42 protein-coding genes and 2 tRNA genes (1 of these 44 cut by a window edge) are annotated in these 57,671 nt (G+C 66.8%); 19 read left to right on the forward strand and 25 right to left on the reverse strand.

Annotation, left to right across the window (positions count from 1 at the left end):
• Positions 1-14: 14 nt before the first annotated feature.
• Positions 15-1,259, forward strand: a complete 1,245-nt coding sequence (locus FM105_RS01895; protein ID WP_256970150.1) for an MFS transporter — start codon at positions 15-17, stop codon at positions 1,257-1,259.
• Positions 1,260-1,315: 56 nt separating this feature from the next.
• Here the strand turns inward: FM105_RS01895 and FM105_RS01900 are convergent, their stop codons facing one another.
• The 5 genes from FM105_RS01900 to FM105_RS01920 form a co-directional block, all read right to left on the reverse strand.
• On the reverse strand, positions 1,316-2,290 hold the full coding sequence (locus FM105_RS01900) for an ornithine cyclodeaminase family protein (protein WP_087003825.1): 975 nt from the start codon (positions 2,288-2,290) through the stop codon (positions 1,316-1,318).
• An 82-nt stretch (positions 2,291-2,372) separates the two neighbouring features.
• Positions 2,373-3,833 carry an MDR family MFS transporter gene (locus FM105_RS01905; RefSeq protein ID WP_087004292.1) on the reverse strand — a complete coding sequence of 487 codons (1,461 nt, stop codon included), beginning with the start codon at positions 3,831-3,833 and terminating at the stop codon, positions 2,373-2,375.
• Positions 3,834-4,186: 353 nt separating this feature from the next.
• Positions 4,187-5,737 (reverse strand): AMP-binding protein, encoded by a 1,551-nt coding sequence (locus FM105_RS01910; protein ID WP_087003828.1) that lies wholly within the window; start codon positions 5,735-5,737, stop codon positions 4,187-4,189.
• 239 nt (positions 5,738-5,976) lie between these two features.
• The gene (locus FM105_RS01915) at positions 5,977-6,861 is read right to left on the reverse strand and encodes a hypothetical protein (RefSeq protein WP_143275785.1); all 885 of its coding nucleotides are present in this window, start codon (positions 6,859-6,861) and stop codon (positions 5,977-5,979) included.
• Positions 6,862-6,985: 124 nt separating this feature from the next.
• Positions 6,986-9,541 (reverse strand): HNH endonuclease signature motif containing protein, encoded by a 2,556-nt coding sequence (locus tag FM105_RS01920; RefSeq protein WP_143275786.1) that lies wholly within the window; start codon positions 9,539-9,541, stop codon positions 6,986-6,988.
• 242 nt (positions 9,542-9,783) lie between these two features.
• Between FM105_RS01920 and FM105_RS14620 the strand changes: the two genes are divergently transcribed.
• The 3 genes from FM105_RS14620 to FM105_RS01930 all read left to right on the forward strand — a co-directional run bounded on the left by FM105_RS14620 (position 9,784) and on the right by FM105_RS01930 (position 11,754).
• On the forward strand, positions 9,784-9,957 hold the full coding sequence (locus tag FM105_RS14620; RefSeq protein ID WP_179207015.1) for a multicopper oxidase domain-containing protein: 174 nt from the start codon (positions 9,784-9,786) through the stop codon (positions 9,955-9,957).
• 122 nt (positions 9,958-10,079) lie between these two features.
• Positions 10,080-11,414 (forward strand): ammonium transporter, encoded by a 1,335-nt coding sequence (locus FM105_RS01925; protein ID WP_087003837.1) that lies wholly within the window; start codon positions 10,080-10,082, stop codon positions 11,412-11,414.
• A gap of 1 nt (position 11,415) precedes the next feature.
• Entirely contained in the window at positions 11,416-11,754 is a 339-nt protein-coding gene (locus FM105_RS01930) for a P-II family nitrogen regulator (protein ID WP_087003840.1), read from the forward strand.
• A gap of 11 nt (positions 11,755-11,765) precedes the next feature.
• Here the strand turns inward: FM105_RS01930 and FM105_RS01935 are convergent, their stop codons facing one another.
• On the reverse strand, positions 11,766-12,434 hold the full coding sequence (locus FM105_RS01935) for a helix-turn-helix domain-containing protein (protein ID WP_256970151.1): 669 nt from the start codon (positions 12,432-12,434) through the stop codon (positions 11,766-11,768).
• A gap of 280 nt (positions 12,435-12,714) precedes the next feature.
• Here FM105_RS01935 and gdhA point away from each other — a divergent pair, with 280 nt between their 5' ends.
• Together gdhA and panB are read left to right on the forward strand one after the other, a co-directional pair.
• Entirely contained in the window at positions 12,715-14,055 is a 1,341-nt protein-coding gene (gene gdhA / locus FM105_RS01940) for an NADP-specific glutamate dehydrogenase (RefSeq protein WP_087003843.1), read from the forward strand.
• Between the two features lie 183 nt (positions 14,056-14,238).
• Positions 14,239-15,087: a 3-methyl-2-oxobutanoate hydroxymethyltransferase gene (gene panB, locus FM105_RS01945; RefSeq protein ID WP_179207016.1), complete on the forward strand. Its 849-nt coding sequence runs from the start codon at positions 14,239-14,241 to the stop codon at positions 15,085-15,087.
• 199 nt (positions 15,088-15,286) lie between these two features.
• Here panB and FM105_RS01950 read toward each other — a convergent pair.
• The 12 genes from FM105_RS01950 to dnaA form a co-directional block, all read right to left on the reverse strand.
• Positions 15,287-15,359, reverse strand: a tRNA-Ala gene (locus tag FM105_RS01950).
• Positions 15,360-15,518: 159 nt separating this feature from the next.
• A tRNA-Ile gene (locus tag FM105_RS01955) sits at positions 15,519-15,592 on the reverse strand.
• A 107-nt stretch (positions 15,593-15,699) separates the two neighbouring features.
• Positions 15,700-16,557 carry a DUF3566 domain-containing protein gene (locus tag FM105_RS14845; protein ID WP_256970152.1) on the reverse strand — a complete coding sequence of 286 codons (858 nt, stop codon included), beginning with the start codon at positions 16,555-16,557 and terminating at the stop codon, positions 15,700-15,702.
• Positions 16,554-19,196, reverse strand: coding sequence for a DNA gyrase subunit A (gyrA, locus tag FM105_RS01965; RefSeq protein WP_087003849.1), 2,643 nt, complete (start codon positions 19,194-19,196; stop codon positions 16,554-16,556). The genes FM105_RS14845 and gyrA overlap by 4 nt, the downstream gene beginning before the upstream one ends.
• An 80-nt stretch (positions 19,197-19,276) precedes the next feature.
• Positions 19,277-21,292, reverse strand: coding sequence for a DNA topoisomerase (ATP-hydrolyzing) subunit B (gene gyrB / locus FM105_RS01970; RefSeq protein WP_087003852.1), 2,016 nt, complete (start codon positions 21,290-21,292; stop codon positions 19,277-19,279).
• A 285-nt stretch (positions 21,293-21,577) separates the two neighbouring features.
• The gene (locus FM105_RS01975) at positions 21,578-22,717 is read right to left on the reverse strand and encodes a cystathionine gamma-synthase (RefSeq protein ID WP_087004301.1); all 1,140 of its coding nucleotides are present in this window, start codon (positions 22,715-22,717) and stop codon (positions 21,578-21,580) included.
• 41 nt (positions 22,718-22,758) lie between these two features.
• Positions 22,759-23,781, reverse strand: coding sequence for a pyridoxal-phosphate dependent enzyme (locus FM105_RS01980; protein ID WP_087003855.1), 1,023 nt, complete (start codon positions 23,779-23,781; stop codon positions 22,759-22,761).
• Positions 23,782-23,831: 50 nt separating this feature from the next.
• Entirely contained in the window at positions 23,832-24,554 is a 723-nt protein-coding gene (locus FM105_RS01985; RefSeq protein ID WP_087003857.1) for a M50 family metallopeptidase, read from the reverse strand.
• Positions 24,555-24,600: 46 nt separating this feature from the next.
• On the reverse strand, positions 24,601-25,284 hold the full coding sequence (locus tag FM105_RS01990) for a DUF721 domain-containing protein (protein WP_256970153.1): 684 nt from the start codon (positions 25,282-25,284) through the stop codon (positions 24,601-24,603).
• Positions 25,281-26,426 (reverse strand): DNA replication/repair protein RecF, encoded by a 1,146-nt coding sequence (recF, locus tag FM105_RS01995; protein WP_087003862.1) that lies wholly within the window; start codon positions 26,424-26,426, stop codon positions 25,281-25,283. Before recF ends, FM105_RS01990 begins: the two co-directional genes overlap by 4 nt.
• Positions 26,427-26,453: 27 nt before the next feature.
• On the reverse strand, positions 26,454-27,596 hold the full coding sequence (dnaN, locus tag FM105_RS02000; RefSeq protein WP_256970154.1) for a DNA polymerase III subunit beta: 1,143 nt from the start codon (positions 27,594-27,596) through the stop codon (positions 26,454-26,456).
• A 661-nt stretch (positions 27,597-28,257) separates the two neighbouring features.
• Entirely contained in the window at positions 28,258-29,910 is a 1,653-nt protein-coding gene (gene dnaA / locus FM105_RS02005; RefSeq protein WP_256970155.1) for a chromosomal replication initiator protein DnaA, read from the reverse strand.
• 600 nt (positions 29,911-30,510) lie between these two features.
• Between dnaA and rpmH the strand changes: the two genes are divergently transcribed.
• The 8 genes from rpmH (at position 30,511) to FM105_RS02045 (ending at position 36,659) form a co-directional block, all read left to right on the forward strand.
• Positions 30,511-30,648 carry a 50S ribosomal protein L34 gene (rpmH, locus tag FM105_RS02010; RefSeq protein ID WP_087003868.1) on the forward strand — a complete coding sequence of 46 codons (138 nt, stop codon included), beginning with the start codon at positions 30,511-30,513 and terminating at the stop codon, positions 30,646-30,648.
• A 27-nt stretch (positions 30,649-30,675) separates the two neighbouring features.
• On the forward strand, positions 30,676-31,113 hold the full coding sequence (gene rnpA, locus FM105_RS02015) for a ribonuclease P protein component (protein WP_087003871.1): 438 nt from the start codon (positions 30,676-30,678) through the stop codon (positions 31,111-31,113).
• Positions 31,100-31,474 carry a membrane protein insertion efficiency factor YidD gene (yidD, locus tag FM105_RS02020; RefSeq protein WP_087003874.1) on the forward strand — a complete coding sequence of 125 codons (375 nt, stop codon included), beginning with the start codon at positions 31,100-31,102 and terminating at the stop codon, positions 31,472-31,474. The genes rnpA and yidD overlap by 14 nt, the downstream gene beginning before the upstream one ends.
• Positions 31,475-31,529: 55 nt before the next feature.
• Positions 31,530-32,504, forward strand: coding sequence for a membrane protein insertase YidC (gene yidC, locus FM105_RS02025; RefSeq protein ID WP_087003877.1), 975 nt, complete (start codon positions 31,530-31,532; stop codon positions 32,502-32,504).
• A gap of 56 nt (positions 32,505-32,560) precedes the next feature.
• Positions 32,561-33,277, forward strand: a complete 717-nt coding sequence (locus tag FM105_RS02030; RefSeq protein ID WP_087003880.1) for a Jag family protein — start codon at positions 32,561-32,563, stop codon at positions 33,275-33,277.
• A 10-nt stretch (positions 33,278-33,287) separates the two neighbouring features.
• The gene (gene rsmG / locus FM105_RS02035) at positions 33,288-33,932 is read left to right on the forward strand and encodes a 16S rRNA (guanine(527)-N(7))-methyltransferase RsmG (protein WP_179207017.1); all 645 of its coding nucleotides are present in this window, start codon (positions 33,288-33,290) and stop codon (positions 33,930-33,932) included.
• A 251-nt stretch (positions 33,933-34,183) separates the two neighbouring features.
• Positions 34,184-35,080 carry a ParA family protein gene (locus tag FM105_RS02040; protein ID WP_087003886.1) on the forward strand — a complete coding sequence of 299 codons (897 nt, stop codon included), beginning with the start codon at positions 34,184-34,186 and terminating at the stop codon, positions 35,078-35,080.
• The gene (locus tag FM105_RS02045) at positions 35,073-36,659 is read left to right on the forward strand and encodes a ParB/RepB/Spo0J family partition protein (RefSeq protein WP_087003888.1); all 1,587 of its coding nucleotides are present in this window, start codon (positions 35,073-35,075) and stop codon (positions 36,657-36,659) included. The genes FM105_RS02040 and FM105_RS02045 overlap by 8 nt, the downstream gene beginning before the upstream one ends.
• A gap of 2,087 nt (positions 36,660-38,746) precedes the next feature.
• On the opposite strand, the gene FM105_RS02050 is transcribed toward FM105_RS02045, so the two are convergent.
• From FM105_RS02050 to FM105_RS02080, 7 genes are all read right to left on the reverse strand, one after another.
• A complete protein-coding gene (locus FM105_RS02050; RefSeq protein ID WP_087003891.1) occupies positions 38,747-39,904 on the reverse strand; it encodes an N-acetylmuramoyl-L-alanine amidase in 1,158 nt (385 codons plus the stop codon).
• Between the two features lie 147 nt (positions 39,905-40,051).
• Complete coding sequence (gene trxA / locus FM105_RS02055; protein WP_087003894.1) at positions 40,052-40,372, reverse strand: thioredoxin; 321 nt, start codon at positions 40,370-40,372, stop codon at positions 40,052-40,054.
• An 81-nt stretch (positions 40,373-40,453) separates the two neighbouring features.
• Positions 40,454-41,443, reverse strand: a complete 990-nt coding sequence (gene trxB / locus FM105_RS02060) for a thioredoxin-disulfide reductase (RefSeq protein WP_087003897.1) — start codon at positions 41,441-41,443, stop codon at positions 40,454-40,456.
• 99 nt (positions 41,444-41,542) lie between these two features.
• Positions 41,543-44,386 (reverse strand): hypothetical protein, encoded by a 2,844-nt coding sequence (locus tag FM105_RS14625; RefSeq protein WP_087003900.1) that lies wholly within the window; start codon positions 44,384-44,386, stop codon positions 41,543-41,545.
• A 142-nt stretch (positions 44,387-44,528) separates the two neighbouring features.
• Complete coding sequence (murJ, locus tag FM105_RS02070; RefSeq protein ID WP_087003903.1) at positions 44,529-46,181, reverse strand: murein biosynthesis integral membrane protein MurJ; 1,653 nt, start codon at positions 46,179-46,181, stop codon at positions 44,529-44,531.
• Positions 46,182-46,247: 66 nt separating this feature from the next.
• Positions 46,248-48,938, reverse strand: coding sequence for a DUF6049 family protein (locus FM105_RS02075; protein ID WP_087003905.1), 2,691 nt, complete (start codon positions 48,936-48,938; stop codon positions 46,248-46,250).
• An 8-nt stretch (positions 48,939-48,946) separates the two neighbouring features.
• On the reverse strand, positions 48,947-49,447 hold the full coding sequence (locus FM105_RS02080; RefSeq protein ID WP_087003908.1) for an NUDIX hydrolase: 501 nt from the start codon (positions 49,445-49,447) through the stop codon (positions 48,947-48,949).
• A 182-nt stretch (positions 49,448-49,629) separates the two neighbouring features.
• Here FM105_RS02080 and FM105_RS02085 point away from each other — a divergent pair, with 182 nt between their 5' ends.
• The 5 genes from FM105_RS02085 to FM105_RS02105 all read left to right on the forward strand — a co-directional run.
• Positions 49,630-50,343: a HEAT repeat domain-containing protein gene (locus FM105_RS02085; protein WP_087003912.1), complete on the forward strand. Its 714-nt coding sequence runs from the start codon at positions 49,630-49,632 to the stop codon at positions 50,341-50,343.
• Between the two features lie 155 nt (positions 50,344-50,498).
• Positions 50,499-51,605: a MerR family transcriptional regulator gene (locus tag FM105_RS02090; RefSeq protein WP_087003915.1), complete on the forward strand. Its 1,107-nt coding sequence runs from the start codon at positions 50,499-50,501 to the stop codon at positions 51,603-51,605.
• Positions 51,606-51,667: 62 nt separating this feature from the next.
• Entirely contained in the window at positions 51,668-53,131 is a 1,464-nt protein-coding gene (locus tag FM105_RS02095; protein ID WP_256970156.1) for a CCA tRNA nucleotidyltransferase, read from the forward strand.
• 123 nt (positions 53,132-53,254) lie between these two features.
• Entirely contained in the window at positions 53,255-55,129 is a 1,875-nt protein-coding gene (locus tag FM105_RS02100) for an AMP-binding protein (protein WP_087003919.1), read from the forward strand.
• A gap of 203 nt (positions 55,130-55,332) precedes the next feature.
• On the forward strand, positions 55,333-57,671 hold the 5' portion of the coding sequence (locus FM105_RS02105; RefSeq protein ID WP_087003922.1) for a transglycosylase domain-containing protein. It continues 73 nt past the right edge of the window; the window shows 2,339 of its 2,412 coding nt (coding positions 1-2,339); it begins with the start codon at positions 55,333-55,335; its stop codon lies beyond the right edge, outside the window.

The raw sequence follows: 57,671 nt of genomic DNA on the forward strand, positions 1-57,671 counted from the left end.
CAAGGACGACGACGGTGACGTCACAGAAGCTCACACTGGCCAAGCTCTTCACGGCCCAGCTCTTCTCCGGCGCGGGGATCGCGTCCGGCTACGCCGTCGGCGGTCTGCTCGCAGAGCAGATCACGGGCAGGACCGCGATGGCGGGCTTCGCCCAGATGAGTGTGATCCTGGGGGCCGGCCTGGTCGCCTATCCGCTGTCCACGCTGGCGTCGCGGTTCGGCAGGCGCACTGCGCTGACCCTCGGGTTCGGAATCGGGACCCTGGGCGCCGCCATCGTCCTCACCGGCGTCGCCGTGGGCTTCCTGCCCCTGTTCATGGTCGGCATGATGCTGTGCGGCTCCTCGACCGCCGCGGGCCTCCAGGCGCGCTACGCCGCATCCGACACCGCGAATCCCGCCAAGCCGGGACAGGCGATGTCGATCGTCATCTGGGCGACGACCGTCGGGTCCGTGCTGGGCCCCAACTTCACGGAGCCGGGATCACGACTGGGCGAGCTGCTCGGCATGAATCCGCTGGCGGGGCCCTACCTCATCTCGATGGGCTGCTTCCTCCTCGCGGCGACCGCGGCCTTCACCCTCACCCCCGAGCGCCGCGTCGTCAGCAGTCCCACGGACCAGCAGGAGACGACGGTGCGCACAGCACCCCAGGACCGGCCCTCCTTCGGCGAGGCGCTCCGGTACCTCCTCCGCCAGCCGGTCGCCCTCTACGCCGTCATCACCGTGATCTCGGGGCAGATGATCATGACCAACGTGATGGTCATGACCCCGGTGCACATGGACCACCAGCACTTCGACCTCACGGCAGTGGGGATCGTGGTGAGCATCCACATCATGGGCATGTACGTCTTCTCCCCGATCTTCGGCTGGATGGCGGACCGATGGGGGCCCGGCAGCGTCATCACCTCCGGCGCGGTCGTCTACGCCGTGACCATCGCGCTGGGGATCTACGACTCGCTGCTGCCCTCGTCGGACTTCGTCATCCTCAACATCGCGCTGTTCCTGCTGGGGGTCGGCTGGTCGATGTTCCTCATCGGCGGATCGTCGCTGCTCGTGAAGTCGGTGAACGATCGCATGCGGGTGCCGCTGCAGGGGATGTCCGACTCCGCGATGAATCTGGGCGGCGCGCTCATGGCGGCATTCGCGGGCACGGCGCTGCAGTTGGGCGGATTCTTCCTGATCAATGCGCTCGCCGGAATCGTGCTGCTCGTGAACATCGTCTTCGCCGTGCTGGCCCGCAGACGGTCGCACGCCGCCTCTTAGGCAGTGGCACTTACTCAATGGCACCCGCGGTGGTACCGGAATGTCAGGGGGATCGCCTACTCTTGCGTCTCACCCGCGCGCCTCAGGATCGCCTCGGCGAATGCCAGGTCCTGCAGCGCGAAGCCCGAGCTGTCGAACACCGTGACCTGGTCAGCGTCCACCCGGCCCGGGGCCGCTCCCGTCAGGACGGATCCCAGCGCGGTGACCGGGACCTCGGGCGCGGCATGCGAGAACTCACCGATCGACCGGGACTGGTCCGGCAGGTCGCAGAAGAGGCTGCCCCGCTCATAGAGCGCGGCCCCCAGCTCCTGCTTGCCGGAGCCGTCCGCGCCCATCGCGGAGATGTGGGTTCCCGGGCGCACCCAGCCGGCGTCGATGACCGGAGACTTCGCATTCGTCGCGGTGACGACGACGTCGGCCCGTCGGACGCCGTCCTCGATCGAGGTCGCCTCGACCGTCACACCGCCCGGTACCCCTGCACTGCTCGGGCCCGCCGCCGAGGCCCCCAAGACCTCGCGCAGCCGGTCCGCCCGCTCTTCGGCGGCCTCGGGACGGCGGCCTGCGACGAGCACGCGCTCGAAGTCGCGCACGCGGAACGCCGCGCGCGCCTCGTAGAGCGCCTGGTGGCCCGTGCCCACCACGGTGAGCACGCGGGAATCCTCCCGGGCCAGGGTCTGCACCGCGAGTGCGTCCGCCGCGGCGGTGCGGAAGCCGTTGCCGGCTGCGGCCTCGACGACGGCGCGGATGCGTCCGGTCTCCGGATGCAGGAGGATCACGGACGATCCATGGTTCGACAGTCCGTGGGCGTCGTTGCCGGGCCAGTAGCTGCCGATCTTGATGACGGCGGCAGTGCCGCTCGCCCCGGACTTCACGGTGAAGCGGTGGCCGCGCTCCGTCACGGGGGCCACGACGACGGGGTAGACGGTGGAGTCCCCCACGGAGGCGAGGAAGGCCTCGCGCGCCGATTCCAGCGCGAGAGCCTCATCGACCAGCTCCCGCGACACCGCCTCGTCCACCACTCGGATCGTCATCCCGGCCTCCTCATCACCACACGAAGACTGCTTCCGCTGTGGTTCTCACCCTAGGTGGTGCGGGTGAAGGTGCGGGTGCGGGTCAGTCTGCGACCACCTCGGCCGCCTCCTGGTCCTCGGGCTTCTGGATGAAGAAGGCCAGGACCACCGGGACGATCGCGATGCACGCCGCGATGAGGAAGGCGGCGCGGGCACCCGGTGCTGCGGCCTCGGCAGCGGACTCGCCAGCAGCCTCGCCCGCATGCAGTGCGGCGGAGTAGACCGCCACGAGGAGCGCGGTCCCCGCCGCTCCGCCGACCTGCTGGAGGGTGTTGAGCACTGCGGAGCCGTGCGAGTAGAGGTGCCGCTGGAGCGATCCCAGCGACGCGGAGAACAGCGGGGTGAACGACGCGGCGAGGCCCAGCGACATGACCGTCTGGACGACGACCAGCGTCCATGTGGGCGTCGCAGTGCCGACCGTCGAGTACACGAACATCGCCGCAGCGATCATGAAGGTGCCCGGGACGAGCAGCACGCGGGGTCCGCGCGCATCGTAGATCCGGCCCATGACGGGACCCAGCAGACCCATGAGGAGCGAGCCCGGCAGCAGCACCATGCCCGACTGCGCGGCGGTGAGACCGGCGACCGTCTGGAGGAACAGGGGCAGCAGGGAGAACGTGCCGAACATCGACAGGGCGACGATCGCCATGATGATGACCGACAGGACGTAGTTGCGCGAGCGGAAGACCCGCAGGTCCAGCAGGGCCCGCTCCTGCTTCTGCAGCGACAGCTGCCGCCACACGAAGACGGCGAGGAACACGAGTCCGCCGCCGATCGCGCCCCAGCCGATGAGGAGGACGGTCGAACCGGCACCACCGGTATTCGCCCCGCCGAACTGGCTGAGGCCGTACACGATGCCGCCGAACGCCAGGGCGGACAGCAGGATGGACACGACATCGATCGGCGCATCGGTCGACTCGCCCAGGTTCGTCATCCACTTCGCACCGAGGCCCAGGGCGATGAGCGCGATCGGCAGGACGATTCCGAACAGCCAGCGCCACCCGAGGCTGTCGAGGACGAGGCCGGACATCGTCGGTCCGATCGCGGGGGCGAGCGACATGACGAGGCCCACGCGGCCCATCATGCGTCCGCGCGAGTGCGCGGGCACGACGTTCATCATGGTCGTCATGAGCAGCGGCAGCATGATGCCGGTGCCGGCGGCCTGCACGATGCGACCCACCAGCAGCGGGATGAACCCGGAGGCGACGAGGCAGAGAGCCGTGCCCACGGAGAAGGTGATCATCGCCGCCAGGAACACCTGGCGGGTCGTGAATCGCTGGAGCACGAATCCGGTCGTCGGGATGACAACCGCCATCGTGAGCATGAAGGCGCTCGTGAACCACTGTCCCTGCTCCGGCGGGATGCCCAGCGAGATGTTGAGCTCCGGGATGGCGATGGCCATCGTCGTCTCGTTGAGGATCGCCACGAACGCGGCTGCGAGCAGGAGCCAGATGACCCGCATACCCGCAGGATCGATGTCATCGTTGCGCGACACTGCGCGCATGCTTCCGGTATCGGTGGTCACGGCTGTGCTCCGAGTCTGTGAGAGGTGTATCCGCACACGCGTGGCAGGACCGCCACGGGTGCATTCGATGATGATCAGTCGTCATCGGCGGAGTCGGCACGTGCTGCTTCCAGCCGTCGCTCCGGCGCAGATGAGGAGATGATCCTAGCACCGCGCGACTCCCACCGATAGACGTCTGGCAGTGACCCACACCTCGCTCACGGGGTCCGGTCTCCTCTGTGGACTCGACGGATCCTGTGGACTCGACGGATCCTGTGGGCTCGGCGGATCCTGTGGGCTCGGCGGGTCCCGTGGGTTCGACAGCTCCAGCAGACTCAGCAGCCCGTGTGGGATCAGCCTTCGCGCAGGAGGTAGCGCTGCACCTTGCCGCTGGGCGTCTTGGGCAGCGACTCGACGAAGTGCACGGTGCGGGGGTAGGCGTGCTTCGAGTACTGCTCGCGGACGTAGGTCTGCATCTCCGCGCGCAGGTCATCCGTCTCGGACACTCCGTCGGCCAGGACGACGAAGGCCTCGACGACCTCGCCGCGGATGCCTTCAGGATCGGGGCGGCCCACGACCGCGACGTCGACGACGGCCGGATGGGTGATGAGGACGCTCTCGACGTCGAAGGGGCCGATCCGGTAGCCGGCGGCGAGGATCACGTCGTCATCACGGGCGGTGAAGTAGTAGAAGCCGTCGCCGTCGACCTTCCCGGTGTCCGCCGTGAGGTACCAGCGGCCATCGTCGGTGAACCGCTCCGCGGTCTTCTCCGGGGAGTCCTGGTAGCCCGTGAACCAGAGGAGCGGGCTGTTCTCCACGTCGATCGCGATCTGCCCGTCGACGATGCCGGCGGAGTAGCCGGGCATCGGCTGACCCATCGAGCCGGTGCGCACCGGCTGTGCGATCTCCGGGTGCCAGTTGTTGTTGATGACCATGCCGAGTTCGGTCTGCCCGTACTGGTCGCGCACCTCGGTGCCCAGTGCCTCCTGCGCCCACGAGACGACGTCGGGGGTGAGCGGCTCGCCCGCCGATGATGCCCGGCGCAGGTCGATGCCCGTGACGAGGTCCGACTTCGACAGTGTGCGGTAGACGGTGGGAGCACTGGCGAAGTTCGTCACGCCGAACTCCTTGAGCACTGCGACTGTCGACTCCACGGAGAAGCCGGCCATGAGCTGCAGGCTGCGCCGTCCGGCGACCATGGGGCCGAGGATGCCGTAGTAGAGGCCGTAGGCCCACCCCGGATCGGCGGCGTTCCAGAAGACGTCGTCTTCGGTCACGTCGAGCGAGTAGTGGACGTAGCAGTGGAAAGCGGCGAGCGCGCGGGCCGGCACGGGCACACCCTTGGGTTTGCCGGTCGTCCCGCTCGTGAAGAGCTGGAGCATGGTTCCCCGCCCTCCGACGGCGACGTTCTCCGCCAGCGGGGCAGCGGCATCGATCCGTGCGTCCAGGTCATCACCGACCTCGAGCACCTCGATGCCCGCGATCGGATCGAGCTTGAAGCGCTGCGACGGCTCTGTCATGACGAGCGTGGCGGCGGATCCTTCGACGCGCATCTCGATCGCACCGGTCGCGAAGGCCGTGAAGAGGGGGACTTGGACGGCGCCCAGCCGCCAGATGGCCAGCAGCGTCTCGACGAGTTCGCGCCTCTTGCTCATGAGGACGGGCACCCGATCGCCCTCCCGCACTCCGTGGTCGGCGAGCACCGTCGCGAGCCTGCGCGAACGCTCGGCGAGCTGGCCGTACGTGACGTCCTCGGAGCCGAGGTCCTCGTCGATGTACGTGAACGCGACGGCTGTCGGGTCATGCCGATCGCAGACGAGGTCTGCGACGTCCGCGTCCGGAGTGTCGTAGGTGGCCAGCCATTCGGCCACGTTCTGTTCGACAGAGGGGTTCTGCGTGCTCATCCTGCTCCTTCGCGATCCGAGAGCCCGGGCGTGCCCCTGCTCTCGATCACAGTCTGGTGCATCGCGTCGGACTGCGCACTCGCGGGGTGGTGCAGAGGCGCGTCCGGCCAGCCTTCTGGCTCCGAACCATTCCGCGGCCCCGCAGGGATTCTGCGAGACCGCGGAGTATCAGGTCGTTCGGAGCGTCACGCCACAACGAATCGTTCGAGGCGTCACGTCACGTCAGGTCGTTCGCACCGTCACTTCGTGCTGATGAAGACGTCGTCGGCGATCATGCCCGGTGCCACGCGCAGCAGTCCCTCGTCGTCTGCCGGGACCTCGAACACGACGTTCCCGGTACCGGAAGCACCCGTGTACATCTCACCGATCTCGTTGAGCGTCGGCTCCGGAGCAATGGCCATCGTGTCGTAGCTTTCGACGACGTTGCCGGAATCGGTGAGGTATGAGATGTCGAGGAGGAAGGGATCGCTGGATCCTTCACCGATGTACGTGACGTCGACCTCGGCGACCACGTACTTGCTGCCCTCGGCTGCCGGTTCGTTGAAGTCATACCCGGCGAGGACTTCCTCGTCGGCCTCAGCGTTGAAGTCCACGACGGTGATCTCCCACTCGTCACCGGTGACCGTCGACCCCAGGGCGGAGGGGTTCTCCCGTGAACCAGCCTCGCTCGTGGCGGCGTCCGCGCCACCGGACGACTCGGAGCCCTCGTCGTCGACGGTGGAAGCCCCGGCACCTCCATCGACCTCGTCGGTCACTGCAGCGTCATTCTCCACCACTGACGAATCGGAGCCGCCGAAGGATTCGTCGACGGCACCCACGATGACGAAGAAGAAGACGAGGACGCCGACGATGGTGCCGACGACGGAGACGATGAGCGCCGTGATGGCCGACCACTTCGCCTTCCGCGGGAGGAACAGCCCCACGAGGCTGAGGATGAACGCTATGGGGAGCATTATCCAGCCGATGATGAGGGCACCGGGGATACACGCGAAGACGAAGCCGATCACTCCGACGATCAGAGCGATGACACCGATGACATTGGTCTGCTTCTTGGGCGGCTGCGACTGCGGATACTGGGAGTGAGGCGGCGGGGTGTGTGGGTGCGGAGCATACTGTGTCGTCATGCTCATGATCTTCCCATGAAGTCATTCAACATTTAACCAACAAGTGTCGTTTTCGAAGGAGTGCCGTCAAGATCACAAGTGCGGGTCGAGGCAGGGATCGGAAGTCGGAGCACTGGCGATGACCTCAGAACGGTGGAGGATCGTCCTCGAATCCCTCTGCGGGTCGCGGTTCCGGAAGCTGTTCCGGTCGGGGCTTCGGGCTTCGGATCAGTTCGGATGCCACGTGGCCCCACTGGATGTGGACCCTCCGCTGAGCCAACCCATCGTGGACCAGCGTCGCCAACTGCTCGTCGATGCAGGACCGGTGACGCTTTTCGTGCCGGCCCCGCCGATTCCATTGCGGTCCATCGGTTGCTGCGGCTGCCTGGGATGCTTGGGTTCCACCCGACGAATCGCTGCCACCCACGGGCGCGGTTCTGAAGAATACGGGGGTGTGGAGACTGCCGACCATGCCGTCGCCCAGGTCGAAGTGCTCGATCCGCATCGGGATGACCGTCTTGTATCGAACGAGCGGCGTCTCCGGGAACCTCACTCGCCTCTTCGCTTCGACCAGCTTCTGTTCAGCCACCGAGAGATTCAGAGCCGCGAACTTCTCGTCCCTGATCAGGTCCCGTTCTCTGAGGCAGGTCGCGTTCTCACGTGCGCGTACGCGTTCCTCTCGTTCATGGAGATCGCTGCGTGTCTGCTTCACCCACTGGCGCATGCGCCGCTGCTCCTGGAGGAACGGGTCCCGTACCCTCCTCATCGCGGCCTGCAGTTCTTCGCGCTCACGCTCCTCCTCCAGGAATTCCCTGCCCGCCCGCTCGAACACCGCAGATGCGGCCCGACGGTTCGTGACGGGGTCGACGACGATCCGTTCATCGATCGCGGCCCGTGCCGCACGCCGCACGTCGGTGTCGGCAGGCGAACAGGCGGCGGTGAGAACCCCTCCGTCATCGACCCCTGGCGCGATCGTGGTCGCCGTCGTGCCCAACGGAAGTACCCATTCGACGCGGTCATAGCCGGTGCGCCTCATCCGGATGCGGCCTTCGGTCTTCGCCTGATGATGCGAAGCACACAGCGGGTGCAGATTCGCCGGCTCTGTCCGTTCACCGCGTTCGGGATGGTCGTGGTCGAACGGGATCCCGTGGTCGATCTCGCATTCGCGTGCTGGTCTGCTGCATCCCGGAAGGGTGCACGTCTGCCATGCGCTCAGCACTGACAACCGAGTCGCTCTGTCGGGTTCATACCGGTGGGCGACATCATCGAGCACCTGCCCCGTGGCGGGGTCGGTGAGCATCCGGTACCAGAACTTCGAGGCGCCTGCGATGCTGCGGGCCATGTCCGCCGGCAGCGGATGGCCCTCGACCGTGCCGGGCCGGTCGTCCAGCCCGAGCAGCGTGGTCATGGGCACTGTCACCACGACCGCCGCCTGCTTCCGAAGGATCGTCGCGTCATCAGGGCACACGACATCCACACGGAGGCGCTCGGAGGAGTCGCCATCGGCGATCCTGGATTCCAGTGTGGTCTGCGTATGCGGCTGTGCTCCGATGAGGAGGTCGAACATCAACTGCCGGAGCGTCCGCTCATCCGCCACCCTCAGCTCGCCCAGATCCGGCAGATCACCCGTGCCCGCCTGTGCGGTGGTGTCAGTGCGCGTGACGTTCATGCTCTTCAACTGGTTCTTCATGATCGCGCTGGCAGTGGCCTTCGTCTTCGCATGACGCGCCTCGATGACGGCGGCGGGCCCCTGCATGCAGTGCACCGCGAGACCGTCCGGCAGATGCTCGACCCACACATCACGAGCAGACCGCGCCCGTGCCGCCAGCACGGGCTCCGTATCGAACTGTGCGAGGAACGACACCGCGTGGCGCAGGAACTGGCCGAGCGAGTACCGCGGGTCCAGACCGGCCAGAAACACATCGAGGTTCTGCAGGTGCGGCAGCGGCAGATGCTTGAGTCTGCGCGTGAGAGCATCGAAACGGTTGTACCGAACACGACCGCTCAGCATGGACCGCAGCAGCAACGGCATCCCGACATACGCGGTCAGAGCCTGACCCAGTCGCCTGCGAGAATCACCCGTCCGTGCACTGAGCCGTACATTCAGCACAGCTTCATGCTCGCGTTCGAGGAGGTGCTCCGCACGCGGGAGGAACCTCTCCTGACCCTCGAGGTTCGGCAGGCCGGCCGCGGCGGTGAACGCATTCGGGACGTTCCGCGCACTCGCCGCGGCACCCGACGCCACCACGCGAGCACCCGACGCGGCACCGGACGCCAATCCGCCCGCACCGGGCGCCGCCCCGCACGTATCCGACTCGATCCCCGGCTGAGCATCGGACGATTTCTGGTGCGTCTGCTGAGGCACCGAATCGTCCCCGTCATCGGCGAAGAGTTCTGCAAGGCGATCCGCGGAGCGCCGAAGCGTCACAGCCAGCGAGACCCCGATCGTGGCGAGCTGGACGAGTTCATAGGCGCGGAGACGATCGACGAGACCCGCATGTGCTGACAGTTCATCCGCGGCCTGTTCACGAATGCGCCCATCTTCAACCGTCGCCGGCACGGAATCAGGGACGGGTACGGCGCCGCTTTCGGCTCCGACGTCGGGACTGCTGTCGGCGTTGCGGTCGGTGCAGTGGTCGATGCCGCTTTCGACGCCGCTGAAACGTACGTCGTTCAGCAGTTCCCCGACGTCAACGAGCACAGGATGTCCATGTGTGACCGCAGCATGCACATCCGCCATCGAACGGACGCCGACTGCGACATGCCGATCCGCGCTCGAAAGACGGCCGTCCGGTTGCTCCTGCGCTGCGGACATCGCTCCCCTCCCGACAATCCCGAACGTGTTCGTTCGACTAGTTCTATTATGCACTCGAACGGCGCGGTGCACAAGGGGTTTACAAGAAGAGCACGATATACAGCCGGCAGCGATCAGAGACCCCGATCATGCGCACCGCCCCCCGCTGGACCTCGGATGTGCTCCCCCACAACTTCCACGTCCACGACGTGCAGTTCCAGGTCCTCGACGTCGACGGGCAGGGATCCGAACGCACGCATCGCACTGCCGGACGACGGCGCACACGCATCACTGAGGACAGCGCGGCTTCTTCTGCTGGGTAACCACACGACGACACTGTGAGTGCCATCGAGCATCTATCAGTTGCCACAAGCGTAAACCATCAGTTACTGTCTGCTCATGCCGGTAGACGACTGGCGCACACAGATGAGTGAAGGAGAGGGTGATGGACGCTGCAGATATCTCGTCCGGCGACACCGCGTGGGTGCTCACGAGCGCTGCGCTGGTGCTGCTGATGACGCTGGGGCTGTCGTTCTTCTACGGCGGCATGGTGCGCGCCAAGAGCGTGCTCAATATGGTGATGATGTCGATCGTCTCGATGGGGATCGTGGGCGTCGTCTGGGTGCTGTTCGGCTTCTCGATGGTCTTCGGCGATTCCATAGGCGGGTTCGTGGGGAACCCGTTCGACTTCGCGGGCCTCACGTCACTCCTGGGTGAGGATGCGGTCGTGGGGACAGTGCCGGCCTTGGTCTTCGTCGGGTTCCAGGCGGCGTTCGCGATCATCGCGGTCGCGCTGGTGAGCGGTGCGGTCGCCGACCGCATGCGGTTCTCCGCCTGGGTGGTGTTCGCCGCGGTCTGGGCCGTGCTCGTCTACTTCCCGGCAGCCCACTGGGTGTTCGCAGTCGACGGCCTCGTGTCCGAGTCCGGCGGTTTCGTCGCCAATGACTTCGGAGCGATCGACTTCGCGGGCGGAACCGCGATCCATATCAACGCCGGCGCGGCAGCGCTCGTACTGGCTGTCATCCTGGGACCTCGGATCGGGCTGCAACGCTCGCCCATGCGCCCGCACAGCCTGCCGTTCGTCATGTTGGGCGCCGGCCTCCTGTGGTTCGGCTGGTTCGGCTTCAACGCCGGATCCGCCCTGGCCGCAGACCACGTCGCGGCGCACGCCTGGGTCACCACGCTCGCGGCGCCGGCCGCAGGCATGCTCGCCTGGCTCGTCGTCGAACGCATCCGCGACGGCCGCCCCACGTCACTGGGCGCGGCCTCGGGCATCGTGGCCGGCCTGGTGGGCATCACGCCCGCCGCCGCTGCGGTCAGCCCGGTGGGTGCACTGGCGATCGGCGCCGCATCCGGTGTCGGATCCGCTCTGGCGATCGGCCTCAAGAAGAAGCTGGGCTATGACGACTCGCTCGACGTCGTGAGCGTCCACCTGGTCGCAGGACTCATCGGCACCCTGTCGATCGGATTCCTGGCCGATCCGGCGACCCCGGCCGAAGCCGCCGGCCTGCTGTACGGCGGAGGCTTCGAACTGCTGGGCGTCGAGGCGCTGAGCTCCGTGGTCGTGCTCTGCTACAGCCTCATCATGACCACCCTCATCGCGCTGGTCCTGCGCCGTCTCATGGGCGGGCTGCGGGTCAGCGCTCGTGAGGAGTCCTTCGGCATCGACGTGGCCGCCCACGCGGAGTCCGGCTACGACTACTCGCAGACACCGCTCACAGCACCGGGCATTACGCGCAGCGTCGTCATTCCGGCACCGGTGCAGCAGGAGGTGAACTGACGTGAGGCTCATCACCGCCATCCTGCAGCCGACTGCACTGGACAGCGTCCAGATCGCGCTCGCGCAGCACGGTATCAACGGTATGACCGTCAGCGACTGCTCCGGCTGCGGCCGGCAGAGCGGGCACCGCGAGGTCTACCGCGGGGCCGAGGTGACGATCGACTTCATCGGCAAGGTCCGCCTCGAGATCCTCGTCGCCGACGTCGATGCCGGCCCCGTCATCGACGTGATCGCGCAGACCGCGCGCACCGGTGAGGTGGGCGACGGCAAGATCTGGTCGACAGCCGTCGACGAGGTCGTCCGCATCCGCACCGGCGACCGCGGGGACGAAGCCCTGTGATCCGCTCCGACTCAGGAGGCGCCGTGTGGATCCGCCGGCTGGTCCTCGGACACGTTCACCGACAGGAAGCGCACGGGTGCGTTGATGATGCGGGCCGGGCCGTGAATGCCCTCCGCGTCGAAGAGGATGCCATCGCCCACCTCCATTCGGAACGTCGTCTCCTGATGTCGGTAGTCCATCGAGCCCTCGACGACGTACACGAACTCCGACCCCATGTGCTGGAAGAGGGGGAAGGGCTGACTGTCCTCCGTCAGGGTGACGAGCAGCGATTCGAAGAGTCCGTGATGTCGGATCACCTGCCCCAGCAGTTGGTACCGGTGTCCCAGGTTGCTGGCGCGCCGCACGGTCTCCGGAGCCTCGCCGGCCTTGGAGAACACGACCTGCGTCTCGTAGTCGGCCGCACGGAAGAGGCTGGTGACCGGGATGCCCAGCGCCTTCGCCAGGGCGTCCACGGTCGCCAGGCTGGCGGACGTCTGCGCGTTCTCGATCTTCGACAGCATCTGCCGGCTGACGCCCACACGGGCGGCCAGCTCCGAAAGAGTGAAGCCGCGTGCATGGCGCATCTGCCGCGTGGTCTCCGCGATCGACTGCTCAAGAGACTTGGGCGGCGGAGACATCGGCCGTCCGCCTTCGACCTGGGGGCTCAGCTCGTGCCCGGGCGGTTCGTTGTTCGTTGCCACAGATCCACACCTTCGATTGTCGGCAGCCCCACGGGCTGTCTCTGCCACAGCAATTCCCCCGCGTCCCGAGAGATCCGCGTCCCTCCTCGGAGCGGACCACAGGAACGCCTCACGATGCGCGTGTGCACCGATTGTAGTGCGCTCCACCAGCGGTGACGGCCCGCCGTTCCCACGATTGCACGGAGCCTGCGCACGTGCGTTCTACCAAATTGTCTACTGCTAGTAGCGTTGTGTACTTTATAGTGGACAGCGCGACCACACCACCGGAAGGACTCCACTCATGGAAGCTAACCTCCAGTCCACCTACGACACCGTGCTGCAGCGCAACCAGGGCGAGCCCGAGTTCCACCAGGCCGTCAAGGAGGTCTTCGAATCCCTCGAGACCCTGCGCGACCGCCATCCCGAGTACGAGTCGCACGGCATCCTCATGCGCCTCTGCGAGCCGGAGCGACAGCTGATCTTCCGCGTGCCATGGGTCGACGACGAGGGTGTGGTCCGGATCAACCGCGGGTTCCGCGTCGAGTACAACTCCGCCCTGGGGCCCTACAAGGGCGGCCTTCGCTTCCACCCGTCGGTCAACCTGGGCATCGTGAAATTCCTGGGCTTCGAGCAGATCTTCAAGAACTCCCTCACCGGACTGCCGATCGGCGGCGGCAAGGGTGGTTCGGACTTCGATCCGCACGGCCGCTCCGACGGCGAGATCATGCGCTTCTGCCAGTCGTTCATGACGGAGCTGCACCGGCATATCGGCGAGTACACCGATGTCCCCGCGGGTGACATCGGCGTCGGAGCCCGCGAGATCGGCTACCTGTTCGGCCAGTACAAGCGCCTCACGAACCGTTACGAGGCCGGCGTCCTCACCGGCAAGGGCCTGGACTGGGGAGGTTCCCTGGTCCGCACGGAAGCCACCGGCTACGGTGCGGCGATCTTCGCGGCCGAGATGCTCAGGGCGCGCGAGGCTTCTTTCGAGGGCCGCCGCGTGGGCGTGTCCGGCTCCGGCAACGTCGCGATCTACGCGATCGAGAAGGTGCAGCAGCTGGGCGGCATCCCGATCACGGCCTCGGACTCCGGCGGCTACATCGTCGATGAGAGGGGGATCGACCTGGACCTGCTGCGGCAGATCAAGGAGGTGGAGCGCGGTCGCATCCACGAATACGCGGTGCGCCGCGGCACCGGCGTCCACTATGTGGAGGGTGGCAGCGTCTGGGACGTCCCCATGGACATCGCACTGCCCAGCGCCACACAGAACGAGCTCGATGGGAAGGACGCCCGCACCCTTGCCTCGAACGGTCTCAAGGTCGTGGCCGAGGGCGCGAACATGCCGTGCACTCCGGAGGCCGTCGAGGTCTTCCGCGAGGCGAGTGTGGGGTTCGGCCCCGGAAAGGCGGCCAATGCCGGCGGCGTCGCGACGAGCGCCCTGGAGATGCAGCAGAACGCCAGCCGCGACACGTGGACCTTCGAATACACGGAGGCCCGTCTCACGGAGATCATGCGGAACATCCACACGACCTGCCTCGAGACGGCGGAGGACGTGGGGCGTCCCGGCGACTACGTGGTGGGCGCGAACGTCGCGGGCTTCCGCAAGGTCGCGAACGCGATGATCGCTCTGGGCGTCGTCTGACCGGCGTCGTCTGACCGGCAGCCGTCGTCATGCCCGCACTCCCGGGCATGACGACGGCTGGTTGACCCATCACTGAGGACCTGTCCTCAGTGATGGGTCCGGAGGATGAGACACATCACGCCTGGCACGCCGACTTTCCTACGCTGAGTGAGGACACCAGTGGAGGCGACCAGGAGGACCACGATGACGGAGCAGACGGCACCCCACGGATCAGGCGGAGCATCGACTCCCGCGAAACGGGCACGTGTGCGGATTCCGCACCTGCAGGCGATGAAGGATCGTGGCGAGACGTGGTCGATGCTCACGAGCTACGACATGTACACCGCACAGATCTTCGACGAGGCCGGGATCCCGGTGCTTCTGGTGGGCGACTCAGCGTCGAACAACGTCTACGGGTACGAGTCGTCACTACCGGTGACGGTCGACGAGCTCCTCCCCCTGGTGCGTGCGGTGAGTCGGTCCGTATCCCGCGCGCTGGTGCTGGCGGACCTGCCGTTCGGGTCGTATCAGGAGTCACCCGAGCAGGCCTTCCGCACAGCGGCTCGCTTCATGAAGGAGGCGGGCGCCCACGCGGTGAAGCTGGAGGGCGGGCTGGAGATGGTTCCGCAGGTGGAGAAGCTCACTCGGAACGGCATCCCCGTCATGGCGCACATCGGGTTCACCCCGCAGTCGGAGCACCAGTTGGGCGGCTATCGGGTGCAGGGCCGCGATGACGCTGCGGACACCCTTCTCGAGGAGGCGAAGGCGCTCGACGCCGCAGGGGCGTTCGGGATGGTGCTGGAGATGGTGCCGGCCGCTGCCGCACGCCGCATCACGGAGGCGGTCTCCGTCCCCACGGTGGGGATCGGCGCGGGGACGGACTGCGACGCTCAGGTCCTCGTGTGGCAGGACATGATGGGGCTGCGCACCGAGAGGATGCCGCGGTTCGTCAAGCAGTACGCGGACCTCGCAACGGTGATGACCGATGCCGCCCACGCGTTCGCGACGGATGTCGCACAGGGGACGTTCCCCGCGGAGGAGCACTCGTTCTGATCAACAGCTCCACGTGGTGCTGGAACGCTGCACCGATCGTCGCCCCCGCAGCGGAGAACGCAGCGGAGATCCATGACCAGATCATGCTCGATGGCACGTCCACCACAGACAGACCCCACGGACAGTAAAAGGCCCCGGCCGGTTTCCCGGGCCGAGGCCTCTCATCTACAACGAGCCACTGTCTCACTAGTTTCTCGAGTGGAGGTAAGGGGACTCGAACCCCTAACCCTCTGCTTGCAAAGCAGATGCGCTACCAATTGCGCCATACCCCCGTGCTGCATCACATCTTACACCTGGTCGGTGTACTGCGCCCACTGCTCCTGCCTGCCGCGGTTGCGGCTGCGGAGGACTCCCAGAGTCCCCGCTGCAAGAGCTGCGGATCCCAGAAGAGCGAACCATTTCTTCACGGCACTCTCCTCCAGATCGATGCGTGGGCCTAAGAGGACTTGAACCTCTGACCTCTTCGTTATCAGCGAAGCGCTCTAACCGCCTGAGCTATAGGCCCGTAGGTTCTTGCGAACCGAGAAGCAACTATACCGACCTCACCCCGCAGAACAAAATCGGCCGGAGCGCGCCTTCCGACGCATGCTCCGGCCGATCTGCGAGACAGGCTCAGTCGTCCGTGAGGGTGAGGTGGAAACCGCCCACGATCGACGCTCCGATGTTGTAGAGGAACGCGAACAGCGTCGACAGCGCCGTCATGAGCACGATGTTGACGAGGGCCAGGACGAACGCCGTCGCCATGACCCGTCCCAGGCTCACGAGCGCCAGCAACTGGTCCGCACTCTCTGCTCCGGCGATCTCCGACAGCGTCGATTCGATGTTGCCCATGACGCCGGTCGCCTGCAGCACGAGCCACAGCACCAGCGTGGCCACCAGCATCGCGATCGCGATCGCCAGCGACAGGAGGAACGCCATCTTCATGACCGACCACGGATCGATGCTCGCGATCGTCAGACGGACCGTGCGGGGTCCCTTCTTGGACTTCCCGCTCATCTTGACGCCGCCGGACGTGGCCTTCACCCCACCGGTGCCGGAAGGGCCGGAGCCCACCGGACCAGAACCGCCCGGACCAGAGCCCACCGGACCGGAGCCCGAGGAACGTCCCATCCCCACGATCGGGCTCGTCCCTGCCGCAGCGCCCGACCCTGCACCAGCACCCGACCCAGCCGCAGCGCTGTGATCCGGGCTCGAGACCGCCGGCTGCGCCCGGGTCTCCGAACCGCCCGCGGAGAGCCGCGTCCCCGAGGACGCAGAGCTCACACGCGTCGGGGCTCCGCTGCTGGCCTGAGCAGACGCCGCCGTACCGGCACCACCGGTCGGCCCACTGCCCGATCCTGCACCGTTTCCTGGGGAGTCTGCAGGTGCTGCGGACGCGTCGGCTGCGCCGCCGCTGGCGGTCAGACGCGTCTTGCCCTTGCCGCTGGAGGTACGGAGGATCTTCCCCGGCTTCTGCTCGTTGTCACTCACTGCTGCTCTTCACCTTCGATGTCGGCGTCCGGCTCCGGGGGAGTCGGGTCGGAAAGGTCCGCCTCGACGGCTTCGGCTTCCGCGTCGGAGAGAGGGGCCTCTTCGGCCTCTGCCTCCACCGCTTCCTCCGGGCCGCGGGTGACCGCGATGATGCGATCCTTCTTGCCGGGCTTCGCGAAGACGACGCCCATGGTGTTCCGACCCTTGGCCGGGACTTCGTCGATGTTCGACCGGACCACCTTACCGCGCTCCATGACGACCAGGACCTCTTCGCCCTCGGACACGATGAGGCCGCCCACGAGGTCACCGCGCTGGTCGGTGATCTTCGCGACCTTGATGCCCATGCCGCCGCGGCCCTGGAGTCGGTACTCCTCGACCGGTGTCCGCTTCGCGAAGCCGGCCTCGGTCACGACGAACACGAACGTGCCCGGGGTGACCGTGTCCATGGTGAGGAGCTCATCGTCCTCGCGGAAGCGCATGCCGGTGACGCCCGAGGTCGCACGGCCGGTCGCACGGATCGTGTCGTCTCCCGCGGAGAACCGGATCGACATGCCCTTGCGGGACACCAGGAGGAGGTGGTCCTCTCCGTCGACCAGACGTGCGGAGACCAGTTCGTCCGGATTCCCGTCCGCCATCTCCCGCAGATTGACCGCGATGACGCCGCCGGTGCGGTTCGAGTCGTACTCCGCCAGTCGCGTCTTCTTCACAAGTCCGGACTTCGTCGCGAGTGCCAGGAACTGCGCCTCGTCGTAGTCCTTGATCGAGAGGACCTGGGCGATCGTCTCGCCGGGCTGCAGCGCCAGCAGATTCGCCACGTGCTGGCCCTTCGCATCGCGTGAGCCCTCCGGCAGCTCATAGCCCTTGGCGCGGTAGACGCGGCCCGTGTTCGTGAAGAACAGGAGCCAGTTGTGCGTCGATGTGACGAAGAACTGGTCCACCACGTCGTCCACCCGGAGCTTGGCGCCGGCGATGCCCTTGCCGCCGCGATGCTGTGCACGGTAGAGCGCGGACTGCGTGCGCTTGACGTATCCGCCGCGGGTGATCGTGACGACGACCTCCTCCTCGGGGATGAGGTCCTCCATGCTCACGTCGCCGTCGAAGCCCGCCATGATGCGGGTGCGACGGTCGTCACCGTACTTGTCGACGATCTCCGCGAGCTCCTCGGAGACGATCGAGCGCTGGCGCTCCGGCCGATCGAGGATGTCCTTGAAGTCCTTGATCTGCTCCTCGATCTTCTGCGCCTCCTCCTCGATGCGAAGACGCTCGAGCGCGGCGAGACGACGCAGCTGCAGGTCGAGGATCGCATTCGCCTGGATCTCATCGACGTCCAGCAGCTCCATGAGGCCGGTGCGGGCATCATCGGAGTTCGGCGAGTTCCTGATGAGAGCGATCACGGCGTCCAGCGCGTTGAGCGCCTTGAGGTAGCCGCGCAGGATGTGCGCACGCTCCTCGGCCTTCCGCAGCCGGTAGCGCGTACGGCGGACGATGACGTCGATCTGGTGCTTGACCCACAGCCGCAGGAACGCGTCGATCGACAGGGTGCGCGGCACGTTGTCGACGAGCGCGAGCATGTTCGCGGAGAAGTTGTCCTGCAGCTGCGTGTGCTTGTAGAGGTTGTTCAGCACGACCTTCGCCACGGCATCCCGCTTGAGGACGATGACGAGCCGCTGTCCGGTGCGGCCGGACGACTCATCGCGCATGTCCGCGATGCCCGCGACCTTGCCGTCCCGCACGTAGGAGGCGATCTTCGTCGCGAGCGTGTCCGGGTTGACCATGTAGGGCAGCTCGGTCACGACGAGGCACGTGCGCCCCTGGATCTCCTCGACCTCGACGACCGCACGCTGCGTGATCGATCCGCGCCCGGTCCGGTAGGCGTCCTCGATGCCCCGGCGGCCCAGGATCGTCGCACCGGACGGGAAGTCCGGTCCCTTGATGATCCCCAGCATCGCCTCGAGGGCTTCTTCGTTCGACGCCTCCGGGTGCGCGAGCAGCCACTGCGCACCCTCCGCCACCTCGCGGAGGTTGTGCGGCGGGATGTTCGTCGCCATGCCCACCGCGATGCCGGACGAACCGTTCACCAGGAGGTTCGGGAACCGGGACGGCATGTACTGCGGCTCCTGGTTGCGGCCGTCGTAGTTGTCCTGGAAGTCGACGGTCTCCTCTTCGATGTCCCGGACGATCTCCATCGCGAGCGGAGCCATCTTGCACTCCGTGTACCGGGGTGCGGCCGCGCCGTCGTCACCGGGCGATCCGAAGTTCCCCTGTCCGGCCACCAGCGGATAGCGCATGACCCAGTTCTGCACCAGGCGCACCATCGCGTCATAGATCGCGGTGTCACCGTGCGGGTGATAGTGGCCCATGACGTCGCCCACCACGCGGGCGCACTTCGAGAAGTTGCGGTCCGGTCGGTACCCGCCGTCGTACATCGCATAGAGGATCCTGCGGTGCACCGGCTTGAGCCCGTCACGGACGTCCGGCAGCGCACGGCCCACGATGACGCTCATCGCGTAGTCGAGGTAGGAGCGCTGCATCTCCATGTTGAGGTCGACCTTGTCGACCCGGTCGGTCATCGTCAGACCGTCGGCGTCCGGAGTCTCCGCCGGATCCTGCTCAGGGGTGGGATTCTGCTCGTCTGCCACAGGGGCTCATCTCTCTTCTGTCACGTGCTGGGTAGGAGGCCGCTCCCGAGGTCCCGGCCGGGGCCTCGGGAGAGGTCGCCTCAGATGTCGAGGAAGCGGACGTCCTTCGCGTTCTCCTGGATGAACCGGCGTCGGGAGTCGACGTCGTCGCCCATGAGGACGGTGAAGATCTCGTCCGCCTGTGCGGCGTCGTCGAGGCTCACCTGCTTCAGCAGGCGATGATCGGGGTTCATCGTCGTCTCCCACAGCTCCTGGTAGTTCATCTCGCCCAGACCCTTGTAGCGCTGGATCGCCAGCTCCTTCGGCAGGCGCTTCCCCGCCGCACGGCCGGCTGTGAGCAGGCCGTCCCGCTCGCGGTCCGTATAGGCGTACTCATGGGAGGCGTTCGACCACTTCAGTCGGTAGAGGGGTGGGGTCGCGAGGTAGACGAACCCGCCCTCCACCAGCGGCTTCATGTAGCGGAAGATGAACGTGAGCAGCAGCGTCGTGATGTGCTGGCCGTCGACGTCTGCATCCGCCATGAGGACGATCTTGTGATAGCGGAGCTTCTCGATCTCGAAGTCTTCGCCGATGCCCGTGCCGAACGCCGTGATCATCGCCTGGATCTCCGCGTTGCCCAGGGCGCGGTCCAGACGAGCCTTCTCCACATTCAGGATCTTCCCGCGCAGCGGCAGGATCGCCTGCGTGTGCGGGTTGCGGCCCTGTGTGGCGGAGCCGCCGGCGGAGTCGCCCTCGACGATGAAGACCTCGGAGATCGAGGGGTCCTTCGACTGGCAGTCCTTGAGTTTGCCCGGCATCCCGCCGGCCTCCAGCAGGCCCTTGCGCCGTGTCGCCTCGCGCGCCTTCCGGGCGGCCAGTCGAGCCTGCGCGGCCTGCGACGCCTTCCGCACGACCTCCTTGGCCTGCACCGGGTTCGACTCCATCCAGTGGCCGAACTCGTCGCGGACCACGCGCTGGACGAAGGTCTTCGCCTCGGAGTTGCCGAGCTTCGTCTTCGTCTGGCCCTCGAACTGCGGCTCGCCCAGCTTGATCGAGACGACCGCGGTGAGGCCTTCGCGGATGTCGTCGCCCGTGAGGTTCGGGTCCTTCTCGCGGAGGATCTTCTGTTCCCGCGCGTACTGGTTGACCAGGGAGGTCAGCGCGGTGCGGAAGCCCTCCTCGTGGGTGCCGCCCTCATGCGTGGAGATCGTGTTCGCGAACGTGTGGACCGATTCCGAGTAGGACGTCGTCCACTGCATCGCGACCTCGAGCGCGATCTGCTGCTCCGTGTCCTCCGACTCGAAGGCGATGATCTCGTCATTCACGGTGTCGGAGCGCTTCATCGTGTTGATGTGCTCGACGTAGTCCAGCAGCCCGTGCTCGTAGCAGTAGGTGACGAGCTTCGTCTTCGCCTCCTGCGCGTTCTCCTCGCCGTCCAGCGCGGACTCGTCGATCTGGACCTCCTCCGGATCGACCTCCGCCACCCGACGGTCCTCGAGCGAGATGCGCATGCCCTTGTTGAGGAAGGCCATCTGCTGGAAGCGCGAGCGCAGCACCTCGAAGGAGAAGTCCGTCGTCTCGAAGATCTCATCATCCGGCCAGAACGTGATCGTCGTGCCGGTCCTGTCGGTCGACTCGCCCTCGACGATCTCACCCGTCGGCACACCGCGGCGGTAGTCCTGCCGCCACACGGTGCCGTCGCGGTGGACCTCCGCGTCGAGGCGGATGGACAACGCGTTGACCACGGAGGAGCCCACGCCGTGGAGACCACCCGACACCGCGTACCCGCCGCCGCCGAACTTGCCGCCGGCGTGGAGGATCGTGAGCACGACCTGGAGCGTGGGGACGCCCTCCGTGGGGTGCATCGCCACGGGGATGCCGCGGCCGTCATCGACGACCCGCACGCCGCCGTCCTCCAGGATCGTCACCTCGATATGGGAGGCGTAGCCCGCCATCGCCTCGTCCACGGAGTTGTCGACGATCTCCTGCACCAGGTGATGCAGACCGCGCTCCGACGTGGAGCCGATGTACATGCCAGGTCTCTTGCGCACCGCCTCGAGGCCTTCGAGAACGGTGATGTCACCGGCTTCGTAGTGCGGTGTCTCGTCGGCTGTCATGGAACTCCTCGTTCGCGGGCGCGCGGGCGCGCTCCTGGTCAGTGGGCACTTGGGTTCGATTCTAGCCTGTCCGAGGGCTCTCAGCGCATATCTACAGGCCGTGGAAGGTCGATTTCCCGGATCTGCGCACCGGGAGACGAGGGGAATCTCAGCGGAGGGGGTCTGAGGGCCTCAGAAACGATTGTGAGGCTTCAGCAGACGACGACGCGGTGGGGGTTCCTCCCGGAACCGCCCACCGCGTCGTCGTCGCAGGCTCGGTAGTCGACCGCTCAGGTCATCGACCGCTCAGAGTGCGTCGAGCACCTGCTCCAGATCGGCGAGGAGATCCTCGACCGTCTCGATGCCGACGGAGAGGCGGACGACCTCCTCCGGCACCGCGAGCTCCGTGCCGCGGACGGACGCGTGCGTCATCGCATCCGGGTAGTTGACCAGCGACTCGACGCCGCCCAGCGACTCCGCGAGGGTGAAGAGCTGAAGCGACTCCGCGAACTTCCGCGCTGTCCCACCGTCCGCCAGCGCGAGCGACACCATGCCGCCGAATCCGCTCATCTGGGAGCGGGCCAGAGCGTGGCCCGGATGCGATTCGAGGCCCGGGTAGTAGACGGTCCGCACCGCGTCGTGACGATCGAGGAAACCGGCGATGATCCCGGCGTTGGCGCTGTGGCGCTCCATGCGGATCGCCAGCGTCTTCAGCCCACGGGTCGTGAGGAACGCATCGTGGGGACCGCTGATCGCGCCGGCCGCGAACTGCTGGAACTCGACCTTCTCCGCGAGTGCCGCATCGCTCGTCACGATCGCGCCGCCCACCACGTCGGAGTGCCCGCCCAGGTACTTGGTCGTCGAGTGGACGACGACGTCGGCGCCTAGCAGCAGCGGGCGCTGCAGCGCCGGGGAGGCGAAGGTGTTGTCGACGACCACCAGCGCACCGGCCTCGTGGCCGATCCGCACCAGCTCCGCGATGTCCGCGACCCCCATGAGCGGGTTGGACGGGGTCTCGACCCAGAGCACCTGCGCGGGCGAGGCCTGCAGGGAGGCCCGGACGGCCTCGGCGTCGGTCATGTCGACGATCCGCAGGTCGATGCCCCAGGGCCCCAGGATCTTGTCGACCAGGCGGTGGGTGCCGCCGTAGACGTCGTTGCCCATGAGCACGGCGTCTCCGGGCGTGAGCGCCGCGCGCAGCAGCGCATCCTCAGCCGCGAGGCCGGATGCGAACGACAGCCCGAACCGACCGCCCTCCAGAGCGGCGAGCTGATTCTGCAGCGCGGTACGGGTGGGATTGGCACTGCGCCCGTACTCGTATCCGTTCCGCAGGCCGCCGATCCCGTCCTGGGCGTACGTGGAGGACACGTGGAGCGGCGGGATGACCGCACCCGTCGTCGGATCGTGGTCCTGTCCCGCACGGATCGCCAGGGTGTCGAACCCCATGCTCGGCGCGCTCTGCGCGCCTTCTGCGTGGTTCTGCTCAGTCACTGTGCTGCTCCTCCTTCTGCGGCGTCGGCCGCACTGCTCGCAGTCTGCGCCGCGATGTCGTCTGCGCTCATGTGGCCTCGCTCGACCATCCAGTCATCGTGGAATACCTTGGCCATGTACCCGCGGCCGGAATCCGGCAGCAGCACCACGACCACCGCGTCGTCCGGCAGGTCCCGCGCGACGCGCAGGGCCGCGACGACGGCCATGCCGCTCGAGCCGCCGACCAGGAGCCCCTCCTCGCGCGCCAGCCTGCGGGTCATCGCGAAGGACTCCGCGTCCGTGACCGTCTCGAAGCCGTCCGGGATCGTGGGGTCGTAGGTGTCCGGGATGTAGTCCTCGCCCACGCCTTCGACGTCGTAGCCGAATGCTTCGCCGCCGGCGTAGATCGAGCCGTCGGGATCCGCGACGATGACGCGCACCGCCCCGTCCGATGCTTCCTTCAGGTACCGTCCGGTGCCGCTGACTGTGCCGCCCGTGCCCGCGCCGACGATGAAGTGGGTGAGCTTCCCCTCCGTGTCCCGCCAGATCTCCGGACCCGTCGATTCGTAGTGGCTGCGCGGTCCGTTCTGGTTGGAGAACTGGTCGGGCTTGAAGCCGCCGGGGATCTCGCGCGCCAGGCGGTCGGACACGGAGTAGTAGGACTGCGGGTCCTCGGGTGTCACATTCGACGGGACGACGACGACCTCCGCGCCGTATGCGCGCAGCACCGCCCGCTTGTCCTCGGAGACCTTGTCCGGGCACACGAAGACGCACCGGTAGCCGCGCTGCTGCGCGACGAGTGCCAGGCCCACTCCCGTATTGCCGCTGGTCGGCTCGACGATCGTGCCGCCGGGCCTGAGCGCACCGGATTCCTCTGCCGCGTCGATGATGTTCACCGCGATGCGGTCCTTGACGGAACCGCCCGGATTGAAGAACTCGACCTTCGCGAGGACGGTGGCGCCGACGCCCTCCGTCACGCGGTTGAGGCGGATGAGCGGGGTGTCGCCGATCAGATCGGTGACGCTGTTGGCAAAGCGCATGTGGCTCCTCGTCGGGGATTCGTCGTTACCGAGCATAGGCGGAGACCCCCTCATCGTGTCGCCCAGACCAGCAGACCGACCGGCGCCAGCGCGACGATCCAGAAGATGCCGATCCATACGAACGCGGGCAGCGGGGTGAGGCGGCCCAGGACGGAGGCGTCGGAGTCGCGGGCCCGGCGACGGATGTGGAGACGGCTGAGGTTCGCGATCGCGCGGACGCCCCCGGCCCATTCGAAGAGCCCCGCGATGAGGAGCACGAGCACGCTCACCGGTGCCGGCGCCCAGAGGAGGAGCAAGGCGGTGCCCGCGATGCCCGCCAGGGTCGAGCCCACCGCGATGATCCCGCGCATGAACAGCAGTGCCGCGACGGACACGCCCAGGAGGACCGCCACCGCCGCCGTCGTCCAGACCGCGTCGCCGGTCGCCCAGCCGGCGGCCGCCGCACACACCATGAGTGCGCCCACCAGGGGCGGGGCTGGGTAGCCCCAGAAGCTCGTCCAGGCGACGGAATCGGATCGACCGGTCGACGTCGTGAGTCCCGAATGATCGGCATTCACACGGATGCGCATCCCGGTCCGGCCGCGCAGTGCGCCCGCGAGCGCATGGCCCAGCTCGTGGATCATCGTCACCCACACTCCGGTGACCCGCCAGATCCCGCTCGGCACCACCAGGACGCCGGCGATGACCGCCGCTGCGGCCACGATCGCCCACAGCTCATGGCCGGCGAGCCGGTCCAGCAGACCGACGCCGAGGCCCTCCAGACCGTCCGTCACACCGTCACCTCTCGATCAGCACACCCGGGCCGCATCCGCGAGCGCATCAGCCCCACGTATCCCGCGGTCCCCGTCCCCGCACACTCTTCCTCCCGCGGGTGAAGGAACGCTGAGCGGGTCCATGGATCTCGATGTCCTCGACCACGCGGCGCCCGATCTCGCGCTCGATCTTGTCGAGCAGTCCGTCCTTCAGGATCTTCAGCTGCGTCGCCCAGGTGGTCGAGGAGGTGCGGACGACGAGGGTGGGCGGATCGAACCGCTCGACGGTGCAGTTCGCCGCGACATCCCGTCCCACCAGGTCCGACCACCTGCTCGTGACCTGCGCGACGTCGAGGCTCGTCTCCCACCCCCGCTTGTGCGCGAGCTTCGTGAAGAGGCCCGCCAGCGGTCGGGGATCCCGGGCATCGTGGCCCGAACCGGTGTAGGCGACTCCGCCGGCACCGCGGTCCGCCGCGTCTGCCCGTCCATCCTGCCAGCGCTTCGAGCTGCGCCACGATCCTGCACCTGCGCGCGGTTCGATGTCCGCCATGCGGCGCACGCGGTCGAGTGCGTCGAGCGCGGCACCGGACAGCGGAGCACGGGTCCGGTCGACGGAGCCGAGGCCGCCTCCCGCATCGGGAATCGGGACGCCGGGGACCCGTCCGCTGGTCATCGAGCCGCTGGGTTCCGAGCCGCTGGGTTCCGAGCCGCTGGAGCCCCGTCCGCCCTGCCCCGTCCTCTGGTGCGTCATCGGGGGCTCGCCACGGTCGTGAGGTCGACGGTGCGGCCCACGAGCTCCTGCGGGATCTCCGAGCCGACCGCTGCGGTGATGAGCACCTGCTCCGCCTGCGAGACCATCTTCGCGAGCCGGGAGCGTCGCCCGGTGTCCAGTTCCGCGAACACGTCATCGAGGACGAGGACGGGCTGATCGTCCGGATCACGGGAATCCTCGCGGAGCAGGTCCCAGCTGGCCAGCTGCAGGGCGAGTGCGAGGGACCAGCTCTCGCCGTGGGACGCGTAGCCCTTCGCGGGGACGTCTCCGATGAGCAGTTCCACGTCGTCGCGCTGGGGACCGACGAGCGTCAGGCCCCTGTCGATCTCCTTCGCCCTCCGGGTGAGGACTGCCTCGACGATCACGGCGACCGCGCGCGGGACGGCGTCATCCGCATCCGGGTCGATCGTCGAGTAATCGATCCGCGACCGGTACTCAGCGGACGCCAGCCGCCTCGATTCCCTCGCGTCGGCGGCCAGAGTGGAGAAGTGCTCTCCGATGTGGGGTGCGAGGTCCGACAGCAGCCGGCGGCGACCGACCACGAGTGCGGCAGCGGCCTCGGCGAAGGCGCGATCCCAGATGTCGAGCGTCGCTTCGAGACCGGGATTCGGCTGCTGCCTGAGGCTCTTGAGCAGGGCGTTGCGCTGCCGCAGCGCCTTCTCCGCATCGGACAGCACGCCGGCGAAGCGCGGGTTGCGGGCGACGAGCAGGGAATCGAGCCAGTCGCGGCGCTCACCGGGGTCGCCCTTCACGAGTCCCAGGTCCTCAGGCGCGAAGACGACGCACGGGACGAGGCCCAGGATCTCCCGCACGCGGACTCCGGTGCGGTTGATGCGTGCTCGGTTGGCGCCCTTGGCCCGGATCGTGACCTCAGCCGTCACGTGTCGCTCGCCGCGATGCGCCTTCGCGGACACGATCGCCTGCCCCTCACCTGCACGCACCAGCGGCAGGTCGTGGGGCACCCGATGGGAGCGCAGGCGGGACAGATATCCGATCGCCTCGACCAGGTTCGTCTTCCCCCAGCCGTTGGGAGCGACGAATGTGGTGACCCCGCGGTCCAGATCCAGATCGAGTGAGTCGTAGGACCGGAAGTCACGCAGGGCGAGTCTGCTCACCCACACGCAGCGACCACCTCCGAACCGGGTGCGTCAGAAACGGATGATCGGCATGAGCAGGTAGCGGTACGAATCATCGTGTTCGCCCTCCTGCTCCTTCTGCCCCGTGATGACGACGGACTTCTTGGGCTCTGTCATGGAGAACCTCACGAAGGGGTGCTCGATCTGTGCGAGTCCCTCGGAGATGAAGAGGGGGTTGAACCCCGTCGTGATGTCCCCGCCGTTCATGGTCGCAGGCAGCGACTCCGACGCCTGCGCATCATCGCCGGCGCCTGCACGCAGAGTGACGGTGCCCTCGGCGAACTCGAAGCGGATCGGGGTGTTGCGCTCGGCGACCAGTGCCACGCGGCGGACTGCCTCGCGCAGCGCAGAGGTCTCGACGACGGCGGTGATGGGTGCGTCCTTGGGGAACAGCGAACGGACCTTCGGGTAGTCGCCCTCGATGAGCAGCGACGTCGACTCACGGCCGTTGGCGGCGAAGGCGAGCATCTCCTTGCCCCCGGACTCCGACAGGGCGATCCGGATGTCTCCGCCCATCGACTTCGCTGCGTCCGCCAGCGTCTTGCCGCGGATCAGTGCGTTGCGCGTGATGTCCGGAGTCGACGGGGACCAGGTGAACTCACGCACCGCGAGTCGGTAGCGGTCCGTTGCGAGCAGTGCGACGCGGTCGCCCTCGATCTCCACCCGCACGCTCGTGAGGATCGGCACCGTGTCGTCCTTCGACGTGGCGATCGAGACCTGCGAGACCGCGTGCTGGAACTCCGAGGCGGCGACGGTGCCGGTGGCCTCCGGGATCGCCGGCAGGGACGGGTACTCGTCGACCGGCATCGTCATGAGGGAGAAGCGCGAGGAGCCGCAGGTCAGATCGACCTTGCCGCCGTTGAGCTCGAGCGTCACAGCCTGGTTGGGCAGCGCCTTCGAGATGTCTGCGAGGAGTCGTCCGGAGACCAGGAACGTCCCCGGTGCCTCGACCTCTGCACTGAACTCCGTCCGGGAGGAGACCTCGTAGTCGAAGACGGCGAGTCGGACCGTTCCGTCCGCTTCAGCCGTGATGAGGACACCCGTGAGGACCGGGGAGGAAGGACGCTGAGGCAGAGCCTTGGTCGTCCAGGTGACCGCCTCTGCGAGCACATCGCGCTCGACTCGGAACTTCACTTGCTCGGATGCTGCGTTCACGACACTCCTGCGGTTCGCACTGAGGACTTCTGACGGTGGGCGAGAGCCTGTCGACCAGACCCGCTGACATGCGGACGGGCAGGAATGCACTCTACCCCACGCGGAGAGGAGGGCGCACCGCGGTCGGGTGGCTCTACGGCGTGGTCCGTTGACATCCCCATCCGGGCATGCTTCCAGCAGCGCTGCGGGTGAGGACCAGCCACGCTTGGGGTGAGGATGCGAGGCTGGCGTGTGTGGGGACGTGTTCGGGGACGTGTGCTCGGTCGAGTTAGGGGAGACGTCGTTCGAATAGCCCCGATCAGTGCTGTGCAGATCTGCACAGCAGCCACCTCGATATTATCGTGCGATAAACGAATGGTCTCGCAGAGTCGGTGCAGTGCGCGGTGAACCGCCTGAATCGCAATGAGTTGAATAGGTAGTCAGTAGTAGGCACTGTGGAAACTGTGGATAACTCCATCGGATCGCCGTCTGGTGGCGGATCTCAGCCGGTGTGAGCAGGTGGATGGAGTGTGCACGGTGAGCACCTCACCGGTGCATGCCTGTGTAATCACATCGCTGTGACCCACAGGCATCACCAGGCGAACGCGGATCCGTCCCCCGTGCGGTCCACGTTCTGAGCGGCGTTTCCCACAGCGTTGTCCACAACTGTGTATTGCTCATTTCACAGTCGATGCTGCTGTTTGATGCGATTCGTGAGTTCGGTGACCTGTGTGTACAGAGCACGGCGCTCCGCCATCTGCGTCTTGATCTTCTTGTTCGCGTGCATGACCGTGGTGTGGTCGCGCCCGCCGAACTCCTGGCCGATCTTCGGCAGCGACAGATCAGTCAGTTCGCGGCACAGGTACATCGCGATCTGTCGTGCGGTGGTGAGCGTGCGCGAACGGCTCCCGCTCTGCAGGTCCTCGATGGACAGGGAGAAGTACGACGCCGTCTGGCCCATGATGTCCGCCGCGGTGATCTCCGGAGTGTCGTCCTGGGTGATGAAGTCCTTGAGGACCGTCTCCGCGAGGCCGACGTCGATGACCTGATCGTTGAGGTTGGCGAACGCGGTGACGCGGATCAGCGCACCCTCCAGCTCGCGGATGTTCGACGACACGCGGCTGGCGATGTACTCGAGCACATCCGGCGGCACGTCGAGCTTGTCCGTGAACGCCTTGTTCCTGAGGATGGCGAACCGCGTCTCGAGGTCCGGCGGCTGCACGTCCGTGAGCAGACCCCACTCGAAGCGGGACCGCAGGCGCTCCTCGAAGCCCTTCAGCATCTTGGGCGGCTGGTCCGCGGTGATGACGACCTGCTTCTCCTCATTGTGCAGAGCGTTGAACGTGTGGAAGAACTCCTCGATCGTCGCGTCCTTGCCCTGGAGGAACTGGATGTCATCGATCATGAGGATGTCGACCTCACGGTAGCGGCGCTGGAACGCCGGACGCAGCGTGTTGGACGTCGTCTGCGATCCCACCGTGTTGATGAAGTCGTTGACGAACTCCTCGCTGGACACGTACCGGACGCGGATCTCCGGGTAGAGCTGCTGCGAGTAGTGCCCGATCGCGTGGAGCAGGTGGGTCTTCCCCAGTCCGGAGTCGCCGTAGATGAAGAGGGGGTTGTACGCCTTGGCCGGAGACTCCGCGACCGCGAACGCCGCTGCATGGGCGAAGCGGTTGGAGGCGCCGACGACGAAGGCGTCGAACGTGTACTTGGGATTGAGCAGACTCGAGGAGCTCTTGCCGTCCGGTCCGTGGGGAGCGGGGGTTCCGGTGTGCGAGAAGGGCGCTGGGGACGAGCCCGAGGTCCACTGCTGCCGGTCACCGGGCGCAGGTGCCGGCGCGGTGGTGGGGTGACTGGGTACCTCGGCGTGAGGTGGGGCCGCCGAGGCGACCGCAGCCTCGGCCTCCTGGCCTGCGTTCGGTGTGGGAGCCGGTGCGGGAGCCGTACCTGTGGTGGCGTCGTGACCGAGGGGCCCCGTGTCCGTCGCGTCGTGCGGTGCCGTGGGCGCCTGTGGCTGTGCCGGTGCGGGAACGGAGGCGACCAGTTCCGTCGGCGCCTCGGTGTAGGCGGTGCCGACTGCGATCGCGAGGTTCACGTCGTGGCCGACGACCCGCCCGAACTCGCGGGTGAGGGGTTCGCGCAGGTCCGTCTCGAGGTTGCGGCGGTGCAGCTCCGAGGGGACGGCGAGGACGTAGATCGAGTCACCGATCATGCCCTTGGGCATCGCACCCGTGAGGAAGCCCTTGTGCTGCTTGAGGATGGTCGGATCGTTGAGCAGATTGGTGAGGACCTGCGTCCATATCTGCTCCGGATCGTTCTGTGTGGAGTCCACCCTCGTCCTTCCGACGTGCATGACCGGCGTGTCATTCCCCAGCCCCCGTCGCCCACAGGTGTGGAAGAGCATCCGAATGACGTCCACATAGTTTTCCACAGTTTGTGCATAGCGACCACGTAAGTCCCGGAATCATCCACATCGGTGGACAACCATGTGGAAATCACACGCGTGTTGTTTGTGGACGCCGTTGTTCACGCAGCGTGTGCACAAGGTTGTGGGCAGAGGAATCGACCGTTCCGACCACCAGTCGGCGTGTCGGCGTCATGTGGGCGCCGGCTCGATGACACCGGGGAGTCGGACGCGCGACACCTGACGTCCATGTGGGGGCGGATCGGGCCCATGTCAGGACACATCGGAGTGAGCGTCGTCACTGATCCGCGTCGTGACGGGCCGCGGTTTGACCGTCGAGAGAGGGCGCCTCTAGGATGGGGTGTCCTGTGTTGCGGGCTTGTACCCCGGTGTGTGCGCACTTCCCTGTCCTCCCTCGACGCAGGAGTGGGCGGCCGAGCGAATCGTGAAAGCGCTGGATTCGGCCTGCATCCCGCCTCAGTGGAACCACACGTCAGCTGTGTCTGACGACGATCGATGGAGTGAGAAGTGAGCAAGCATACTTTCCAGCCGAACAACCGCAAGCGCGCCAAGACGCATGGCTTCCGCCAGCGCATGAGCACCCGCGCCGGCCGTGCGATCCTCGCATCGCGTCGCCGCCGGGGCCGCCGCGCCCTGTCCGCCTGACCGCACGCCGGTTGAGGCCCCACCACCGTGCTGCCTCGTGAGAACAGGCTCCGTGCTCCGGCCGACTTCCGCACTGCCTTCCGTGCAGGTGTGAAGGGGACCAGCAGTCACGTACTGGCTCACGTGGCCCACACACGCGAATCCCACGCCCCGCGCGTGGGATTCGTCGTTTCCAAAGCCGTGGGGAACGCGGTGGTCCGCAACCGGGTGAAGCGCCGTGCGCGCGCGTGGGCGGCCGGGCAGCTGAAGGACCTCCGGACGGGAGACCTCCTGGTGATCCGGGCGCTGCCCGCAGCCTCGGACGCGGACTACGCAGCGCTCACACGGTCCCTCGATCGCGCGCTGCGCACCGCCCGCCGGCGGCTGCGGAAGCGGGATGAGGAGACCACCGGGACCTCGGGTGCGGAATCCGGCGCCGGCGATCGGACCGAGCAGTCGGCCGGAGCCTCAGATGCGCTCCGGTGAGGACACCGAATCGTCTCTGCCCGACCCGCCAGCGGGTCGCGCGGCTCGATTCGGCCACGTGCTGCGGATCGCACCGCGGATGCCGTTCGTCTGGTTCATGCGCGCGTACCGTGTGGTCATCTCCCCGCTCTATGGTGATGTGTGCCGCTACTATCCCAGCTGCTCGAAGTACGCTCTGGATGCGTTCGAGGTGAAGGGTGCGGTGGCGGGCATGTTCATGGCGGCATGGCGAGTGCTCCGGTGCAACCCCTTCACCCGCGGTGGTGTCGATCACGTCAAGGGTTCTGTGCTCGAGCGCCGCAGCGCGGAGATCTGGGGGCAGGACGGCCCCGCGAACAATGGCAGAATGTACAACCGGTAAAGACTTCATGAGGGTCGTGGACGCGAAGATCGTGCCAGGGCCGAGGAGAGAGTGAATGGGCTTCTTCGATACGCTGCTCTACCCCCTGCGATGGGTGGTCGCATGGATCCTCGCGCTCTTCCATGAGCTGCTGACGTTCCTGAGCCTCGACCCGGCCAGTGGTCTCACGTGGGTCCTGTCGATCGCCGGGCTCACCCTGGTGGTCCGCGGTGCGCTGGTTCCCCTCTTCGTGCGCCAGATCAAGTCGCAGCGCAAGATGCAGATGATCCAGCCGGAGCTGCAGCGCCTCCAGAAGAAGTACAAGGGCAAGAAGGACCAGTTCTCTCGACAGGCGATGGTCGAAGAGCAGCAGGCGATGTTCAAGAAGCACGGGACCAGTCCGTTCGCATCGTGCCTTCCGCTGCTCGTGCAGATGCCGATCTTCCTGAGCCTGTTCCGCGTCATCAACAACGTCCCGCAGATCGCGACCGGGGAGATCGACCCGGTCGGCGGCATGACGCGGGATCTTGCGGAGCAGATGGACCAGGCGATCGTCCTCGGCATCCCGCTGTCCTCCTCCTTCCTCACCGGTGACTGGTGGGTCAGGGCCGTCACCGCTGTCCTCATCGTCATCATGGCGGGCACCCAGTTCTGGACCCAGCGCCAGATGATGACGAAGAACATGTCCGACGCGGCCATGGACAACCCGTTCATGCAGCAGCAGAAGATGATGCTCTACCTGATGCCCGTGGTCTTCGGCATCGGCGGCATCTACTTCCCGCTGGGCGTCCTCATCTACTGGCTCGTGTCGAACACCTGGACGATGTTCCAGCAGATGTTCGTCATCCGGAGCATGCCCGCGCCGGGCTCACAGGCCGAACGCGATCTGATGGAGCGCCGCGCCCGGAAGGGCAAGTCCGCCCTCCCCGGTGCAGAGCCCATCGAGATGAAGTCCGAGCCTGAGGCTGAGGACAAGCCTCAGGCGAAGACCAGTGGTCAGCGTCCGCAACCTGTCAGCGCGAAGCGCAAGAAGAAGCGCAAGAAGCGTTAGATATGAGTGTGACCGGGTCGCGCACGGGCGATCCGATACGACATGGAGGAACGACGATGAGTGACTCGACGGAAACCACTGGATCCCCGACGACTGACAACGGCACGACCGCAGAGCAGGCGGAGGTCGTCGACTCGGCGCAGGACTCGACTGCGGCTGATGCGGCGCGGAACAGCGCGGAGACCACCGCGCAGGGCACGGCAGAGAGCACGGCGGAGGGAAGCACGGCGAGCACCGCGGAGCCGTCCGATGGCACCGCGGTGAAGGATGACAGCGCCGACGCTGCGTCCTCGCGCCCCAGCCGTACGGAGCTGCTCGAGGAGGAGGGCGATATCGCCGCGGACTACCTCGAGGAGCTGCTCGACGTGACGGATCTGGACGGCGACATCGACATCGATGTCGCGGACGGGCGCGCTCAGCTCGCGATCCTGAACGACGACGGCGACGACGGCCTGGACGTCCTCGTGGGTCGCGATGGACAGGTGCTGACTGCCCTGCAGGAGCTCACTCGCCTCACGGTGCAGGCGCAGACAGGGCAGCGGTCCTGGCTGATGCTCGACATCGACGGCTACCGGGACCGCCGCAAGGACGATCTGCGGAAGGTCGCGTCGGAAGCGGTCGAATCCGTGCAGAGTGAAGGACGGACGGTCTCCCTCCGTCCAATGAACAGCTTCGAGCGGAAGGTCGTCCACGACGTCGTGGCCAAGGCCGGTCTCCGATCAGAGTCCGAAGGCGAGGGCGATCGCCGCCATGTCGTCGTCCACCCCGCCTGAAGGACGCTGCATGTCTGAAGAGATTGATGAGGGAGTCGAGCAGAGGCCGGCCTATGCGGAGACCCTGTTCGGGGACCGCGTGGAGCTCGCGGACCGCTACGCTCAGCATCTTGTGACCACGGGGGTCGAATGGGGCCTGCTGGGCCCTCGTGAGCTCCCCCGCGTGTGGTCACGGCACATCCTCAACTGCGGAGCCGCAGCATCCCTGCTGGAGACCGGCGACGTTGTCGGCGACATCGGATCCGGTGCCGGTCTCCCGGGGATCCCGTGGGCGGTCGCTCGTCCTGATGTGCGGATCGTCCTCATCGAGATCATGGAACGCCGTGTGGAGTGGCTTCGCATGGTCGTCGACGATCTGGGTCTGGAGAATGTCCGCATCGTGCGCGCACGCGTCGAGGAGCTGGTGGACGACGAGATCTTCACTGTCGTCACGGCGCGTGCGGTGAAGGCGATGACGACGCTCATCGAATGGTCGGTGCCGATCCTGGGTCCGCAGGGGCGGATCCTGGCGATCAAGGGCGCATCGGTCGATTCTGAGCTGGAGAAGGCGGCGCGGCTGATCCGCAAGCGCAAGCTCGTGGGTCCGACTGTGCACACAGTGGGCGCGGAAGAACTCGAGACGCCCACAACAGTGGTGGAGCTGCGTCGCCGCTGAGTGATCGTATGCGGGGTGGAACACCCACTGTCTGATTCGAACGTGAGTTCTATACAGTGACCGCGCGACGTGCCGGTGTCTTTCGCCGAACGCAGACGGCATAGAGTGAGAGCCCCGCGGGAACGCAGACGTTTCACGTGGAACGTCGACGGTGGACAGTCGGTTCTCATCAGCACGTCCTGAGTCCCGAAGTCTGTGCCCCGACGTAGAATGTCGAGGTACCTTGGTTTAGCGAACGCGGAGTGATCCACATGCCTCTTATGGACGAGTCGACTCCGCTGGGAGCTCAGATCGCACGCGATCATCGCCGTGCGGAGCGACTTGCGTCGACGACCTTCCCCAGCCCTGATCAGACGAGAATCCTCACCATCGCCAATCAGAAGGGCGGTGTGGGGAAGACGACGACGACCGTCAACGTCGCAGCTGCTCTGGCGTCCCATGGTCTTGAGGTTCTGGTGGTCGATATCGACCCGCAGGGCAACGCGAGCACCGCTCTGAGCATCGACCACTCGACCGGTGTGGATGGGATCTATGAAGTCCTCATCGACGACTACGACATCTCCGAGGTCGTCGCCCAGTCTCCGGAGTTCGAGACGCTGAAGTGCGTGCCGGCCACCATCGATCTGGCAGGTGCTGAGATCGACCTGGTGTCGAAGGTGGCACGCGAAATGCGGCTGCACCGCGCACTGACGAAGTACCTGGAGGAGCAGGATGAAGCCGGCCAGCGCGTCGACTATGTCCTCATCGACTGCCCGCCCAGCCTGGGCCTCCTCACAGTGAACGCCTTCGTCGCTGCTCGGGAGGTCTTCATCCCCATCCAGTGCGAGTACTACGCGTTGGAGGGCGTGAGCCAGCTGTTGAAGAGCATCCAGATGATCCAGCAGCACCTGAACCCCGAGCTGTGGATCTCCACAGTGCTTCTGACGATGTACGACGGACGTACGCGCCTCAGTGCCCAGGTCGCTGAAGAGGTCCGCACACATTTCGAGGATCAGGTTCTGCGCACTGTCATTCCACGGTCCGTGCGCATCTCCGAGGCCCCGAGCTACGGCAGAACCGTCATCTCGTACGAACCCAGCTCTTCGGGTGCGCTGTCCTACCGTGAGGCGGCTGAGGAGATCTCATTGAGAGGAATCAAGAATGGCTGAGAAGCGTCGCGGACTTGGACGGGGACTGGGATCGCTCATCCCCAGTCAGGAGACCGGTCGCCCATCGGATGTGTTCTTCCCGCGCAGCGAGCGGGCCGATCCGGACGCTCAGACCGATTCGCAGGAGACGGAACGCGAGAAGGTGCCGTCGGATCCGGCGGAGTCGATGAGGCGTGCACAGGCGGGACGAAAGACCGGGTCCGCGAAGCGAACTCCCGCGAAGGGAGCGACGCAGAAGCCTGCCGCCAGCAAGACGGCGGCGACCAAGGCCACCTCTGCGGCGACGAAATCAGGGAAGAGCTCCTCTCAGAAATCCGCCGATGAGTCGACATCCGCGTCTGCTGAGCCGGCGACCCGGCAGCCGGCAACGAGGCCGAAGGCGTCAGCAGATGCGAACACAAAGCGCGTTTCCGCGAAGAACGACAGTGATCGCATTGCGAGTTCGATTCTACAGTCGAACGACGACGCCTCGTCGCTCGATTCCCGCCCGACTGACGAGGGCTCTGCTGTCCCAGAGTCTTCGGCGGCGGAAGCTAACGACGATGGCCTCAGCGGTACCGACACATCAGTTGATGGGGTCTACGTTTCACGTGAAACCGTCCGATCACATTCTGCGTCGGAAGAGATGCCCAGAGTGGAGGTCGATACGGAGGAGCGTGACGCAGAGGTCGCGGACGTCGCCCTCTCCGACTCCTCCACCCCAGACGTTCCAAGTGAAACGGGTGACGAGCAGGACGATGCAGCACACGACCTGGTCCCGGTCCCGGGCACAACCTTCGGTGAAGTCTCTCTCGACCGCATTCGCCCTAACCCGCGTCAGCCTCGCGATGTATTCGATGAGGACGCGCTCGACGAGCTGATCACGAGCATCCGGGAGATCGGTGTCCTTCAGCCGGTCGTCGTCCGTCGGCGCACTGACGCACCCGGTCAGTATGAGCTGATCATGGGTGAGCGCCGCTTCCGCGCGTCGAAGGAGGCAGGTAAGGATACGATTCCGGCGATCGTCCGGGAGACGTCCAATGACGATCTCCTGCGCGATGCGCTCCTGGAGAATCTGCACCGCGTCGATCTGAATCCTCTTGAAGAAGCAGCGGCCTACGCGCAGCTGTTGGAGGACTTCAACTGCACTCAAGAAGAGCTCTCCGAGCGGATCGGTCGCTCACGGCCGCAGATCTCCAATACGATCCGGCTGTTGAAGCTCCCGGGAATGGTTCAGCGTCGCGTTGCTGCAGGTGTTCTCTCCAGCGGACATGCGCGAGCGCTGCTCGGACTGAACGATGGCGCCAACATGGAGGTCCTGGCTCAGCGAGTAGTCGCTGAAGGGCTGTCAGTACGGGCCACCGAGGAAGCCGTCATACTTCTCAACCGCGGCGATCGTTCCGCTGTTTCACGTGGAACACGCGAACCCGACCCAGAGCTTGCAGAGCTCGCACGGTCGCTCGGAGATCGTCTTGATACTCGGGTGAACGTCGTCATGGGCAAGCGCAAGGGAAAGCTTTCCGTTGAGTTCGCAAATGGCGAGGATCTGAATAGGATCCTGTTGCTTCTTGGGCTCGAGGGCGATTCCGACGACGAATAGCTGTCCTCACAAGTAGGCGCCCAACTCACTGACGGTGAGTTGGGCGCTTTTTTGTGTCTACAGGCAGCGCACACGCGTGCCCAGCGCCAGGGAAAGCTTCTTTGCTCGCGTGACGAGGTGAGGTTTCACGTGAAACGGGGCAATTCGCCGGTAGGTGGCCGGAGGGACCACCTCATCGCACGTGAGGTGATCGTGCCGTTCCTGAGCCCGGGTTGAGGATTGCGCGAAGCAAACGGGCGGCGGACGAAGTCGCCGAAGTTCTCGTCATGTTGCATCGGATGTAGACAACGACTGCAGATACTGAGCTGTGTGGGAGAGCAATTCCGCTTCTGTGTGAGCCTGCCGGTTTGGGGCAATACGCCGTGCACCCAAGCGGTATCGGGCGGTGGTGACCCCGAGTCCTACGCGAAGTGCGGTATCTATCGTGACCAGTGGAGGACCCCTCCCCTCAAGTGTCACTCGTTTCACGTGAAACATGATGATGCTGTCCGTCTTGGGTGAAGAAGTGATGGAGAGCTTCCCAGCAACCCGCCGTTGGAGCTGTACACGTGCTGAAATGACGGGCGCAGTGGGTACTTTCTCATATCGGTGCACATCCGTAGGCCCCAAACCTGCATAGCGCGAAGGTGACGGTTGGGACCCTTCGAGTGTTCCGTTACCACGCACCGATTCCGGTACCGACCCGTGCAATACACTCCAGCGAACGATCACTCGTACTGCTCGTGGAGGAGCCGGACGCTGGTATCGAAGCAGAAACTCGGCAATCCGCTGGCACTTACAGCGACGATTCGCTGTTTCACGTGAAACGTTGAGCGCTATTCAGTGCGTGGTTTCCGTGGCATTCTCTGCGCCGGACAGGAGCTCCCCCTCTTGTTTCACGTGAAACGTCGTTAAGAATGAGTCTGTGTGCGTGTCAGTGATTCACCAACTTCTCAGTACTGGCCGGGCTGCACGCGTCGCGCGCGTGATGGTCACGATCGGTGAGTTGCTCGGGGCGCGCTGCTGAGGGATACGCATTCCTGAACTCTCGAAGGATTGATTGTGCACCGATGCTCAATCCCGGTGGCTTTTAGCCCCGGTCGCCGCTGAAATCCGCCTCGGTGTGCGTCTGAATGTACAGAGCGTCGGATCTGATCAATCCATTCGTCGGCTGTCGTCGGATCTATTCGAGCGCTGCGTTTCACGTGAAACGCGGTTGTTGTTCTCGATGATCACTGACGCGCACCGTTCTTCACATGGACTCAAGCGGCGATCTACAGTGATCTGCCGATGCGGTGCTCCGCGCCATTTCCCAGGGTCGTGCGTAGAGATGCATGGGTTCTATCGCTCATGTCGGTGTGGGGGCTATGCCTCTTCCCATTCCGTGCTCTGTGAACGCAGTGACGAAGGACGCGAATGTACCTCTGTTCCGTCGCACGTGGCGAAGGCGTCAGATGAGCTGTAGTTCGCAACCACGTGTCGGTAGAGTCACGGCCTGCCGCGGTGCGATCGTTTGCCAACCGAGGAGTTGGGTAGTGAACTCTGCCGAGTGGTGTTCCGATAGGTGTGCGGTCGTCGGCCACCATGCAGTGGTTGGTGTGTTTCACGTGGAACCGACGTGCTGCCTGCGGAGGTGGCATGTGCTGTGCTGGGTACGAGTCGCCGGCGGATCCGGCGGACGGGGAAACGGGTCGTTTTATCTAGTACTAGGTGGATGGCCCGTGGACCTGAGTCGCAATCCGTCCGGAGTGCCAAGGGTGCCTCATGGGCGCGATAGGTCTGCGAGTGAACACTGGTGGCAGTGCGATCGACGGTTCACTCGGTACAGTTCTGAGGGCGACACGCCTGGTCGATGCGGTCATTCAAGAGGGATGGCGGTCGAACGTTCTCCGAAGGCGCCAGCATCCTCCCTCGACAGATGCCTACCTGCACGGATGGGGTTCAGTGGAGTGCGCGCTCTCAGGGTACGTGCTGGCGCGACGTATCACCTGTGGGATCTCGCTCTCCGTTTCACGTGAAACGCCAGGTCACCGGTGTCACGCTGGCAACGGTGTTACGTGGAACGGCGCTGCCTGCAGCGGCGTACGTGCTACTCGCGTCGGAGAGCGTCAGTCGGCGGTGTTCTCGTCGGACTTCCGCGCGATCATCTCACGCAATGCCACGAGGTCGACCGTTCCGGTGACGGGATCCGCTGCTTCTGTTAAGTAAAGGCGCTGAAGTGCAACTGCGACCGATTCTGCAATCGAATCTCGCACTCGTGCTGAGTGCAGCCGCTGCCTGTCATCATCGTTCGTGATGTAACCGACGACGACGTGGACTGTGGGCGTCGTGTATTCGTGCAGGGACTTCCACGAGCGAGCATGGGAGCCGCAGTCCAGGAAATCGGTACGTGAGAGGATCTCGCGCTGGATCAGCTCCGCCAGGCGCTTGCCGATGGGCGAAGGCTGACCGGTAGCCGTACCGAAATAGAAGGTTGCGACCCCGTTCGCACTGGGATTCGTGTGGAAGTCCTGCGACACACTGATGAGAGTGGATGCGCGTGAGTCCAAGAGGTCTGATGCGGCGCGTTCGTCCGCGTCGAGGACGAAGGGTGATGCCCCTACTGCTGCGAGGCGGCCGGAGATCCGCTGGGCTATATCCATCGAGTAGTCGTATGCGCTGCTCGTATGATCCGCGACGAGCTGCGTGTCATCGGTCATGGGGAGGGTGGGGGCGGAATCGATGACGAATGTGCGTCCAGACAATGATGGTCCGGACGACTGGAGTCGGGCCTTCTCCTGCAGGGCGAAGATGTTGCCGGACGCACTTCCCCGCGTCACCGCTTCGAGCCCGCGGAGGGTACGGGGACCGGCCACTCCGTCGACGTTCAGACCGAGGTTCTTCTGAAGATCACGGACGGCTGCGTCCGTGGTCTCTGCGAAGGTGAAATCGATGCGCGAAGCGTAGAGACCCAGATCGGAGAGCTTGCTCTGAAGTTCCGCGACGTCATCGCCGCTGAACGGTCGGACAGGGTCGAATCGCAGGATGCGGTCGCCCAGCTGGTGACGAGCAAGCTCGATCTGCTCGAACGTCTGCTGACCGAGGACCCCGTCGGGGAACAGGCCTCTCCGCTGCTGGAAGTGCTTGATGGTGGAGTCGAGGTCGTGATCGAACTCAGCACTGGAGGAATCGCCCACGTCGTACCCCAGACGGGACAGCTGTGCCTTCACGGTGAGCAGCACCGTGTCGGACGCTCCGAGCTGGAAGGTGGAGTTGTGGGGTGTCATCGAACTCGTCTCTGGTGGGATGCGGGTCGCGCTGATCCGCGGGCCGGCAGGGTCACGATCTTCCAACGGACGATCAGGCGCCCGTTGATACTACAACGGACGCCTGATGTCTTGCTGAGGGCTTCGCTCCTGTGCGTGCGCCTGAGATCAGGCGAGGAGCGGCTCGATCTCCTCGAGCAGAGCCGGCTTGGGCCTGGCACCGATGATCTGCTTGACGACTTCGCCGTTCTTGAAGAGGTAGAGCGCCGGTATGGACGTGATGCCGTACGAACCGGCGGTCTGCATGTTGTCGTCGGTATTGACCTTGACGACCTTCAGACGGTCCTCCAGTTCATCGCCGAGCTCGTCGACGATGGGCGAGACCATGCGGCACGGGCCGCACCAGGGTGCCCAGAAATCGACGAGCACGGGCTTGTCGGCCTTCAGGACTTCGTCGGAGAAGGTTGCGTCAGTGACTTCCAGGGACATGATGTCCTCCTCGGTTCTCGTCAGTGGTGCTGACGGGTCGTGTGGTGGCGTGTGTTCGGCACGCGCAGTGAGTTGAGTGGGTCAGGCGCCCGCGACGGCGACCGACGGTACTGCCGCGTCGGCCTCCGCTGCCTGCTGCTGGGGTCGGGATGCCAGGTAGTGCTCGGCGTCCAGAGCCGCGGAGCATCCGGTTCCAGCGGAGGTGATCGCCTGCCGGTATACGGGGTCGATCACGTCGCCGGCGGCGAAGACGCCCTCCATGCTGGTCCGGGAGCTGCGTCCGTCGACCTGGAGGTAGCCGTCATCGCGGAGTGCGAGCCGGTCTGCGAAGAGCGATGTGCGGGGGTCGGAGCCGATCGCGACGAACATGCCGGTCACGGGCAGATCGGATGTCTCACCGGTGTTCACGTTGCGAAGCGTGAGTCCGGTGAGTGAGTCTTCGCCGTGGACTTCAGCGACTTCCGAATCGAAGACGAACTCGATCTTCGGATCGGCCTTCGCCCGGTCCTGCATGGTCTGCGATGCGCGCAGCTCCTGGCGGCGGTGCACCACGGTGACCTTCGAGGCGAACCGGCTGAGGAAGGTGGCCTCCTCCATCGCGGAGTCGCCGCCGCCGATGACGGCGATGTGGTGGTCACGGAAGAAGAACCCGTCGCAGGTCGCACACCAGCTCACACCGTGACCGGACAGCTTCTTCTCATTGGGGAGGCCCAGTTCGCGGTAGGCAGAGCCGGTTGCGAGGATCACAGCCTCCGCGGTGTAGCGGGAGCCGAGGCCGGTCACGATCGCATGCGCGCCCGGTTCGAGCGTCAGCTCCGTGACGTCGTCATAGACGACGGTGGCACCGAAGCGCTCGGCCTGCTGCCGCATGTTCTCCATGAGATCGGGACCCTGGACCCCTTCCGGGAATCCCGGGAAGTTCTCCACATCCGTGGTGTTCATGAGCTCTCCGCCAGCGGTGACGGACCCGGCGATGACGACGGGCTCCAGGTTCGCACGGGCGGCATAGATCGCGGCGGTGTATCCGGCTGGTCCGGAGCCCACGATCACTAGACGATGATGGGTTGTCATGTCCCTCCTACACTTGTCAAGCACGCAAACACGGTATGAGTCCGCGATATTCCGCGCCGGGCACAGCACTCCGAGCGCACGACCCTGTCTGCAGCCGGATCAGCTGATGTCGACTTCGTCGATCATCGCACGGTAGCCGTCGCCTTCAGGCGTCGCCTCTGTGAACCACAGGAACACATACTGTCCGGTCGCCGGTTCATCGAGCTCGACGGTGACGTCCCCGTCCAGGTCGACCTCTTCGACGGTCTCCGCTTCCTCCACGTCGTCGGAGTCTCCGACCCGCACTTCCAGCACGGACTGCCCGTCAGGTGCGAGGAGGTCGAGCTGGGAGATCTCCGATTCCTCCTCGAGTTCGACCATCAGGCCCAGGCCCGATTTCAGTCCGCCGAAGTCAGGGGTGTTGTAGCGCTCGCTGCGCCATCCGCCGGACTCGCCGGGCATGACGAGCTCCGCCTCATCGGAGTTCTCCTCATCATCGCCTTCGGGATCGATCGCGGTGATCTCTTCGATGACCGGCGCCGGTGCTGCGGGTTCGGGCTCCTCGGTCTGCTCTGCGGCGGTAGTCGACTGCTGTGCGGGTTCGGGAGACGCTGTCTCGTCCGATGAACCACCCAGCGCGACGAAACCGATGATGAACGCCGCGACGACGAGGATCGCGAGCACGAGGAGCGTGACCGTCCGCCTCCTGCGGGCGCGTGCCGATCCAGTGGAGGACGTCGATCCGGAGGACGACTCTGTACCGCTACCGGCTCCGCTGCCGCTGCCGCCACCGCTGCCGGCTCCACTGCTCTGTGTGCCCGCGGCAGACGGGGTGGCCGCCGCGGCTGCCGAGGCACCCTGTGCCGCGGTGCCGTTCGCCCCGGCCTTCTGGGACTTCACCTTCTGGGACTTCGCCGTCTGCGTGTTCGCCTTCTGAGTCGTGGTCGACTGACTCTTGCTCGACTGCTCCGGAGCCTTCCCCTCAGACTCCCTCGCAGCGTCCGCCTCTGTGATCGCACTCGCGGATGCTGCCGCGGTGGCCGTCTGCGCAGTGCTGCCCGGCGCGGACTCGTCTCGCGCGGACTCGCTGCGCACGGTCTCCTCTCGCGCGGTCTCCACTCGAGCGGATTCCTTCTGCGATGCCTCGCGCTGGCGCGTGTTCCGCGCTTCGGCAGCGATCACGCGCTGCTGCGCGGCTTCGGCACGGCGCCGTTCGAGCGCACGCTCGCGTTCGAACGCGACCCGCTGCTGCTCGATCTCCTCTTCACGCGTCGTGAAGACCCCTCCGAGGAACCACGAGCCGTCGTCGTCCGTGGCCTCTGCCTCCGTCGATCCGATCGGGCCCGTGCCGTTCGCGGAGGGGACCTCGGCCGTGTCCGCGTCATAGTCGGCACCGGTCGCCATCGCGTCCAGCGGCTCGTCAGCACCCGTGCCGTCGTCTGCGGGGTCGGGGATGATCGGCATGGACTGCGTGGTGACGTCTTCGGAGTCGCCCCACAGCGCATCGCGGTCGAGGATGGGCGCCGTGACGTTGCTGTCGTACTCCGTGGCGGAGAGGTCTTCGTAGTCGGAGTACGTCTGCTCCGGTGTCCACTCCTCGGTATCGACGCCGGACAGATCGTCGGCGCTGAGCGGGAAGACACTCGCCTCACGCATCTGCATCTGCTCGTCGAGCTTCGTGACGACGCCGTCCGACCGTCCTGCGGAATAGCCTGACGTGCCCGGTCGGCTCATGCCGATCCGTGCGAGCGCCGCCTGGATCTGGTCCGGGGTCGCCTGTCGCTGCGGAGGCGTGACGGGCGCCGTTGGACGGGCCGGCGGCGCCGTCGTGGGTCGCGCACCCGTGCTGCCCATCCCGATGGTCGAGCCAGTGGACTTCGTGCGCCCGGCCGGTGCATCGGTGGAGAGATTCCCGGTCGGCTTCGCACCGACCGTGCCGGCTCCCGCCGAGGTGCTGGCCGCCGCCGTCGCGTCGGCTTCGGAGGTCGCCGCGTCCGAGGTGCCGCTCGCCTCGTCCGTGGGAGCCGCCCCTGCGCTGGGCGACTGCGGGGCGGCCGAGGCTGCGGCGTCCGCGGTCTCTGCGCCGTCGCCCTCAGCCGCCGCCTCTCCGACGAGTGCGTCGTCGGAGAAGAGCTCTTCGTCTGGCAGCGGCGATCCTTCGAGGTCCGCCAGGGTGTCGCGCTTCCAGTCGCGCAGGTACCTGACGATCTCGCCGGGTGAGCGCGGACCCGGATCGCTGAAGGAGGTGACGCCGGTGAGGAATGCTGCGAGGTCCTCCGGGACATCGCTCCGCAGGGTCTCGATCTCCACGACGCGCTGGTTCTTCCGCGGCGCCGCGGGCAGTCCGGCACGGGATTCGGGCTTCGGCCACTGACCGGACAGGCATGAGTACAGGATGTCGACGATCGCGAGGGCGTCCTCCCGCAGAGCCGTCGTATCGGTCTGGACTTCGAGCCCGAGCGCCGCTTCGGACAGCGCGGCGTCGATGGCGATCCCGTGGACCACCACGTCGCCGTTCGTCATGATGCCGATCGACTCCGGTCCCAGGCACCGGTGATGGAGTCCGCGACGACCGGCATGGACCAGCACTTCGGAGACCTCGCCGGTGATCGCACGGGCCTCAGCCGGGCCGATCGGTCCGGACGTGAGCACTTCTGCCAGGGACGTCGCCGCAGTGCGTTCGCAGACGACGTAGTCGATCCGACGGCCGTCCTCGATGTCCGCGGATCCGACGTCGAGCACGGAGGGGACGCGGGGGTCGTTGACGAGGGAGAGGCGACGGCCGGCATCCAGCAGGTCGCCGGACAGCTCCGTATCAGCCGCATAGAGGATGACGGGGGCGTCGAGGATCGCGTCGAGTGCCAGGCAGACGACTCCCGCTTCCGGGGTGTCGGCGAGCCAGGGTCTTTCGATTGCGGAGACGACGTATCTGTCTGCGATGACAGTACCGCGCTCGATCCGCACCTGGTGCCCTCCCGAAGAAATAGCTCACGCCGCGATGGACCTTCGTCGCAGGCGTCCCTCAGTTTATCTCGCTCGATGTGTGTGGACTGGGAACCTCATGTCACGAAACCAGCACATGTACGTCTCAGTCGCGAAACAGTGCCTACTTCCCGATCTTCGTCCGGACCAGCTGGACGATCTGACGCAGCTCGCTGACGCGGAGTGCATAGCAGACGACCAGATACACCGCGAGCATGATGGATCCGCCCACGACTGTCACGAGCAGTGCCCCGGCCCTGCTCGAGTACAGGGAATCGCTCAGGTAGTGCATTCCGACCGCGCCCACGGCCGCCGCGATGAGGGCCGCGACTGCGAACTTCAGATGCGCGATGACGAGGCCCCTGGTCCCCAGACGCTGGAGCTTGCCGCGCAGCAGGATCGCGGAGACGATCGCAGCGAAGATGTATCCGATGCTCATGGAGGCGCCGATGCCGGCGACGATCCACGGTCCCGGCAGCAGCATCCCGGAGGCGACCACGCCGATCGCCGTCAGCACCACCTGCGGAACCTGCACCCAGAAGGGCGTCTTCGCGTCCTCGTACGCGTAGTAGACGCGCTGGAGCAGGTAGTTCGCGCTGAAGGGGACGAGGCCCGCCACCATCGTGGCGATGACCGGGCCGATAGCCCGTGCCTGATCGAGCGGATGCAGACCGCTCTCCGGGTCGATCGAGCCGCCGACGACCATGGCGACGGGTGTCGACAGGGTGATGAGTGCTGCCGTGGCGAACACGTTGACCAGGCCGACGAGCCGGAGCCCCAGACCCAGGGAGGCGCGCACGGAATCCGTGTCGTCCTGCGCGGCGAAGGTGCTGAGCGACGTGAAGAGGGCGGTGGCGAGCGACACCGCGACCAGTGAGTGCGGGAGCATGAACACGAGGTACGACATCGTGTAGGCGGCCAGTGATGCGCTCACCTCCCCGCTCACCGACGAGGCGGAGGCGGCGACGCGCGACGTGACGATGAAGCCCAGCTGGCCGACGAGGACCGCGCCGAACGTCCACGTCGCGATGTTCCCAGCGGTCCCCAGGCCCACCCCGCGGAACCCGAACGTGGGACGGAAGCGGAACCCGATCCTCTTGAGCGGCCACAGCAGGATCAGTGCCTGGCAGACGACGCCCAGGCTGGCGGACCCCGCGAGCACCGCGATCTTGGTCGCGTCCCACGTCCCGATCGCGTGCTGTCCCGCCTCACCCGTGCCGAAGAGGAGGATGAAGACGCCCAGACCGGCGATCGCGATGACGTTGTTGAGCACCGGCGCCCACATGTAGGGACCGAAGTTCGAATGTGCGTTGAGCACCTGGCCGAGCATCGTGTAGAGGCCGTAGAAGAAGATCTGCGGCAGGCACCAGTAGGCGAACGCGATCGCGAGTGCGCGCTGATCCTCGCTCCACCCGGACGATGAGTACAGCCGGACCAGCAGTGGTGCCGCGAGAGTCGCGAGCACCGTCACCGCGCCGAGCACCATGATCGCGAGCGTGAGGAGGCGGTTGACGAAGTCCTGGCCGCCGTCGGGCCTCTTCGCCGCACGGATGATCTGCGGAACGAGCACCGCGTTGAGGACACCGCCCGCCAGCAGCATGTACAGGTTGTTCGGCACCTTGTTGGCGACGTCGAACGCATCGGCCGTGCCGCCCACGGTCACACCGATCGCGGTGGCCAGGAGCATCGTCTTGACGAAGCCCAGGATGCGCGAGGTGAGGGTGCCCGCGGTCATGACCGCAGAGGATCGGGCGAGGGATGAGAGCCGTGCGGCCACTGACGTCCTTCCGCAGGGGGATTCGAAGTGTGAGGAGCTTCCGGGGGTGGTCGTCGGTGCGGGTTCTCACCCGTCCTCTGCGCGAGCCACCGCCGCGTCGAGCTGATTCTTGGGGATCTTACGCCGCCCGCGGCGGATCGTCCTGAACAGGCCGCCCACCAGCACGAGGACCAGTGCAGCCCCGATCGCGATCGTCGCGGTGTTCTCCCAGTCCGCGCGCACACGGACCAGCAGCTCTGTGCTCTGCGGCAGCACATCGCCGTCGGCGGTGAGCAGTCGGACGGTCGAGTTGACGTCCGCGTTCGCCAGGCCGCGCACCGGGACCTCCACGCTGCGGGACTCCTCGGGTCCCAGTGTCACGATGTCGGTGACCTCCGTGCTGAGCTGCGGGGTGGGCGATTCGACGCGCAGGCGCACCCGCGCGCTCCGGTCGGTCGAGTTCTCGATGCGGACGGGGATCATCGCCTGCTCACCGGTGACGAGCAGCACGGAGGACCCGGGCTCCGGGCGCACGCCCTCCGCGATCCCCTCGACCCATCCGGTCGCGTGCTCGGTGCAGGTGTCCGCACGGTCCGCTTCGATGACGCCCGTGGCCGTGCACACGAGCAGTGCCCGTGCCATGTCACGACGCGTCGCCTCCGCATCCACGAAGGCGTGCGACGCCTCCGCACCCGCCGTGTACTGCTCCTGCAGCGATGCGAGGAGGGCGCTGGCACCCGCAGCCTGTTCCCCGGCATGGGCGTCGGCCTCGGCTCCGATCTCGCCGGGACCGCCGCTGCTGGTGCCGGACCGGTCTGCACCGGCCCCGTCGGAACCGGCACCCGCCCCGGTGGAACCGGCACTGGCCCCGTCGGAACCGGCCCCGCTCGTGTCCGCGACCTCGGGCATCTCGACGAGGGGGCCTCGGGCGACGGGCTCCGTGTCCATCAGGTGTTCGAGTGTGGCGCCCTCGACCCAGGGGGCACGGGAGAGATCATCCGCGAGGTCCGGCAGGCCGGTCCCGGCCGCTGTCCGCGGCAGGGTGAGGAGGAGCGAACGGGAGTCGAAGGGCCGTTCCGCGGTGATCGCGGCGGACAGGGCGAGGAACTGCCCCGGGGCGGGGGAATCGCCGGTGGAGTGGACCGCAGCCGCTTCGGAGAGTCCGGAATCGGCCACCAGACTCTGGAGGACGGTCGGTTCGCCCGCGGGGGCCGTGCCCGCCGGATCCTCGGCGGCACCGGGCTGGGCCCGGGCGCCGTCGACGGAGATCGCCGAGTTCGCCGAGGACGTGTACGAGGTGAGTGACGGCTGCTGGGTGTCGGAGAGGATCACGGTCTCTGCGCCGGCCTCCGCGATCGCGTTCAGGTCACCGGTGCGGACGGTCCCGGCCGCCGGCCACAGCACATCGGTGCGTCCTCCGAGCGTCGATTCGACGATCTCCCGGTCCCCGACCGCCGTCTCCGTGAGCGCGCTCATATCCGAGTGCCACAGCGAGGTGAGGTGGGCATCGGCCCATGGGAGGGCCATGATCTCGCGGTCCTGCGCCAGTTCCGTGACGTCCTCGTACCACTGCGTGAGGTGCGGGTAGGTCTCCTGGACCTCCTCACTGGGAGTGGTGGGCAGGTCGCCGGCATCCTGGGGTGCCGTCGTTCCGTCGCCCTCACCGTTCGCGTTCCCGCCGTCCGCGCTTCCGCCGTCGGTCTCCGCCGTGTCAGGGGTCTGCTCATCGTCAGGGGACTGCGCTTCTGCGCCGGGTTGAGGCGCATCGTCAGAGGCGGAAGCGTCCGGCGCCGGGTCTTCTCCGTCCGAAGCTCCTTCGCCCTCCGTGTCCTCCTCTGCCTCCGTGGTGAGGTCCAGCGCGGCGGTGACCGAGGCGAGCAGGCGCGGATCCACCGCGAGGACCGATTCCGGCAGCGTGTCCGCCGCAGTGATCACACGGCGGAGTGCGCCGGCGTAGTCGCCCGTGGCCTCGGGATCCGCAGCCTGTTCGAGCAGCTCGGGCTCGATGAGAGGTCCCCCGTCCGTGCTCGTCGCGTCGAGGGTGATGGGGAGGACCGTCGTCACCTCGGTGCGATCGATGCCGGGATCCGGGTGCCACACGGTGAAGGCGGGCGCGGTGGTGAGAACGCTGCTCGAGCTCGTCCCCGCAGGGTTCTCCGAGTCCGCCTCCGCGGTCCCGCTGAGCGTCGCACCCAGTCCGTAGGCGCCCCACGAGCTCACGGCGGAGCCGCCGGCCCCGAACTGATCTGCGGGGATCGTGAAACTGAACTCCGCCTGCTCCCCGGGGGCGACGGTCGTGGGGAGGTCCGGCACCTCGAGCGTCGGCTCGTCCGGTTCCGCGTCGTCCCCCTCGCTCTGGTCGTCGGGGTCGTCTGCCGGTTCGGGCGGTTCGTCATCGGAGCTCGCGAGCAGGACCGTCGCGGTCTGCTGATCGACCCAGTCGCTCACGTCGTCGCGCATCGTCATGCGGTTCGATGAGCGGACGATCTCCACGCTGCTCGGCGTGAAGTCCGCGGACGTCGGGTTGATGACGCGTCCGGTCACCGTGAGTGCTCCGTCGCTCTCCATCCACGGGCTCACCTCGTCCACGGTGACGTGAGGCGAGGCGGCAGGCTCTGCGGTGGGGGCCTCGGCGGCGGGATCGGGCTGCTGCTGGGCAGCGGCATCGGTGCCCCGGGCGAGCGGCGTCAGCGCCAGCGCGCACGCGGCCGCACCCGCGGCCCATCGCGCGAGGACGAGGCGGGGTGTGCGGGTGCGGCGGCTGGGAGCGGACGGCACAGGTGAGCTCAGCGCCGGTCGGTCTGCAGCATGGAGACCAGCGAGCGGGCCGCCGCGACGATGCGGCGCTCGTTCGCGAAGGAGAGCCGCTCACCCAGCTCGTCGAGCGGCACCCATGCCGCATCGACCGCTTCATGATCGGGGTCGTTCTCCACCGTGATGTCACCGCCGGTCGCGCGGAGGAGGAAGTGGTGGACCACCTTGTGGATGCGGTTGCCGGAGACGGAGAACCAGTAGTCGACGGATCCCAGGGGTGCGATGACGCTGCCCACGATCCCGGTCTCCTCCGCGATCTCGCGGCGCGCGGCCTCGGCAGAGGTCTCTCCGTCCTCGAGGTGGCCCTTCGGCAGGCACCACTCGAGACGGCCGGCCCGATTGATGCGGGCGATGATCGCGACATCCAGCGTGGGAGCCTCGAAATCGACGACGATGCCGCCCGCGGAGGTCTCCTCCGTGGTCGAGGAGCGCACCGGGAACGGCCCCGGCTTCGGCATCCTCGGTCTGGGCATGGGTCGTGACATGGTCATACTCTAACCAAGCGCTCTGGAGATCCCCTGAGGCCACGACGACCGGTGGGATCTCGTGTGCCGTGGTGACGGGTCAGCGCCGAACGTGAAGAGGCAGCGGATGTCCCTCCACCTTGACCCTTACACGGTGAGAGGGTCTTGGCTGGTCGCAGGAGGTGGTCGCGATGACCGAGTGGAATGCGTCACCGGAGGCGACCGGTGGGATGAGGGCGTCTGCCGTGGAGAGGCGACGTCAGGCGCTCGCCGCCGGCGATGGAGCGCTGCGGCTGCGGGCCGCGATGGATGCGGGTACCCGTCCGGATCCGACGGACGTGGAGGTGCTGGTCGAGCGCTGCCGCATCGAACCGGACTTCTTCGTCCGCGACATGCTCACGTGGTCCCTCACCCGGCATCCCGCCGACGTGACCGTGCCGCTCCTCGTGGCCGAGCTGGAGTCGGCCGTGCCGCAGGCGCGCAGCCAGGCGCTGCACACCCTGTCGAAGATCGGTGATCGCTCCGCCTGGCAGCACCTCACGGATGCCCTGCTGCGGGACGAGGACGACGATGTCGCCCGTGCCGCGTGGCGCGCCGCAGTGGCGCTGGTGCCGGCAGGAGCCGAGGCGACGCTCGCCGAGGTGCTGGTCACCCAGCTGGGACGCGGGGCCGCTGGTCCAGGGTCCACGGACGTGCAGAGGAGCCTCAGCCGGGCGCTGGTCGAAGTGGGAGACGCCGCCGAGGCGCCGCTCACCCGTGCGACGACCTCGCCTCACGAGGCGGTCCGGGTTCACGCCGAGGCGACGCTGCGGCTGCGGGACGATCCGGACGCCGGGTTCGCGGGTGCGCTCGAGGAGGCGAAGCGGGTGCGGGCGCTGGGCGCTGAGGGGCGCGAGCTCGGGTGAGTGAGAACGGGCGAACGACGAAGCGCGAACGACGAAAGGTGGTCGGCATGGTCACCCCCCGGGCATCGACAGAGCATTGACAACGTCGGGGTGCGTTCGGAGCATGGATGTCGTGGGCATCCGCTCGCCCCAGACATGCTGGCAGGAGGAGCCTGATGCGCATCGGTGAGGTGTCGCACAGATCCGGCGTGAGCGTGCGGATGCTGCGTCACTACGACGCCCTGGGTCTCGTGAGTCCCCAGGCGCGCACAGCGACCGGATACAGAGACTACGCGGAGAGGGACCTCCGGCGGATCCTCCACGTGGAGGCGCTGCGATCGCTCGGCATGGGGCTCGCAGACGTCGCCGAGGTACTCGAGGACGCTGATCCCCACGATCCGTCCGCGGTCCTCGACGAGCTCATCGAGCGCACCCGCTCTCGCATCGCTGCGGAGCAGGAGCTGCTGGGACGGCTCGAGCACACCCGATCCCGTGCGCCTGAGAGGTGGGTGGACGTCCTGCGCACGGTCGCCCTCCTGCGCGCGGTCCGGTCGGACGATCCGCGGGAACGACAGCAGGCTGCCCTCAGCCCGGACAGCACCCTGCCCGCCTCTGCCCTCGTCGAGGCCGCCCTCGCCGAGGACGAGACGAACACCGCCGGCGCGGTCCGCTGGGCTCTGGCGCGCGCGGCAGCGTACGACGACGCACCGCTGGCACTCCTTGAGGAGGCGCTCGGATCCGCGTCGGTGCAGGAGCGCCGCCGAGCCGTCGGCCTCCTGGCGGACCTGCCTGCTCTGGCGGACCGGCCTGGTCGTGACGCCATGACCCTCCTCGTGCGGGCACTCGTCGACACCGACGCCGAGGTCCGGTCCCGGGCGGCACGTGCGCTCGCCTCCCGGATCGGGGGCAGCACTGACGGGGCCCGAGTCGGCTCGGATCGCGCCGAGGCGGCAGTCGTCCTCCGCGACGAACTCGTGCGGATGATCGTCGACGGCGACCACGACGTCGAGGCGGCGGAAGGGCTGGCCGGTCTCGTGGCAGCGGGTGCGGCCACGACCTCGGCGGTGGTCGACGTGCTGTCCCAGCACATGCGCGACGGGGACACCTCGTCGGCCGGACGGCAGCGAGCGGTCCAGGCACTGGGCGAACTGCGGGGGCCTCGCGTGCGGGAGGCACTCAGCGCACTCACCGACGATGCGGACCCGGTCGTCGCCCGCATCGCCGCGTATGTGGCGGGCCGCTTGCCGCCGGACGGCTCTGAGTTCGCTCCCCGGTGCCGGTAGGCTTGTGCGCGCTCCGGGCCCCGCAGGGCCACGGACGACGGCACCGATCAGGAGGAGACTGCGTGGACGCAGCACAGGCGCACGCGAGGATGCTCGAGGCACTCGACGGACTCGCCCACGTCCTCGACCCGCTGGCGGAGAGGTTCGCAGCGCGCGGCTATGAGCTCGCGCTGGTGGGCGGCTCTGTCCGCGACGCGCTGCTGGGCCGCGACATGCCCGATCTGGACTTCACGACGGACGCCCGCCCCGACGACATCCTGGCCGTCATCAAGGGATGGGCCGACGCCCACTGGGACATCGGCAAGCGGTTCGGCACGATCGGCCTGCGCAAGGGCGACCGTCTCATCGAGATCACCACATACCGGGCGGAGCAGTACGACGCGGACTCGCGGAAGCCCGTCGTGGCGTTCGGCGACACCCTGGACGACGACCTCGTGCGCCGCGACTTCACGATCGGCTCGATGGCGGTCCGCCTCCCCGGCCGCGTGTTCGTCGACCCGCACGGCGGCCTCACGGACCTCGCCGCCGGCGTCATCCGCACGCCCGGCACACCGGAGGACTCCTTCTCCGACGACCCGCTGCGCATGATGCGCGGCGCCCGCTTCTCCTCGCAGCTGGACTTCGCCGTCGCCCCCGAGGTCCGCGAGGCGATGACCCGCATGAGCGAGCGCATCGACATCATCTCCGCGGAGCGCGTCCGCGATGAACTCACCAAGCTGATGACGGGACTGCGGCCGCGGGCGGGAATCGAGCTGCTCGTGGACACGGGCATCGGCGATCACGTGCTCCCCGAATTCGCCGCACTGCGCGATCAGCAGGACGAGCACAACCGCCACAAGGACGTGTACGAGCACTCGCTGACCGTCCTCGACCAGACCGTCGGGCTGGAATCCGCATACGCGGTGGACGATCCGGACGACCAGGACGACCCGTCCGCGTTCACGTCCCCGGACTTCATCGTGCGCTTCGCCGCACTCATGCACGACGTGGGGAAGCCCAGGACACGGCGGTTCGACGAGGACGGCGGTGTGACGTTCCACCACCACGACATCGTCGGCGCCAAGCTCACCTCCAAGCGGATGAAGGCGCTCACCTTCGACAAGGACACGACGAAGAAGGTCGCGAAGCTCGTGGAGCTGCACCTGCGGTTCTACGGCTACGGCGACGCCGGCTGGTCCGACTCCGCGGTGCGCCGCTATGTGACGGACGCCGGCGACCAGCTGCGGCGCCTCCACATCCTCACCCGGTCGGACGTGACGACGCGCAACAGGCGCAAGGCGCAGCGCCTGGCGCGGAACTACGACGACCTCGAACGGCGGATCGCGGCACTGGCGGAGAAGGAGAAGCTCGACTCCATCCGCCCGGAGCTCGACGGGAAGCAGATCATGGAGATCCTGGGGATCCCGCCCAGTCCGCTCGTCGGAGCCGCCTACCGCCACATGCTCGAGATCCGCATGGAGGACGGCATCGTCGGACCCGACGAGGCGGAGCGCCGACTGCGCGAATGGTTCGCGGAACAGGGTTGATCCCACCGCCGCCATGGACTGAACAGGCCTCCGACCTGGCCTGACGCCGTGACTGATACATTTGCCGCAGACGTCGTGCGTGTGCATCCCCACGCGGCTGCCGAAGGATTCGAAGGAGAACTCATGGCCACAGTCCAGTCCGCTGACAACGGTGCACCGCAGGCAGGATCGGCCGGAACCGTCACAGAGCAGTTCCGTGCGGTCCGCGACACCCTTCTCACCCACCGACTGGACATCGAGGCGGCCCGTGCCGACTTCGCGTGGCCGGAGTTCGAGCACTTCAACTTCGCCTCGGATTGGTTCGACCCCCTGGCGGAGGGGAACGTCGAGCCCGCCCTCTGGATCATCGAGGGCGACGGCAGTGAGCAGACCTGGTCCTTCGACCAGCTGCGCCGTCGCTCGAACCAGGTCGCGAATCTGCTCAAGCGCGCCGGTGTGCGACGCGGCAGCCGCGTCATGGTGATGCTCGGCAACCGGGTGGAGCTGTGGGAGACGATGCTCGCCGGCATCCGCCTGGGGGCCGTGCTGCTGCCCACCACCGTGCAGCTGGGCCCCAAGGATCTGGAGGACCGCGCGGTGCGCGGCGAAGCGGACTTCGTCGTCGCTGCGGTCGACGACGCCGCGAAGTTCGACGACGTGGACCGTGAGGTCGTGCGCGTCGTCATCGATGTGCCGGCCTCCTCCGCAGCCGCGGGTGAGGGGTCCGTGTCCTACGCGGACTCCGCAGCCGAATCCGACGAGTTCGAGGCCGACGGGCTGACCCGGGCGGACGAGCTCCTCCTGCTCTACTTCACCTCCGGCACGACGTCGAAGGCGAAGATGGTCGCCCACACCCACACCTCCTACCCCGTGGGCCACCTGTCGTCGATGTACTGGATGGGTCTGGAGCCCGGCGACCGCCACCTCAACATCGCGTCCCCCGGATGGGCGAAGCACGCGTGGTCGAACTTCTTCACCCCGTGGATCGCCGGTGCGTGCGTCGTCATCGTGAACTACGCGCGGTTCGACGCGGCAGAGCTCATGGACGTCATGGATCGTGTGGGCGTCACGAGCTTCTGCGCGCCGCCCACGGTGTGGCGCATGCTGATCCAGGCCGACCTCAGCACGCTGAAGACCCCGCCGCAGAAGGCGCTGGGGGCCGGTGAGCCGCTCAACCCGGAGGTCATCGCGATCGTCGAGCGCGCATGGGGCGTGTCGATCCGCGACGGATTCGGACAGACGGAGACGACCCTGCAGATCGGCAATCCCCCCGGCCACGCGATGAAGCCCGGGGCGATGGGTGTCGCCATGCCCGGCTACGACCCCGTCCTCATCGACCCTGCGACGGGCGAGGAGACGGCGGAGGGCGAGATCTGCCTGCGCATCGACCCGCGTCCCCTGGGCCTGACGATCGGCTACTGGGGCGACGAGGCGAGGACTGCGGAGGCGTTCATCGACGGCGTCTACCACACGGGTGACGTGGCGACGAAGGACGAGGACGGCGTCTACACGTACGTGGGGCGCGCAGACGACGTGTTCAAGGCCAGCGATTACCGCCTGTCCCCGTTCGAGCTCGAGAGCGTGCTCATCGAGCACGAAGCCGTCGCCGAGGCCGCGGTGGTGCCGTCGCCGGATCCGCTGCGCCTCGCGGTGCCGAAGGCCTACGTCGTGCTGCGCGGCGGGTTCGAGCCCACCGCGGAGACCGCCGAGGACATCCTCCGCTTCTGCAGGGAGAACCTCGCCCCGTACAAGCGGATCAGGCGCATCGAGTTCGCCGACCTCCCGAAGACGATCTCTGGGAAGATCCGCCGCGTCGAGCTGCGTGCCCGCGAGCGGGAGCTCCACGGAGACTCCGGAAGCGTTCCCTCCGCCGGTGCGGTGGTCGGATCCGGTGGGGCCGGATCGGCGGGAAGCGCGGGCGGACAGGGTGCCTCGGCGTCCGACAGCGGGGCTTCCGGGAGTGCGGAATCGGCGGTCCGGGAATGGGCTGACACGGACTTTCCGTCGCTCAAGGGGTGAAGCGCATCACGAGTTGATGTGATTCGGGCAGGTCGAGACGCATTCTGAACGCCAGGTGCGCGTTCAGGTGCTTACCATGAATGCGTGCTTGAATCGACGGGTTGTCAGCACGGTGAGCGTGCACTCGACTGCCGGGTCTCTCCCGCTGCAGCGATGTTCTGCTGTGTGATGACCCGTCCCACACTTCGACTGCGGAGGACTCCGTGACCCCACCCGAAACTCCTAGGCATGCCGGCTCGCAGGGCCGCCATCACAGCGGCTCGCCCGTTGCGAAGGCAGGTGCGAAGGCGAGTGCCGGCGCCGCCGCGACTGCGAGCGGGGCCAAGGGCGCGTCCTCACGGTTCTCCCGCTGGGTCGGCTACCCCCGCCCCGGACGGACCGGATGGCGCCGGTGGATCCCCGCACTCCGCCATTGGGCTGTCGCGCTGCTGCTCTTCGTCGCGCTGGGGCTGGGTGCCTTCGGCATCGGCTATGCGGTGACGGACATCCCGGAGCCCAACGTGGAGGCCGCGGGTCAGACCTCGACCGTCTACTACCAGGACGGTGAGACGGAAGTGGGGTCGTTCTCCGCGGAGGACCGGACCAACGTGTCGATCGACGAGATCTCTCCCGCCATGCGGCAGGCGGCGATCGCGGCGGAGGACCAGTCGTTCTATGAGAACCGCGGGATCTCGTTCCGCGGTCTGACCCGTGCTGTCTGGGGTGTCGTGACGGACGACTACGCGGGCGGTGGATCCACCATCACGCAGCAGTACGTCAAGAACTTCTACCTCACCAATGAGCGCTCCATCGACCGCAAGGTCAAGGAGATGTTCATCTCGCTGAAGATCGATCAGGAGCTCTCCAAGGACGAGGTCCTGGCGAACTACCTCAACACGATCTACCTGGGCCGCCAGAGCTACGGCATCGAGGTGGCTGCGAACAACTACTTCGACAAGCCGGCGAGTGAGCTCGACGTGGCGGAGAGTGCCCTGTTGGCGGCGATGATCCAGCGCCCCGGCGCGGCCGATCCCGCGGAAGAACCGGAGCAGTACGAAGACCGCTTCCGGTACGTGCTCGACGGAATGGTGAAGCTGGACTACCTCACCGAGGAGGAAGCTGCTGCGACGGAGATGCCGGACGTCGGAGAGAACCCGAAGGACAATCAGTACAAGGGCCAGAACGGCTACCTGCTGTCGACCGTCATGAACGAGCTGAAGTCCGTGGGCTACACAGAGGACGAGCTCAACCGCGGCGGCTATGACATCGTGTCGACCTTCGACGAAGGTGCGATGGATGCCGCGGTGGATGCGGTCGAGAAGCTGCCGGAGCTGAACGACGGCATGCACGTGGGCCTGTCGTCCGTCGATCCGGCGACGGGAGGCGTCGTCGCGATCTACGGCGGCGAGGACTATCTGGAGCGAGCGCAGAACACGGCCACCCAGGACACGGCGCAGGCGGGATCGACCTTCAAGGTCTTCACCCTCGTCGCGGGCCTGGAGAACGGGTTCCGCCTGACGGACTACTTCTCCGGCACCAGCGGGACGACGTTCAACTACGACGGCACTCCCTGGACGGTCCGCAACTACGGCGGCTCCACCTATGGGTCCGTGAGCCTGCTGCGTGCCACCCAGTCGTCGATCAACACCGCGTACGCGCAGCTGAACATCGAAGTCGGTCCGGAGAAGACCATGGACGTCGCGCAGCGCGCGGGCTTCCCGGACGACACTGTCGGCCTGGAGCCCAACGCGGCGAACGTGCTGGGCACAGCGAGCCCGACGGTCACGCAGATGGCCGGTGCGTTCTCGACGTTCGCAGCGGAGGGCGTGCATCACCAGGTCCACTTCGTCGATTCGGTGACTGATCCCGAGGGAGAGGTCGTCCACGAAGCGGAGGCGAAGGGCGACCAGGCGATCGACCAGGCCGTCGCGGCTGAGACCTCCTACGCGCTGAGCAATGTGGTGACCGGAGGCTCCGGTTCGTATGCGAACAACCTCGGACGCCCGGCTGCGGGAAAGACCGGTACGTCGCAGAACGCGTATTCGGCATGGTTCGCCGGGTACACCCCGAATCTGTCGACCGCCGTGTCGATCTTCCGTGAGGACGGGAACGGCAACCCGGTCGAGATCGGGCCGTACGGCGGTCGCGGTGAGATCACCGGAGGCTCCTTCCCGACGATGGTGTGGACCGATTACATGATCGGTGCGGTCGACGCGATGGATCTGCCGGTCGAGCAGTTCCCCGAGCGCGGTGAGCTGCCGCAGGTCGAGAAGCCGGCCAACGACTCCGGTGTTCCCGACCAGGCACCCGCCCCGGCCCCGCAGCCGCAGCAGCCGCAGCAGCCGCAGAACCCGGGCGGCAACGGGGGCGGTGGCGACGGAGACTCCTCCGAGGAGGACTCCGGAGACGACGCTCGTGAAGAGGAGCCCGAAGAGCCTGAAGAGGACGAGGGCGACGAAGACGAAGGCGACGACAGCGGCGGTGGCATTCAGCCCCCCGGCGATGATGAGGGCAACGATGGTGACGACGGCGGCGGTGGTGACAACGGCGGCGGAGGCGGTGA

This window comes from Brevibacterium yomogidense, assembly GCF_900163715.1.
Lineage (GTDB): Bacteria > Actinomycetota > Actinomycetes > Actinomycetales > Brevibacteriaceae > Brevibacterium > Brevibacterium yomogidense_A.

Bases quoted from the DNA above. Each gene is read 5' to 3' on its own strand.
- FM105_RS02100 (WP_087003919.1), top strand. From the start codon at position 53,255: ATGGCCACAGTCCAGTCCGCTGACAACGGTGCACCGCAGGCAGGATCG.
- FM105_RS01975 (WP_087004301.1), bottom strand. From the start codon at position 22,717: ATGGGGTTCGACACCCTGGCGATCCGTGCGGGACAGGACCACGATCCG.
- trxA (WP_087003894.1), bottom strand. From the start codon at position 40,372: ATGTCCCTGGAAGTCACTGACGCAACCTTCTCCGACGAAGTCCTGAAG.
- FM105_RS01900 (WP_087003825.1), bottom strand. From the start codon at position 2,290: ATGACGATCCGAGTGGTGGACGAGGCGGTGTCGCGGGAGCTGGTCGAT.
- panB (WP_179207016.1), top strand. From the start codon at position 14,239: ATGACGGAGCAGACGGCACCCCACGGATCAGGCGGAGCATCGACTCCC.
- FM105_RS02080 (WP_087003908.1), bottom strand. From the start codon at position 49,447: ATGCCCAGACCGAGGATGCCGAAGCCGGGGCCGTTCCCGGTGCGCTCC.
- FM105_RS02040 (WP_087003886.1), top strand. From the start codon at position 34,184: ATGCCTCTTATGGACGAGTCGACTCCGCTGGGAGCTCAGATCGCACGC.
- trxB (WP_087003897.1), bottom strand. From the start codon at position 41,443: ATGACAACCCATCATCGTCTAGTGATCGTGGGCTCCGGACCAGCCGGA.
- rsmG (WP_179207017.1), top strand. From the start codon at position 33,288: ATGTCTGAAGAGATTGATGAGGGAGTCGAGCAGAGGCCGGCCTATGCG.
- FM105_RS01925 (WP_087003837.1), top strand. From the start codon at position 10,080: ATGGACGCTGCAGATATCTCGTCCGGCGACACCGCGTGGGTGCTCACG.
- FM105_RS02045 (WP_087003888.1), top strand. From the start codon at position 35,073: ATGGCTGAGAAGCGTCGCGGACTTGGACGGGGACTGGGATCGCTCATC.
- gyrB (WP_087003852.1), bottom strand. From the start codon at position 21,292: ATGACAGCCGACGAGACACCGCACTACGAAGCCGGTGACATCACCGTT.
- FM105_RS14620 (WP_179207015.1), top strand. From the start codon at position 9,784: ATGCGCACCGCCCCCCGCTGGACCTCGGATGTGCTCCCCCACAACTTC.
- yidC (WP_087003877.1), top strand. From the start codon at position 31,530: ATGGGCTTCTTCGATACGCTGCTCTACCCCCTGCGATGGGTGGTCGCA.
- FM105_RS01990 (WP_256970153.1), bottom strand. From the start codon at position 25,284: ATGACGCACCAGAGGACGGGGCAGGGCGGACGGGGCTCCAGCGGCTCG.
- FM105_RS01910 (WP_087003828.1), bottom strand. From the start codon at position 5,737: ATGAGCACGCAGAACCCCTCTGTCGAACAGAACGTGGCCGAATGGCTG.
- FM105_RS01980 (WP_087003855.1), bottom strand. From the start codon at position 23,781: ATGCGCTTTGCCAACAGCGTCACCGATCTGATCGGCGACACCCCGCTC.
- gdhA (WP_087003843.1), top strand. From the start codon at position 12,715: ATGGAAGCTAACCTCCAGTCCACCTACGACACCGTGCTGCAGCGCAAC.
- FM105_RS02085 (WP_087003912.1), top strand. From the start codon at position 49,630: ATGACCGAGTGGAATGCGTCACCGGAGGCGACCGGTGGGATGAGGGCG.
- FM105_RS01915 (WP_143275785.1), bottom strand. From the start codon at position 6,861: ATGACGACACAGTATGCTCCGCACCCACACACCCCGCCGCCTCACTCC.
- FM105_RS01905 (WP_087004292.1), bottom strand. From the start codon at position 3,833: ATGCGCGCAGTGTCGCGCAACGATGACATCGATCCTGCGGGTATGCGG.
- FM105_RS02090 (WP_087003915.1), top strand. From the start codon at position 50,499: ATGCGCATCGGTGAGGTGTCGCACAGATCCGGCGTGAGCGTGCGGATG.
- FM105_RS02050 (WP_087003891.1), bottom strand. From the start codon at position 39,904: ATGACACCCCACAACTCCACCTTCCAGCTCGGAGCGTCCGACACGGTG.
- FM105_RS02030 (WP_087003880.1), top strand. From the start codon at position 32,561: ATGAGTGACTCGACGGAAACCACTGGATCCCCGACGACTGACAACGGC.
- yidD (WP_087003874.1), top strand. From the start codon at position 31,100: ATGCGCTCCGGTGAGGACACCGAATCGTCTCTGCCCGACCCGCCAGCG.